We start from the raw sequence: 56,819 nt of genomic DNA, 5'->3' as shown, positions 1-56,819 counted from the left end.
GCGACGCGTGGGGAGGCGCCGGCGGGCTCGGCACCGGCCCCGCCTGGCGAGTCGATCGCACGATCCAGCTCCGCGAGACCGCGCTCGAGCGCAGTTGCATCAGCGAGATCGAGCACCAGCGTACGACCACGCGCGCGGCCATCGTCGCGCATCGCCCGATCGAATGCTTCGACGCGCAACTGCCGCGAGCTGACCTGCTCGAACGGCTGCACGACGAACCAGATCTGCTCGAAGCCCCGTTCGAGCAGATGCCGCGTACCGAGCGCGGCGGCCGCGCCATTGTCGAGACCGACCATGTCGGCGACCAGCCCCTCCACGCGCCGATCGACCAGCACCGCCGGAATCCCGCCGTCGCCGACCGGCCGCAACGTCTCCTCGCGCACGCCTAGCGCGTTGACGATCACACCTTCCACGCGGTACGTGGTCAGCAGTTGCAGATAACGCCGCTCCATCTCGACTTCGTTCGCCGCGTGGCAAATCAGCGGCATCAAGCCGAGCGCGTGGCACGCGGCCTCGACGCCTTGCAGCACTTCGACGGAGTACGGATTGGTCAGGTCGGCGACCAGCATGCCGATCAGCCGGTTGCGGCCGCGCTTCAGGCCGCGCGCCATCTGGTTCGGCTGATAGTCGAGCCGCGCGATCGCGGCTTCGATGCGCGCGCGCAGCTCGGGCGACAGCGCGCTGAACTCGCCGTTCAGATAGCGCGAGATGCTGGTCTTGCCGGTGCCGGCTTCACGCGCGACATCGGTGATCGTCGCGCGTCGCGGCGGCGCGCTCGGGGAACCAGGCGGCATGCTGGCCGGGGGCGGGGTCGTGCTCATTCGCTCATCGCTCGTGCCGGTCCGAGGGCGGGAGCTTGTGCGCCGCCCTGCGATTCACTTCGCCAGGACGTCATGGTTGACGATGTTGGTCGTCAATGTGCCGTCGAGCGCGGCGACCAGGTTCTCCGCCGCGTTGAGCGCCATCGCATGACGGGTCTCGTGCGTCGCCGAGCCGATATGCGGCAATGCAACCACGTTCGGCATGGCGAGCAACGGCGAGTCGGCAGGCAACGGTTCGGTGTCGAACACGTCGAGACCCGCGCCGTGAATCGTGCCGTTGCGCAGCGCCTCGATCAGCGCCGGTTCGTCGACGGTCGCGCCGCGTGAAGCGTTGATCAGGATCGCGCTCTTCTTCATCGCGCGCAGTTCGGCGGCGCCGATCAGATGCCGCGTCTCTCGCGTGAGCGGCACCTGCAGACAGACGAAATCGGACTGCGCGAGCAATTCAGCCAGCTCGACGCGCCGCGCGCCATACGCCTGCTCCGCTTGGTGGTTCGCGCTGCGGTTCGTATACAGCACCTTCATGTTGAAGCCATGCGCCGCGCGTCGCGCGACCGCGCCGCCGATCCGCCCCAAGCCGACGATGCCGATCGTCTTGCCCTGCACGTCGAGCCCGAACTGCGCGGGCCCGATGCTCGTGCGCCACTGCCCTGCCTTGACCCAGTCGGCCAGCTCGACGACGCGCCGCGCGGACGCGAGGATCAGCGAGAACACGGTATCGGCGGTCGATTCGGTCAGCACGTCCGGCGTGTGCGCGAGCACGATGCCGCGGCGCGTGAGGTCGGCGACGTCGAACTGGTCGTAGCCGACCGAGATCGTCGACAGCGCCTTCAGCCGGCTCGCGCCTTCGAGCATCGCCGGCGTGATCTGCACGCTCGCGCCGATGCCGCCGTCGGCATCGCGCAGCGCGGCGACGAGCGCATCATGCTGTGACGGATCGACCTGCACGACCTGCGCATGCTGTTGCAGATAGGCGAGCACATCCTCGGGCAGCGACTTCCAGGCGACGATCTTGTTCATCAGCTAATTTTCCTTGCGACGGTGGGACGAGCGGGGCCACGTTGTTCGGCCGCGGCCGGCTTGACGGCGAGCGTCAGGATCACCGCGGCGACGAGCGCCACGCTCATGAATGCATACGATGCCGCGGGCGAACCGGTCGCGCCGTTCAGATAGCCGACCACGTACGAGCCGACGAACGAACCGAGCGCGCCCATGCTGTTGATCAGCGCCATCGCGCCGCCCGCGACGTTCTTCGGCAGCAGCTCCGGTACGATCGCGAAGAACGGTCCATACGGCGCGTACATCGCGGCGCCCGCGATCACGAGCAGCGCATACGAGACCCAGAAATGCGCGGAGCCGAGCCCGTACGACGCCGCGAACGCAATCGCACCGATCAGCAGGAACGGCCACACGAACACCTTGCGGCGGTTGAGTTTATCCGATGCCCACGAAGCTGCAAGCATCGCGATCGTCGCGGCCAGATACGGCAGCGCCGACAGCCAGCCGGTTTCCACCATGCCGAACGACGAGCCGTTCTTCAGGATCGACGGCAGCCACAGCACGAAGCCGTACACGCCGATGCTCCAGCAGAAATACTGCGCGCACAGCTTGATGACCGCGGGCGTGCGAAACGCCTCGCTGTAGTTGCGCACCGGCTTGATCGCGGCCTGCTCGGCGCGCAGCGTCTGCGCGAGCGCGTCTTTTTCCTCTTGCGTGAGCCACGACACCTGCTCGGGCTTGTCCTTGACGAGGAACCACCAGCAGATCGCCCAGATGATCGCGGGCGCGCCCTCGGCGATGAACATGTGCCGCCAGCCGAACGAATGCACGAGATAGCCGGACACGACCGACATCCACAGCACCGTGACCGGATTGCCGAGGATCAGGAACGTGTTCGCGCGCGAGCGCTCGCTCTTCGTGAACCAGTTGCTGATGAAGATCAGCATCGCCGGCATTACCGCGGCTTCGACGACGCCGAGCAGGAAGCGGATCGCCATCAGCGACGGAATGTTGCTGACCATGCCGGTCAACGCCGCGCAGCCGCCCCACAGAACGAGGCTCCAGAACACCAGTTTCTTCACGCTGCGGCGCTCGGCATAGATCGCACCCGGAATCTGGAAGAAGAAATAGCCGAGGAAGAACAGCGCGCCGATCAGCGACGCGAGCCCCTTGCTGATGCCGAGATCCTGATTGATGCCGGCCGCTGACGCGAAGCCGAAATTCGCGCGATCCAGATACGCGAGGCTGTAGGTGATGAACACGATCGGCATGATCGTCCACCAACGGCGAATCGCAAGCGATGAGGTCATGGAAGTCTCCTTGGACGGCGTCGTCCCGAATCAATGATGAAAAAATCTGGGCGCGCTGTGGGCGCTCTTGTTGTCGTCGATGCTGGTTGTGGATGCAGCGCTATCGATGCGGTCCGATCCGGGTCAGGCCGCGCTTGCGATGTCCGGTACCTCGGCCAGCTCCAGTGCGTCGAGTTCGGCGCGGCTCGGCAAACCTTCCGAATCGCCGATCACCTGGATCGCGAGCGCGCCGATCCGGTTGCCACGCGCGACCGCCTGCGCGAGCGTGCGGCCTTCGAGCAGCGCGCTGATCACGCCGACCGCGAAACCATCGCCCGCGCCGACCGTATCGACGACGTTCGCGACCGGCCGGCCGGCGATCGTCGCGGCATCGGTCGCGGTGCGGTAATACGCGCCCTGCGCGCCGAGCTTGACGATCACGCCGCGCGCGCCGCGCTCGAGATAGAACTTCGCGATGTCCTCCGGCTGCGTGTGGCCGGTCAGAATCTCACCCTCGCCGATGCCGGGCAGCACCCAGTCGGCGAGCGCGGCGAGCGCGTTCAAGCCTTCGACCATCGCCGCGCGTGAGGGCCACAGCGTCGGACGCAGGTTCGGGTCGAACGAGATCGTCCTGCCTGCAGCGCGCATTTCGCGGGCCAGGTGGAATGCGAGTTCGCGCGAGCTTGCCGAGATCGCCGGGGCGACGCCGGTCAGATGCAGATGACGCGCGGGCAGCACGTAATCGGCGAGGTAGTCGTCGAGCGACAGATGGCTCGCCGCCGAGCCCTTGCGGAAGTATTCGACCGCCGGGTCGCTGCCGTCGTCGCTCTTCGACTTCAGCTGGAAGCCGGTCGGATGGCGCGCGTCGGTGCTCACGCATTGCTGGTCGATGCCCTCTTTCGTCAGCGTGTCGCGCACGTACCGGCCGAACGAATCGTCGCCGACGCGGCTCATCCAGCCCACCCTGAAGCCAAGTCGGGACAAGCCGATCGCGACGTTCAGATCCGCGCCGGCGATGCGCTTCGTGAAGTGCCCGACGCCCGCGAGCGGGCCGGCTTCGGCGGCGACGAACATCGCCATCGCTTCGCCGTAGGTGATCACGTCGAGCGCGGGGTAAGGGTGCGTCATGCTGGGCTCCTGGTGGTGCTGCTGATGCGGTGATTCGTGTTGCGTGGAATGCGTTCTTTGCTGCCTGGGTTGCCGCCTCGTCTGCTATACGGCTTCGACCGAGGCGCTTCGTGATGCCGCGTCGCGCGTCTACACGCGCGCAAGCCAGCTCACATAACGCGCGGCATCGGCGTCCATCCGGCTCGGATCGAACGGAAACTCGATGCCGCGCGGCACATCGCGCGGCAGCCGGTCGAGGAGCGCGCGCAATGGCGCGTCATCCTCGGCCGGCGCGCTCGCAAAGCGCCGCGCGCCCTCGCCCGTGGTGGTCTTGCAATGGATGTACTCGACGTACGGCGCGAGCTGCGGCGCGAGGGGTAGCGGCGCGACGTCGAGCCACGCCCAGTTGCCGGTATCGAAGGTCATGCCGAGCGCGCCCGCGCGGCCTTCACGCGCGAGCGCATCGAACAGCCCGACGAACTGCGCGGGCGAGCCGCCCTGCGCCAGTTGCCCGTTTTCGACGACGAGCCGTGGCCGCACACCGCCCGTGGTGCCCGAGCCGCTCGCGACGTGCGCGACGATGGCCGCGCTGTGAGCCCCGCCCGCGAAGCCGCCGAGTTGCAGCTTGACGAAGCGCGCGCCGAGCGCGGCCGCCTGATCGAGCGCGACACGCAGTGCGTCGGTATCGAGCTGGCCGTCGGCCGCGTACAACGATGCCGGCGTCGAGAACACCGACCACAGTCCGAGATCGGCCAACGCCGCGCCGAGCGCGCGCAGCCGTTGCGGGTCCGCGTCCGCGTCGCTCGCGAACAGCTCCCGACGCACTTCGAAACCCGCCGCGCCGGCGCGCTTTGCCGCCTGCGCCCATTTCAGATGGCCGTCGGCGCGCACGGCGTTCACACCGAACGCGCTGGCGACGACCACGATCTCCACTGCAGCAGCCATATCCAACTCACGCAATCCTGAAGCGAAACCGCTTTTGGAACCGGTTCCAACTAAACTTCGAAAAAAAGCGCCGAGGCGCTGCGATGTGCGAATGGTGCTCGGGACAGCCATCGCGCACCATAGAGGAAATCCCTAGGCGCGCCCGGCATACGGCGAGCGTAAAGCGAAGCGCGCCGGGCACGGCAGCGCCCCGCGCGGCTTCGGATTCTCGACCCCATACGCTGCCAGCGCGGTAATCAGCCGCCCTCGTCCGCGACGCACATCGCCAGAAACTGCTCGACCACCCGCGACGGCGCGCTCGCATGCGGCACCAGAATCGACAGCCGCCGCGTCAGCGGCTGCGGGCTCAGCGACATGAGCCGCAGCGCACCGTCCTCATGCCGCATCGACATCGCCGACACGAAACCGACACCCATCCCCGCCCGCACCGCCTCCTTCACCCCTTCGACCCCCGCGATTTCGAGCGCCACGCGCATCGGCACGCCCGCGCGTGCGAACTCGCGCTCGACCGTCTGCCGCACGCCCGAGCCTTCCTCGCGCAGCACCAGCGGATACGCGCCGAACGCGGCCAGCTCGATGCGCCCGCCATTGTCCGCCTGCGCGAGCGGATGCGAGCGCGGCATGATCGCGACGATCTCGTCCTCGCGCCACGCATGGACGACCGTGTCCGGCGGCAGATCGGCGCCGGCGGGACCCTCGATCATCGCGATGTCGACCGAGCCGAGCGCACCGACGATCTCGGCCGTGTTGCCGTTGGCGGTATGCACGGTCACGTGCGGATAGCGGCGATGGAATTCGGCGATCAGGTACGGCAGCAGGTAGCTCGCCGGCGTCGTGCTCGCGCCGATCCGCAAGGTGCCCTGTTCGAGACCGCGCAGCGCGTCGCGATAGGCATGCGCCTGCCGCCAGGTGTCGCGCAGCCGCGCCGCATAGGCGGCGAGCTGTTCGCCGGCTGGCGTCAGCCGCACCCCGCGGCCATCGCGCTGATACAGCGGCTCGCCGAACTCGTCCTGCAATTGCCTCAGCTGGCCGGATACCGCCGGCTGCGACAGATGCAGCGCCACCGCCGCCCGGCTGATGTTGCGATGCTCCGCGACGGCGGCGAACGTTATAAGTTGATCCGGGGTCATCTCGATTAAATATCCGTTGAGCCGATACTTCACATTCTAAATCACGATTTTTCATATCGATATATCTAATTTAGGATTAGCCCCATTGCTGCTTATGCAGTCCCACGCAAGTCCGTTACGAAACCACCGATCATGTCCACACCCACCGCCCCGCTCGCCGCCGCCTCCCCCGCGCTGTCCACCCGCGGCCAGCTCAACGGCGTACTGTTCGTCGCGCTGTTCGCCGCCGCGGTCACGCGCATCGCGGCGATTCCGGCGATTGCCGGCCTCGGCCTGAGTCCGCTGATCGTCGGCATCGTCGCGGGGGCGATCTACGGCAACGCGCTGCGCGACAGCATGCCGGTCAGTTGGGCGGCCGGCGTGAATTTCTCGGCGCGCAAGCTGCTGCGCATCGCGGTCGCGTTCTTCGGCTTGCGTGTGAGCCTGCAGGAAATCGCCCAGGTGGGCCTGCCGGGTCTCGCGGAGTCGGTGCTGATCGTCGTCAGCACGCTCGTGATCGGCACCTGGGCCGGCATGAAAATCATGAAGCTCGATCGCGACACCGCGCTCCTGACGGCGGCCGGCAGCGCGATCTGCGGCGCGGCCGCGGTGCTCGCGTTCGAATCGACGCTGCAGTCGAAGCCGCACAAGAGCGCGATGGCGGTCGGCAGCGTCGTGCTGTTCGGCACGCTGTCGATGTTCCTCTACCCGGTGCTGTTCAACGCAGGCTGGCTGCATCTCGACACGGTCGGCGCCGGCCTGTTCTTCGGCGGCACGATCCACGAGGTCGCGCAGGTGGTCGGCGCGGCGAGCAACGTGAGCCCCGAAGCGACGCACATCGCGACGATCGTCAAGATGACCCGCGTGATGCTGCTCGTGCCGGTATTGCTGGTGGTCGGCCTGTGGGTGAACCGCGCGACGCGCGGCGCGAACGATGGCGGCACGGGCGGCGCCGCCCCGCGCAAGCTGGCGATCCCCTGGTTCGCACTCGGCTTCCTCGCCTGCGTGGCGATCAACTCGCTGCATGTGCTGCCGGAAAGCGCCACCTCGACGCTGAACCTGTTCGACACCTTCGCGCTGACGATGGCGATGACCGCACTCGGCATGGAAACGCGCTTCTCGCAGATTCGCGAAGCGGGTCCGCGCGCGCTGACCACCGGCCTGATTCTGTATGTATGGCTGATCGCCGGCGGACTCGGCATCACATGGACCGTCCAGCACCTGTTCCACTAAGCCGTCGCGGGCTCTCCCGCCTTCCCCGACACCCCGCCGCGCGCGGGGTTTTGCGCTTTCTGGCGCACCATCCCGGCCGATCACACGGCATACTCGTTGCTGCGAACTTTGCCCCCCAACCCGCCCGTGCGCGACGTCCGATGGCAGCGGTGAAACCGCCTTGCCGCGACGCGTCCGGGCGACCGGAATGAGGATCGATCGATGAGCCTGGAACTGTACTACTGGGATGGCCTGCAAGGCCGCGGCGAATTCGTGCGGCTCGCGCTGGAGGAAGCCGGCGTCGACTATGTCGAAGTCGCGCGCGGCAAGCCTTCGAAGGGCCTTGGCACCAAAGCGATGATGGCGGTGATGCAAAGCCCCGACGAGCCGTATCCGCCGTTCGCGCCACCGTTTCTGAAAGACGGCGATCTGGTCATCGCGCAGACCGCCAACATCCTGTTCTATCTCGGCCCGCGGCTCAAGCTGGCGCCGGAGGTGGACAGCCTGCGCTATGTCGCGAACGGCCTGCAGCTGACGATCGCCGACGTCGTCACCGAAGCGCACGACACCCACCATCCGCTCGCGAGCGGCCTCTACTACGAGGAGCAGAAAGACGCGGCGAAGGTGCGCGCGCACGATTTCATCGACCATCGGATTCCGAAGTTCATGTCGTACTTCGAGCGCGTGCTCGCGCAGAATCCGGCCGGCGACAGCTTCATGGTCGGCGACACGCTGACCTATGTGGACCTGTCGATGTTCCAGCTGATCGACGGTCTGCTGTACGCGTTTCCGCGCGCGCTGAAGCGCTTCGGCGAGCACTATCCGCGGCTCGCCGCGCTGCACGACGCCGTGATCGCAAGACCGAACATCGCCGCGTATCTGGACTCGGACCGGCGCATCGGCCATAACGAAAGCTGCATCTTCCGGCACTATCCTGAACTCGACAAGGCGGCGACTTGAACCGCGCCGCCCGCCTCCGCCCGCTCGCCGCCGCGCGCCCGCCATTCGAGGCGGGCGCGCTGCTGTTGTGCCGCGGTTTTTTCAACCTTCCATCACGCCCCGTACCGACGACGTGCTTTCATTCCTGCTGAAGCTGCGCACCCGCGCCCAAAGCGTTTTCCGCCTCTCAGAAGCCCATACGGTGCTGGTCTGGGCCGTTGTGGTCGGCATTGCCGGCGCGTTGGCGACCATCTTGTTTCGCAAGGGCATCGAACTGCTGCAACTGGCGATTGCCGGCCGCTCCGGCAGCTTCGTCGACATGGCGCGCAGCCTACCGTGGACCATGCGCATCTGGCTGCCGGCCGCGGGTGGTCTCGTCGCCGGCATTTTCCTGCTGATTGCGCAGCGTCACGCCGACACGAAAACGCACACCGACTACATGGAAGCGGTCGCGATCGGCGACGGCGTCGTGCCGGTGCGCCTGAGCCTGTGGCGCAGCGTGTCGTCGCTGTTTACGATCGCGAGCGGTGGTTCGATCGGTCGTGAAGGTCCGATGGTGCAGCTCGCGGCGCTCGCCGCGTCGCTGATCGGCCGCTGGGTCCACTTCGATCCGCCGCGGCTGCGCCTGCTCGTCGCGTGCGGCGCGGCGGCCGGTATCACGTCCGCGTATAGCGCGCCGATCGCGGGCGCGTTTTTCGTCACCGAGATCGTGCTCGGCTCGATCGCGATGGAAAGCTTCGGGCCGGTGCTGGTCGCGGCGGTCGTCGCGAACATCACAATGCGCGAGTTCGCCGGCTACAAGCCGCCCTACGAGATGCCGGAGTTTCCGACCGTGACCGGTCCCGAGGTGCTGCTGTTCGTCGCGCTCGGCGCGCTGTGCGGCGCGGCCGCGCCGCAGTTTCTGCGGCTGCTCAACGCATCGAAGGCGGCCTTTCGCAAGCTGCCGGTGGCGTTGCCGGTGCGGCTCGCGCTCGGCGGTCTCGTGGTCGGCATCATTTCGGTCGCGGAGCCCGAGGTGTGGGGCAACGGCTACAGCGTCGTGAACTCGATCCTGCATTCGCCGTGGACATGGTCCGCGCTCCTGCTGGTGCTCGTCTGCAAGCTCGCGGCGACCGCGGCGACGGCCGGCTCCGGCGCGGTGGGCGGTGTGTTCACGCCGACGCTGTTCGTCGGCGCGGCGGTCGGCTCGCTGTTCGGCCAAGGCATGCACGCGTTGTGGCCGCATGCGACGTCGGCCGCTTACGCCTATGCGATGGTCGGCATGGGCGCATTCCTCGCGGGCGCGACCCAGGCGCCGCTGATGGCGATCCTGATGATCTTCGAGATGACGTTGAGCTATCAGGTCGTGCTGCCGCTGATGCTGTCGTGCGTGGTCGCGTATTTCATCGCTCGCGCGATCGGCAAGACCTCGATGTACGAGATCACGCTGCGCCGCAATCGCGAGGAGCAGGAGCGCTCGCGATTGCGCGCGACGCAGATGCGCGAGCTGATCCGCCCCGCGCAGACCGTCGTGCCGCCGAACGCGACCGTGCACGACATGACGCGGGTGTTCCTCGAGTATCCGGTCAAGTACCTGTACGTCGCGAACGACTCGGGCGCGTTTCTCGGCGTGGTCGCGCTGAAGGACATCACGTCCGATCTGCTCGAGCGGCGCGAAACGTCGATGAAAACCGCCGCCGATTATCTGCAGCCGCATTTCGACGTGCTGACGCCGGACATGTCGCTCGCCATCGCGTTACAGCACTTCATGGCGTTTCAGGGCGAGCGGCTGCCGGTGATCGAAAGCACCGCGCATCCGAAGCTCGCCGGCGTCGTCTACAAGACCTCGCTGCTCGATGCGTACTTCCGCATGAGTCCGTCGCGCTAGGGTCTGTTTACCTATGGAACGCACGTGCGTTGCCGCGAGAAGGGCCGCTCGCAAGGATTGCGACGCCGCGAATACTCGACGTATTCGCAAGGAGCATGACGCAGCGAGCGGCCCTTCTCGCGGCAACCCCAGTTCTGAATTTCATTCCAGGGGAATGCCCGCTATCGGCCGCAGGGCGGCGTCGTGCGTCGCTCACGTGGCGCGGCCACGCAGCGCTCCTTACTCCTTGCCCTGGCCCCGAAGGAAGTCCCCTTGGGGGACGGCCGATAGCGGGCATTCGCACGTGCGTTCCATATGTAAACAGACCCTAGAGCTTTCGAAGGCTTCGCGGGGCGCGATGCAAAGCGCCGCGGATTCTCTACAATGGACAGACCGCCGGCCCTTCACGCGGCCGGCACGCGTGAGCCCAGCTTGGGCGCAGCGACAGCGCCCGCCGTAGCGTCGGAGCGAAGATGAGCGAACCGTCCCCCGAGGCCGTACGCCGCGATCAGGCCGGCTGGATTTTCGTGCATATCGAAGGCGAGCCGTACGATCGCGGCGAGCAGCACGGCCAGTTGCTCGCCGACGAAATCAGAAACGCGATCCGCACCGCGCGCTATCTCGCCAAATGGGACACCGGGGAGGAGTTCGACACCTTCGTCAATGCCGCGACGAGCCAGTTCGCGAGCAAGCTCGACACCGAATTCGCCGATGAAATCCATGGCATCGCCGACGGCGCGAAGCTGCCGTTCGCCGAAGTGCTCGCGTGGAACGGCTACATGGATCTGCTGCAAAGCTGGTGGCCGACGCACGCCGCGCAGGCGCAGCCGCATCTGGGCGCGAAACTGTGGCGCGGCCGGCGCGGTCACCACTGCAGCGCGTTCATCGCGACCGGCAACGCGACGCGCGACGGCCGTATCGTGATGGCGCACAACTCGTGGGACCGCTACGCGGCCGGCGACGCGTTCAACGTCGTGTTCGACATCCTGCCCGACCGCGGCAACCGCATCCTGATGCAGGGCCTGCCGGGCTGCATCTCGAGCCTGACCGATTTTTGGGTCACGGCGGCCGGCCTGATGATCACCGAAACGACGATCTCGAACTTCGCGGGCTACAACGCGGCCGGTGCGCCCGAGTTCTATCGCTCGCGACGCGCGTCGCAATATGCGAACAGCATCAAGGAATGGTGCGACATGTTCTCGCTCGCGAACAACGGCGGCTACGCGAACAGTTGGCTGCTCGGCGACACGAAGACCGGCGAGATCGCGCGTTACGAACTCGGGCTGCACTATGCGGGCTTCGAGACCACCAAAGACGGTTTCTACAGCGGCTATAACACCGCGACGGATCTGAAGATCCGCAACCAGGAATGCATCGGCGAAGGCGAGGACTATACCGACGTGCGCAAGAACGGCGCGCGGCGTCTGCGTTTCATGCAGCTCGAGGAACTGCATCGCGGCAGCATCGACGTCGAGCTCGCGAAGCAGATGATCGCCGATCATCACGACGTCTATCTCGATCGCAACGACAACCCGTGCTCGCGCACGATCTGCGGGCATCTGGAGCTCGATGACGCGCGCTTCGGCGGCACCGATCACGGGCCGTTCAATCCGTGGGGCGCGAACGACGGCAAGGTGATCGACAGCGAAATGGCCCGCGAGATGGCCTTCACCGCGCGCTGGGGGCATCCGTGCGGCCGGCCGTTCGACGCACAGGCGTTCATGAAGCGGCATCCGCAGTGGAACTGGCTGAACGGCTATATGCGGGACCGGCCGTCGTGGCCGTGGACGCGCTTCGATGTGCTGCGCTAGCGCATGGCGGACGCGCGCGCCTGTTCGTGCCATGATGGAATCTACAATCCGGTTTTGTCGCAAATGTGCGCGCGTTGCAGTATTTGCCATCTAAGATGGTAAGGAGCCTGGGCCGCGCAGCGCCATGCCGTCCTCGGCTTGCACCGTCCTCTCGACGCGGGACGGCACAGGGTTTGCTCGATTGTCAGCGCCGCATGAGCTTTAGGAGGTCGGGCGATGAAAACCTCGACACTGTTAATCATGGTGACGCTGTCAGCCTCGTGCTTTGCCGCGCCGGTTCATACCGCCTCGGACAGCACGGATTCCATCACGCTCGCGCAACGCGCGAACGCCGCGCCGGTCGCGCCTCCGGCCCCAGACGTGTCGAGCACCGACGCCAGCCGTCCGCAGCACTGGGAGCATATTGCGCTGCCGAAGTCCCGACATCTGGACCGCAGCCTGACCGGGCAGAACGAGCACCTGACCACGTGAGGGCCGCCGCAACGGCGGGCGGCGGCGCGGCTACGACGGCGCGCCTGCCCGGTTTGCGCCGGCTGTCATGACGATGGGGTGGCGATGCGCGCGGGATTGGAACAGACTGCGAGAAACTCATCGCGGCGAGGCGCTGGCTTTTCGTGGCAGCAATAACGACGTGACTAACTCAAGCTCACCAGGAGCATGCGCATGACGGCCTCGGACATCCCCGGCGAATCGATCGATCTGCAGATCGCCGATCTTCTCAGCGAAGTCGAATTCCCGACCAACAAGGACGCACTCGTCGACGCCGCGCGCGAAGCCGGCGCGAGCAACGAGGTGTTGGCGATGCTCGATGGTATGCCGGAGCAGGATTATGTCGACATCGAGTCGGTCACGCTCCTGATCGGCGGCAACTATGGCCCGGGCCTGGGGATCTGAACCCGGATTCAACCTCGCCTCACCTCACACGTCAGAACTGCGACGACGCCGCGATCCGCGCGCGCGCCACCCGCGTCACACGGCGCGTCGTGCGGCTGTTTTCGAGCGCGTCGTCGGCGATCTCGCGCGCCGTCGGAGCGTCGGACCCGCTCACCCCGGCCACCACCCGCACCGGCGCCACGCTACGGGAATCCCGCGCCTGCGCGCTGTCCGGCTGGAAATGCTCGACCAGATGGTCGATGAACGTCCGCACCTTCGCCGGCAGATGCAGCCGGCTCGGATACGCAATCGTGATTTCGATGGGCGGCAGACTGTACGCGTCGAGCAGACGCACGAGCCGCCCCGCCGTCAGATCACGGCCGACCAGGTAGCTCGGCAGGATCGCCACGCCCATGCCGAGCAGCGCGAACTGCCGCAGCATCTCGGCGTTGTTCGCCGCGATCGCGTTGGTCGGCCGCACCCGCACTTCGCCGTCCGGCCCATTGAACAGGCGCTCCTCGCCGCCCTGCTCGGCCGGCCTGCTCAGGCACGAATGCCTGAGCAGATCCTCGGGGCGCCTCGGCGTGCCGTGTTGCGCCAGATACTCGGGCGTCGCGCAAACCGTCATGTAGCCGGTCGTCAACCGCCGCGTGACGATGCTCGCGCTGCGCATGTGCCGCGCAGCCAGGATGCCGACGTCGAAGCCCTCTTCGACCAGATCGACGTGGCGGTCGGCGAGCGTGACGTCGGGCACGACGTCGGGATAGCGCGCCGCGTACGACTGCACGACCGGCGCGAGACTGTGCAATCCGAACACGACCGGCGCGACGATGCGCAGCGTGCCGACCGGCTCGTGATTGCGCGCCACCACCATCTGCTCGACGCTCTCGAGATCGGCGAGGATGTGGCGTACGCGCTCCAGATAGGTCGCGCCGGATTCGGTCAGCGAAAGACGGCGGGTGGTGCGGTTCAGCAGTCGCGTGCCGAGCCGCGCTTCGAGATCCGCGACGTGCCGCGTGACGACCGCGGTGGACAGATCCAGCGCGCCCGACGCGCCGACGAAACTGCCGAGGTCCGACACCTTGACGAACACGCGCATCGACTGCAGTTGATTCATGGACGACTCCTGCCTCGGTAAAGCCGGGCCGGCGCAACCGTTGCCGCCTGTGTCGACCCGCGCCGCATGGGCGCGCGCGGGTCCGCCCAACGCAACCGATTCTAGCGATAGGACATGTCCCAACCCTGACCCAGACATGACATTCCGGTCAGATTCGGCGCGGCGTGTCCATCGCGCCACTATTACGGCGTCTATCGTGGATTTTAGCTAGGTATAAACCCTAGTTTGCTGGTAAGATGGCGGCCAAAGAAAGTTACCGCTACACCGCCATGCCACATCGTTTTCGTCTGCTGGAAAAGATCGCGTTTTCGCTGGTTTGCTGGTCGGCCGCCGCAAGCTCGGCCTATATCGCTTACGAGCGCTGCCCCGATATCAAGGTTGCCCTGCACGCCGGGGAAAAATTCCTCGACGCCAGCGGCCAGTACGCGTTCGCGTGCGCGGCGCCCGCCGCCGAGGCCTGCGCGCGACTGCCGGTCGAATGATTTTTCCGCCTTGAACCGTATCTGATGCGCGATCCCTCCGGGTCGCGCATTCGCGCATCTGCGCCTCCAGGCTCAACGCCTACCGTTACGCATCGCGCCCGAACACCACGCGCGAGAAAAACCCCGCCAGCACCGTTTCGGCCATCTCCGCCGGGACATTCTGCGGATCGACCGTGTAGAAGAACTGCACGCCGTCGCACAGACCCATCAGGCCGATCGCGAGCTGCTCGGGCGGCATCGACATCGGCGTGCCCACGCGCTCCGAGAACTCGCGCACATAGGCGCTCAACTGATCGATCTTTTCGTGCATGAACGCGTTGAAGCGCAGCCGGAAACGGCCGTCGCGCACCGCCAGCAGCTTCGCCTCGACCCACAACAGAAAACACTTGTTCTCGCGATGCAGCGAGCTGTAGTAGCGCAGCACGCGCGCCTCCATCTCCTCGCGCGACGCCGCGCTTTCGAAGATCGCATGCAGGCCCGCCTGCATCGCTTCGTGATCGCGCCGCAATAACTCCAGAAACAGCTCGGTCTTGCTGCGGAAGTTCGAATAGAACGCGCCGCGCGTATAGCCGGCCGCCGCCGCGATGTCCTCGACACTCGCCGCGACGAAGCCCTTCTTCATGAAAATTGCCTGCGCGGCATCGAGCAGCCGCTCCCGCGTCTGGTCCTTGCTCTGCTCTCTTGTCAGTCTTTGACGTTTCATGGCCGCAAGCCTAGCACCCAAAAGAATTCAAATCCATCTATGCATTCAGATACATGAGTGTATTAGAATGCATTGCTTCATTCAAAGCCATCCCTGTATGCCATTAGCATGACGCGGCATGCGGGTCTTCGCTGGCGGGCCGCGCGGCTTGCCGTGTTCGTTCGCTGTCTCCAGTTGGGGTAATTGTGAAGCGTCCCGGTTCTCCCGCATCGTCAGCGATGCGCCAGCAGTCTCCCCCATCCTCTCACCGCGGTTTCTCCAGGCAGACCTGCGCGCTGGCGCTGGCGGGCGTGCTAGTGCTCGCGGCCTGCTCGAAGAAGGAAGCCGCGGCGCCCGCGCCGCGCCCGGTGGTCGCGCTCGCCGTGCATGCGGACGGCCACGCGCTGCAGGCGGCGTCGCTGCCCGGCGAAGTGCAGGCGCGCTATTCGACGCCGCTGTCGTTCCGCGTCGCCGGCAAGATCATCGAGCGGCGGGTACGGCTCGGCGACACGGTGAAAAGCGGCGAAGTCGTCGCGCTGCTCGACCCGGCCGATGCGCAGAAAAACGCCGCGAGCACGCAGGCGCAGCTCGACGCCGCGCAGCACAACCTCGTCTATGCGCAGCAGCAGCTCGAACGCGACAGGGCGCAGGCCAAAGAGAACCTGATCGCGCCCGCGCAGCTCGAACAGACCACCAACGCCTACGCGTCCGCGCTCGCGCAGCGCGATCAGGCGCAGCAGCAGGCGGCACTCGCGAAGAACCAGCTGCAGTACACGACGCTCGTCGCCGGTCATGCGGGCGTCATCACGGCTGAACAGGCGGACACGGGCCAGAACGTGTCGGCGGGTCAGGCCGTCTACAACCTCGCGTGGAGCGGCGACGTCGACGTGCTGTGCGACGTGCCCGAAAGCGCGCTCGCCGCATTCGCGGTCAGCCAGAACGCGAGCGTCACGCTCGCCGCGCTGCCGGGCCGCAAGCTCGGCGCACGCGTGCGCGAGCTGTCGCCGGCCGCCGATCCGCAGAGCCGCACCTGGCGCGCGCGTCTGACCCTGCTCGATGCCGGCGCCGACGTGCGCCTCGGCATGACCGCCGACGTCACGCCGGCCGTGCCGCTCGCCGCGGCGGCCGCGCAGCACGGCGTGTTCACGCTGCCGGTCACCGCGCTGTTTCACGAGGGGCGCGAACCGGCCGTGTGGGTCGTGCGCGCCGCGGACAACACGCTCGAGCTGCGTCGCGTGACCGTCACGCGCTACTACGAGCGCACGTTCGTCGTCAGCGATGGCCTGAAAGATGGCGAACGCGTCGTGCTGCAAGGCGTGCACACCGTGAGCGCCGGCCAGAAAGTCCGCGCGATCGCGCCGCTGCATCCCGAGGACTTCGCTTCATGAGCACGTCGCACGAAGAAGGACGCTTCAATCTGTCCGCGTGGGCGCTGCGTCATCAGGCGCTGGTCGTATTCCTGATCGCGCTCGCCACCGCGTTCGGCATCCTCGCCTACACGCGGCTCGCGCAGTCGGAAGACCCGCCCTTCACGTTCCGCGTGATGGTGATCCGCACGTTCTGGCCGGGTGCCACCGCGCGCCAGGTGCAGGAGCAGTTGACCGATCGCATCGGCCGCAAGCTGCAGGAAACGCCGTACATCGATTTCGTGCGCAGCTACTCGCGTCCCGGCGAATCGCTGATCCTCTTCACGATGAAGGACTCGGCGCCGGTGAGCCAGGTGCCCGAGACGTGGTACCAGGTGCGCAAGAAAGTCGGCGACATCGCGTCGAGCTTGCCGCCGGGCATCCAGGGCCCGTTCTTCAACGACGAATTCGGCGACGTCTACACCAACATCTACACGCTCGAAGGCGACGGCTTTTCCGCCGCGCAACTGCACGATTACGCGGACCAGCTACGCTCGGTGCTAGTGCGCGTGCCGGGCGTCGGCAAGGTCGACTATTTCGGCGATCCCGATCAGCACATCTACATCGAGATCGCGAACACGCAGTTGACGCGTCTCGGCATCTCGCCACAACAGCTTGGGCAGGCGATCAACGCGCAGAACACGATCGCTCCCGCAGGTACGCTGACCACCACGGACGACCGCGTGTTCGTGCGCCCGAGCGGCCAGTTCAACGACGTGGGCGCGCTCGCCGACACGCTGATCCGCATCAACAACCGCACGTTGCGTCTCGGCGACATCGCGACGATCAAGCGCGGCTACGACGACCCGGTCGTCACGCAGATGCGCTTCGGCGGCAAACCGGTGCTCGGTATCGGCGTGACGATGCAGCCGGGCGGCGACGTGATCCGCCTCGGCCGCGCGCTCGATCGGCAGATGACCCAACTGCGCGCCGCGCTGCCCGCCGGATTGAATCTCGTCGAAGTATCGAGCATGCCGCACGCGGTCGCGCGCTCGGTCGACGACTTCCTCGAAGCGGTCGCCGAAGCGGTCGGGATCGTGCTGGTCGTGAGCCTCGTGTCGCTCGGCGTGCGCACCGGCATGGTGGTCGTGATCTCGATTCCGGTGGTGCTCGCGGTCACCGCGTTGTGCATGTACCTGTTCGATATCGGCCTGCACAAGGTATCGCTCGGCACACTCGTGCTCGCGCTCGGCCTGCTCGTCGACGATGCGATCATCGCGGTCGAAATGATGTCGGTGAAGCTCGAGCAAGGCTGGAACCGCACGCGCGCCGCGGCCTTCGCGTACACCAGCACCGCGTTTCCGATGCTGACCGGCACGCTCGTCACCGTATCCGGTTTCCTGCCGATCGCGCTCGCGAAGTCGAGCACCGGCGAGTACACGCGCTCGATCTTCGAGGTGTCGGCGATCGCGCTGATCGCGTCGTGGCTCGCGGCGGTCGTGCTGATTCCGCTGCTCGGCTATCACATGCTGCCCGAGCGCAAGCGCCATGCGCACGAGCCTGACGATCACGAACATGACATCTACGACACGCGCTTCTACACGCGCTTGCGCGGCTGGATCGGCTGGTGCATCGAGCGGCGCTTCGTCGTGCTCGCGATCACCGTGCTGCTGTTCGTGCTCGCGATGGCCGGCTTCTCGCTCGTGCCGCAGCAGTTCTTCCCGAGCTCGGACCGGCCGGAGTTGCTGGTCGATGTGCGGCTGCCCGAAGGCGCGTCGTTCGATGCAACGCTGCGCCAGGCGCAGCGCCTCGAGCAGGTTCTCAAAGGGCGGCCTGAAATCGATCACTCAGTCAGCTTCGTCGGCACCGGCGCGCCGCGCTTCTATCTGCCGCTCGATCAGCAATTGCAGCAGCCGAACTTCGCACAGTTCGTGATCACCGCGAAGTCGGTCAAGGATCGCGAGAAGCTCGCGCAGTGGCTCGAACCGGAGTTGCTCAACAACTTCCCGGCGATCCGCACGCGCCTGTCGCGCCTCGAGAACGGGCCGCCGGTCGGCTATCCGGTGCAGTTCCGCGTGAGCGGCGACGACATCGCGACCGTGCGCTCGATCGCCGAACGCGTCGCCGCGACGATGCGCGCCAATCGCGGCACGCGCAACGTGCAGTTCGACTGGGACGAACCCGCCGAGCGCTCGGTGCGCTTCGAGATCGACCAGAAACGCGCGCGCGAGCTCGGCGTGACGTCCGAAGACATCGCCAGCTTCCTCGCGATGACGATGTCCGGCTACACGGTCACGCAGTATCGGGAGCGCGACAAGCTGATCAGCGTCGATCTGCGCGCACCGCGCGCCGAACGCGTCGACCCGTCGCGGCTGACCGCGCTCGCGATGCCGACGCCCAACGGCCCGGTGCCGCTCGGCACGCTCGGACATCTGCGCAACGACCTCGAATACGGCGTGATCTGGGAACGCGACCGTCAGCCGACCATCACCGTGCAGTCGGACGTGTCGGCCGGCGCGCAAGGCATCGACGTCACGCACGCGGTGGACCGCGCGCTCGCGCCGATCCGCGCGACGCTGCCGGTCGGCTACCGGATCGAGATCGGTGGCTCCGTCGAGGAAAGCGCCAAGGGTCAAACCTCGATCAACGCGCAGATTCCGATCATGGTGATCGCGGTACTCACGCTGCTGATGATCCAGCTGCAAAGCTTCGCGCGCGTGCTGATGGTCGTGCTGACCGCGCCGCTCGGCCTGATCGGCGTCGTGCTCACCTTGCTGCTGTTCGGCCAGCCGTTCGGCTTCGTCGCGATGCTCGGCGTGATCGCGATGTTCGGCATCATCATGCGCAACTCGGTGATTCTCGTCGATCAGATCGAGCAGGACATTGCGTCGGGACACAAGCGTTTCGATGCGATCGTCGGCGCGACCGTGCGGCGGTTCCGGCCGATCACGCTGACCGCCGCGGCCGCCGTGCTCGCGCTGATTCCGCTGCTGCGCTCCAACTTCTTCGGGCCGATGGCGAGCGCGCTGATGGGCGGCATCACGAGCGCGACGATCCTCACGCTGTTCTATCTGCCCGCGTTGTACGCCGCGTCGTTCCGCGTACGCGCCGACGAGCGCGAGCCGCAGACGCCGTCCGGTGCCGGCGCCACGCACACGGGTAACTGAGCATGAGCACGAGCATGACTATTCCCGCCCTATCCCGCCACCGCCGCGCGCGCTTCGACGCGCTGGCCCGTACCACGCTTGCCACCAGCATCGCCAGCATCACCTGCATGCTCGGCGCCTGTTCGTTCGGACCGAACGGCGACGCGCCCGCGATGCCGCGGCCCGCGCACTACGGTGCCGAGCCGCTACCGACGCAAACCGTGACTGCGCAGGGCGTCTCGCAGCAGTTCGTGACCGGCGCGCAGCCGGTGCCCGAATGGTGGAAGCTGTACCGCTCGGATGCGCTGAACGCGCTCGTCGACGAAGGCCTGCGCAATAGTCCGACGCTCGACGCGACCGACCGCAGTCTCGCGGCCGCGCGCGAGCAATTGCGCGCGCAGGTCGGCAGCTCGCTGCTGCCGACCATCGACGCCGGCGGCCAGGCCACCCGCAATCGCGCGCTCGCGATCCCCGAGATCGGACCGAACACGTTTCTGTACAACGTGTTCGTCGGCCAGTTGCAGGCGCACTACACGTTCGATCTGTTCGGCGCCGCGCGTCTCGCGAACGCGGCGCTCGCCGCGCGCGTGAACGTGCAGGTCTACCAGCTCGAGGCGGCGCGGCGCGCGCTCGCCGCGAACATCGTGACCGCGACGATCACGAGCGCCGCGCTGCATGCTCAGATCGATACGACCGAGCGGCTCGTGGCCCTCGCCAACGATCAGGCACGCGATACCGAGCGGCGCTTCGCGCTCGGTGCGGTATCGCATGCCGATCTGCTAAACGCGCAGCAGAGCGCGGCGAGCGTGTCGGCGAGTCTGCCGGCGCTGAAGCAACAGTGGCTCACTACGCGTCACGCGCTCGCGGTGCTGCTTGGCCGCACACCCGATGCCGCGCCGGACGACATCGATCTCGCGCAGTTGCATGTGCCGGAGCAGGTGCCGGTGGTCGTGCCGTCGGAGCTGCTGCGCACGCGGCCTGACATCGAGGCCGCCGACGCCGCGCTGAAGGCCGCTGCGACCGATGTCGGCGTCGCCACCGCGCAGATGTTCCCGAGTCTGTCGCTGTCGGCATCGATGGGACAAGGCGGGTTTAGCTGGCCGGTCGCGATGTCCGGTGCGGGGGCCATCTGGAGCATCGGCGCGTCGCTGTCGCAACCGCTGTTTCATGGCGGCGCGCTGCTCGCGCAGCGCCGCGCGGCGCAGCACACGTACGAAGCGAGCGTGTCGCAGTACAAACAGACTGTGCTGGCCGCGTTTCAGAACGTCGCCGACACGCTCGCCTCACTCGAGCACGACGCGCAGTCGCTCGACGCCGCGAACGTCGCCGCGCGTTCGGCACAGGGTGTGTTCAACGAGACCTCGGCGCGCTATCGGCTCGGCGCGCTGCCCGTCGCCGCGACGCGTTCGAGCGAGCAGCAATGGCGCAACGCGCAGCTCGACGAGATCCGCTATATGAGCGCGCGGCTGACGGATACGGCCGCGCTGTTTCAGGCGATGGGGAATCCGCCGGTTGATCAGGCAGGCGCATCATCGGCTGCGGCGACTTCGGCTTCTGCGCCTGCATCGGTTGGGACGACGAACACGGCGACATCCAACTAAATCTCGGATTCCGTACGGAACGGGGCGCACTTATCCCCAGTTCGTGTTGATGAGCCTGTTGAAAACTGTCTGAACAACGGGCTAACGCATTGAACCTAATACGATTTGTTTGTACGGTGCGAAACGAATCAGAAGCAAGCCACAGGACACGTGCTCTGCAGCGCCTCAACGGTGTTTATCGATCACTGAATCGTGCTATCAGATCGATGCATGCTTGAGGCGCGAAAGAGCTTGCCCACTCTTGCGAGCTTTTGAACTCGGGCTCAAGACGAGCAAGCGCCTCAGATAGCCACTGCGACCGTTGCGCTTCACGCTTGAAACCGCCAGCAAGGCGAGCAACACATTGCCTGGGAAGATCTTTGCGAAATCGTCGCTACGCGGTCAGAACAATCGATTGGAAATTCGATCGTATTGCTCGTCCGGCTAGACGATGGCCGTACCATGACCGTGCCGGAAGGCGATTCAGCCTGGCATGATCTGACCATGAAGTTATCGGAACATCTTGCCGGCGCGAAACGCTACGAGGAGTGGGCACTTCAGTCCGCTTTTTCCGACGATGTGCCTCGCGTCGAGGTGTTTCGCCGCTGACATGACGGTATGCGGCGAGAGCGGGCCGGTGCCCGTATCGCTTAAGAATCCGCGGCCCCCCGCGCACCCGCCATCCGAGACATCAAGGCTTGTTCGACTCGAACAGATCCATGATCTGCTTCTTCTCGGTCGTCGACACGCTCGGCGGCGGCACCACCGGCGGCGTCATGCCCGCCGGGCCGACCCCGCCCACCGCATCGGTCGCGCCGGCCATCGGATTGCCCGAATCGAGACCGATGCTCGCGACGAAGCCTTGCCCCGGCAACTTGTCGGTAAAGAACAGCTCGCCGTTCATCACCGTCACACCGTCGGGTTGCTGCGGCTCGGCCTGTGGCACACCGCGCAGCGCGCGCTGCATGTACTCGACCCAGATCGGCAGCGCGAGCTGCGCGCCGAATTCGCGGCTGCCGAGACTCTTCGGCTGGTCGTAGCCCATCCACGCGACCGCCACCAGCGACTGCTGATAGCCGGCGAACCAGCCGTCCTTCGCGTCGTTGGTCGTACCGGTCTTGCCCTGCAGGTCCGAGCGCTTCAACACGTTGGTGCCCGCGCCCGTACCCGCGGTCGCGACCGAGTGCAACAGGCTGTTCATGATGTATGCGTTACGCGGCTCGAGCGTGCGCGGCGCGTCGTGCCCAGCGACGAGCGGCTGCGCGCGCGAGATCGCCACGCCCCGCGCGTCGGTCACTTCGTTGATCAGATACGGATTGATCCGGTAGCCGCCGTTCGCGAACACCGAGTACGCGCCCGCCGACTGCAGCGGCGTGACGAGGCCCGCGCCCAGCGCCATCGGCAGATACGGCGGGGTCTTGTCGGCGTCGAAGCCGAAGCGCTGCGTGACGAAGTCCTGCGCGTACCTGGTGCCGATGAACGACAGGATGCGGATCGACACGAGGTTCTTCGACTTCTGCAGCGCGAGGCGCATCGACATCGGACCATCAGGCTGGTCGTCGTCCTTCGGCTCCCACGCGTCGCCGCCCGGCGTGCTCGGCGGGAAGTACAGCGGCGCGTCGTTGATGATCGTCGCCGGTGCGAGCCCCTTGTCGAGCGCCGCCGAATAGATGAACGGCTTGAAGCTCGAACCCGGCTGCCGCCATGCTTGCGTTACATGGTTGAACTTGTTCTTGTTGAAGTCGAAACCGCCGATCAGCGCGCGGATCGCGCCGTCCTGCGGCGTCAGCGACACGAGCGCGCCCTCGACCTGCGGCAACTGCGTGATCTGCCAGTTGCCCTTGTCGTCGGCGACGAGGCGCACGATCGAACCCGGCTTGATGCGCAGCGTCGCGTTCGCGCGCGGGCTCAGCGCCGCGGCGACGAAGCGCAGGCCGTCGCCCGACACCGTCACCTGGGTGCCGTCGACCAGTTGCGCGGCCACCTGCTTCGGGCTCGCGTCCGTCACCACGCCGGCGATGATCTCGCCGTTGTCCGGGTGATCGGTCAGCGCGTCGTCGATCGTCTGGTCGCGGTCGTCGCCCGCCTCGGGCAACTGCACGAAGCCTTCCGGTCCGCGATAGCCGTGGCGCCGCTCGTAGTCCATCACGCCCTTGCGCACCGCGCGATACGCGGCGTCCTGATCGGCGGAATCGATCGTGGTGGTCACGTTCAGGCCGCGCGTATAGGTTTCGTCCTTGTACTGCGCGTACATCATCTGCCGCACCATTTCGGCGACGTACTCGGCGTGCACGCTGTACTCGTTGCCCGGATTCTTCGTGTGAATCTCTTCCTTCACGGCCTGGTCGTACTGCTGCTGCGTGATGTAGTTCAGCTCGAGCATGCGTCGCAGGATGTACTCCTGACGGATCTTCGCGCGCTTCGGATTGACGACCGGGTTATACGCGGACGGCGCCTTCGGCAGGCCCGCGAGCATCGCGGCCTGGGCCAGCGTGAGGTCCTTCAGGTCCTTGCCGAAGTACACGCGCGCGGCCGCGGCGAAGCCGTACGCGCGCTCGCCCAGATAGATCTGGTTCATGTACAGCTCGAGGATCTGGTCTTTCGTCAACGCGCGCTCGATCTTGTACGCGAGCAGCATCTCGTAGATCTTGCGCGTGTACGTCTTCTCGCTGGAGAGGAAGAAGTTGCGCGCGACCTGCATCGTGATCGTGCTCGCGCCCTGCGACGCGCCGCCATGCGCAAGGTCGGCGAAACCGGCGCGCAGGATGCCGACGAAGTCGACGCCGCCGTGTTCGTAAAAGCGGTAGTCCTCGATCGCGAGCACCGCTTTTTTCATCTGGTCGGGGATGTCCTGGAAGCGCACGAGGCTGCGCCGCTCCTCGCCGAATTCGCCGATCAGCACGTGATCGGCGGTGTAGACGCGCAGCGGCACTTTCGGGCGATAGTCGGTCAGCGCGTCGAGCGACGGTAATTGCGGCCCCATCACGACGAGCGCATAGCCGACGATCAGCGCCCCGACCACGACGACGGTCGCGATCAGGCCGAAGAACCACAGCACGAGCGACGCGCCGATCGAACGACGGCCGCGCTCGGGCTCGCGCGAGGCGGCATTGCGTCCAGGGGTGCGTTGGTGGGAGTCCCGGTCTTCACCGGCCGGAGAGTTCGAGGAATGCGGTCGTTTGATGATTGGCATGACTGGAATAATGGGCCCGCAACTGCGCGCCTGTCTGCACGCGCTCGCGGCGCGCGCATGGGTCGTGTTCGACATCCTGGCAGGGACGTACGCCGCCCTGCGGACCTTGCCCCCGGCCGGCCGCACGGCACGCCACGGACCATGTCCGGCGCAACGTAACAGCGCATTTTAAAGAAATCGGCAGCGGTCCAAGGCAGTTTTTTTGTAAGAATTCCCTTTGCCGGCCGCCTTTTCCTGGTAAGGGTCTGTAATTTCGCGCAGCGCGCATTGCAGCGTGCGCGCGACGCGCAGCTTATGCGGGGTTATCAACATTTTCTGTTGAAAGGGCTGTGGACAAACCGGCCGCAAACACTACAACTCATTGATGCCACGGGATTTTCGCACCGCGCTTGTTCCGTGGCGGCGCAACTCGTCATATGATGAACCCCGCGCGCGTCCCTCGATGCGCGCGATGGGGACCCCAACGGCGGGATCCAACGGCAGTTCCGATGACGGGTTCCGACACCGTATCCGAAGGCACGCGCCGATCCGCCCATGCTAACAAGACTGCGAGTCGATCATGTCCAAGCCCAGTGAGCGCATCGTCGTATTCGTCACGACCGCGCAGAAACGTGCGATCACCGCGACTGCCGAGGATCTGGGCATCAGCGTGAGTGAACTGATGCGGCGCGCGGTGCTGAGCTTCGGCGCGACCAGCGAACAGGTCAAGGCCGCGAGCATCGTCGACCGGCTGCGCGCGCCGCGCGCGCCCGATCCGCTGAACGCGGCGCTGCAGCGCGTCGCGCGCGGTACGCGCTATGCGCGCGCCGCGCTGCCGGTAGCGCTGCAAGCGGATGAGAAAGACGCGGCGGCTCCGGCGGCTGCCGGCGCGGCCGATGCCGTGGCTTCGCCCTCGATGCAGCAAGCCGGTCGTCCCGCTCCCGTGACCGACCCTGTGGATGCCCCCGCCCCGCTGCTTCCCGCGGGCGTCGCCGCCGCGCTCGCCGCCGAGCAGGACGAACAGGCCGCGGCCACCGCCGAAGCCGTCGCGCGTCTGACGGCAGCACGAGCCGCCGAAAACGCGGAAAACGCCGAAGCGGACGCAATCGACAACGCCGCGTCGAAACGGCTGCCCGGCACGTCGGCGCGTCTGCGCAACTCACTCAAGCGCCGTCCCAACGACCAGGACTCCGACGAAGACGAACCGCACAGCGACCCGAGCGCCGAAGGCGGCCGTTTCGCGTGACGCAAAGCGTGACGGAAAATTACTGCGCACCGAGCCGCAATCACTGCATCCGAGCGATGCAGGCGAGCGTACGCAACGGGTCCCCGTTGCATATCGTTACATCAGTGACACCTGCGTGAAACGCCGCTCGGTAACGCCCGCCCACACCCGCAAACAGCGGCTTTTCGCGCATCGTTCGAGCCTTCGGGTAGCCGCATCGATTAAGCCATCTTTAAGACAGCCGGTGGTGTAATATCCGCCGTCAAGTCCATGATCCGCCGTCAAGTCCATGCCCATCGCGGCTTTCCATCATCCAGGCATTCCTCAACCGGCATTGCGCCTCAACAAAAACGGACCGCGCTATTGCAATTGGCAAGTGCGCCCCGAACTCCGGTCCGAACGTTGCGCAGCATGGCGCACGGCGGCGTAAAGTAGCAGTAGTTCAAGGCAGTCAGGCGCGCACGCATCGTCGGCGCCGCTCACATTCTCTGGAGGTTTTCATGTCGCTTTTTGACAGCATTTCGCGCACGCTCAAAGGTCTTTTGAACGATGCGGCCGATTCGGTGCAGGATCCGTCGCGCGACTCGCGCCAGATCGTGCGCGAACTCGACGACAGCATCGGCAAGGCCGAAAACTCGCTGATCGAGATTCAGGCGCAGGTCGCCACCCAGCAAAGCAAGCGCGATGTTGCCGCGGACAAGGCGAAGAAGTATGAAGACGGTGCTCGCCGTGCGCTGCAGTCCGGCGACGAAGCGCTCGCGCGTGAAGCGCTCAGTGCGCAGGCCACGGCCGAAGCCGAACGCGATGCGCTGACCAAAGAACTGACTTCGCTGGAGCCGTCGGTCGCGCAACTGAAGAGCCAGATCGAGGACATGCGCACGCGCCGCAACGACCTGAACGCGCGCTCGAACATCCTGCAAGCCAAGCAGCAGATCGCGCAGGCAAAAGATACCGCGGCCACCGCACTCGGCGGCATCGGCGGCAAGAACCTGTCCGAGGATTTCCAGAAGCTCGAAGATAAAGTCGCGCTGTCGAACGCGCGTTCCGACGCACGTCTGAACTCCGCCGACGAAAAAAGCGGCAAGGCGCTCGACGACAAGCTCGCGGATCTGAACCGCGGCCCGTCCGTCGACGATCGGCTCGAAGCGCTGAAGAAGCAGCTCAATACGCCGGCGCAGTAAATGCCGGATGCGTGTACTTCCTCGCAGCAAGTACACGCAGCAATGACTGCAGTAGCAGTACATGGCGGTGCGCTCGCTTCTGAACGCACCGGCATACCGGCCGCCACAGGCAGCCACCGCAATCGACTGATGGAGACGGGCGCGTCCCGCCCGGTCCGCAAATGAAAAAACTTTTCGCAACCGCCTTCGCTTCGCTGCTGCTCGTGTCGGCCGCGGCGTTCGCGGTGCCGACCGCCCAGCAAATCGAATCGGCGATGTCGCAGGGCAACTGGCAGCAGGCCGACGCCGGCCTCACCGAAGTGTTGCAAGCGCATCCGAACAACGCACACGCGCACTATCTGTACGCCCAGGTGCTCGATCGCGAAGGCCGTTCCGCCGACGCGCTCGCGCAGCTCCAACAGGCAAAGACACTCGATCCGCAGGTCCGCTTCACCGACCCGAGCCGCTTCGCGCAAACCGAAGCGCGCCTGCGCCGCGACGCGGAACGCGCGGGCGGCAACGTCACCCGTCACGCCGCGAATCCGTTCGCGCAGCAGAATGCGCCTGCTGTGCAGCAACAGTCGGCGATGATGTCGCAAGCGCAACAACGGCATGGTCCGGGGGTGGGTATGTGGATCGGTATCATTGTTCTGATCGCGGTGATCGCGCTCGTGCTGCGCTGGACCTTGCGCCGCGCGCGCAGCCAGGAAGACACGCGCGCCGACGAGGACCGCCGCGCGCAATTGAAGCGCGCCACCGACATGCTCAACATGGTGCGCTCGATCAAGCTCGACGTGAAGCTATCCACCGCGCCGGGTCACGAGTTGCTCGAGAAAGACGTCGAAGCGACCGAAGAACAGTTGCGCGGCGCCGTCGAAACGCTGTCGAACGGCAAGAATCCGCTGCCGCCCTATGCACTCGACGAATTCGAGCAGCGCATCGCGAGCCTGCGCGCGCGCGCCGACGGCCGGCCCGATCCGACCGCCGCGTCCGTGGGCAGCGCTCAGCAATCGACGTACGCGCAGGAGGCCGAGCGCTTCGGCAACCCGCAACCGCCTTATCCGCAACAGGGTCCCTATCAGCAGCAGCCGCAGGTCATCGTGCAGCAAGGCGGTGGCATGGGTGGCGGCATGGGCGGCCTGCTGACCGGCGTGCTGCTTGGCGAGGCGCTCAGTCATGGGCGTGACCGCGTAGTCGAGCGCGACGTGGTCGTCGACCCCGACGAACTGCGCCGGCGCGGCGACGACGGCGGAAACGGCGGCGGCCTCGACTTCGGTCAGGGTTCGAACGACTGGAACGATGACGGCAGCGGCGGCATCGACATGGGCAGCAACGACGATTCCGGCGGTTGGACCGATACCTGATCGAACCCGATCGATCCGCGTCGAATGAAAAGACAGGCTCCTTCGCGGAGCCTGTCTTTTGCCTGCCGGTTTTGTGTACCGCCTTCGTTCAGGTCAGGCCCGCGCCGACTCCGCCTGGCTACCCTCGTGCTGCGCGAGCACGACCGCCCCCGCAAACAGCCGCACGATGAAACGTTCCGCGTAATCGATCAATGCGTCGCGGCGCGCGGCGTTCGCATCGATGTATTCAGCGGATAGATGAAACAGTTGCAGCACGATCTGCGTGCAGACTTCGTCGACGGTCTCGCGCGCGAGTCGCGGCATCAATTCGAGCTGCACGACGTCGTCCGCCATCTCCGCCGACACCTCGTGCAGGTTCGCCCGCACCGCTTCGCGCAAAGCCGGCGACGTGCCGTGGTATTCGGCCAGCGCGCTCAGGAACGCCTCGCGGTTCGCGAGCGCGAACGCGAAAAACGCGACGCACGCGCGCCGCGGCACGCTGTGCGGTTCGTCGTGCGCGGCGAGCCAGCGCTCGCGTCGCAGCATCGGCCGAAGCCGTCGGCTCACCGAGACGACGGCTTCGTGCGCAAGCTCGTCGAGCGCGCTGAAATGGCGGTAGAACGTGTTCGGATTGAGCCCCGCCTCGCGTGCGAGTTCGCGTAAGCCGAGGCTCGCGAAACTGCGGCCGCCGGCGGTCAACCGCAGCGCGGCCTCGATCAGCTTGCGCTTGCCGGGCGGCAACTCCGGGCCGGCGACGGACGCTGCTTCGGGGACGGTCGTCATCGTGCGTTCAATCGTCGCGCGGTATGCGCGTTTAATAGCTGCACTCTAAACGATCTTGACGCGATGTGTACAGTTGTCTACCCTGCGCGTTAAGCCGTGTGTAGACAGCTGTAGACGCGCGATTTCGCCCCTGCCCGTCGCGCCGCGCGAGTCCAGCGCGCCGTAGCCGCTATCGTTTCACCCGCCGCTTTCGCCCCGTGCCGGAGACCGCCGTGACGCCTGCCCCTTCCGCTTCATCCACCGCGCTGCGCATTGCGATCGTCGGCAGTGGCTTTGCCGGCATCGGCATGGCCATCCGTCTGCAGCAAATGGGCATCACGTCGTTTACGGTCTATGAGGCCGCGAGCGGCATCGGCGGCACGTGGCGTGACAATACCTACCCCGGCGCGGCCTGCGATGTCCCCTCGCATCTCTATTCGTTCTCGTTCGAGGCGAATCCGGCGTGGTCGCGCTCGTTCAGCAGCCAGGCCGAAATTCTCGCGTATCTGCAGCACTGTGCACGCAAGTACGGCGTCGATCGCTACGTGCGTTGCAATGCGAACGTGAGCGCCGCGCGCTTCGACGAAGCGCGGCAGATCTGGCTCGTCGAGCTCGACACGAACGGCGCGCGCGAAATCGTCGAGGCCGACGTGCTGATCGCCGCGAACGGTCCGCTGTCGCGTCCCGCGCTGCCGCGCATCGCCGGCATCGAACGTTTCGAGGGCAAGCTGTTCCATTCGGCGCGCTGGGATCACGTCTATCCGCTCGACGGCAAACGCGTCGCGGTAATCGGCACCGGCGCGAGCGCGATCCAGTTCGTGCCGAAAATCCAGCCGCGCGTCGCGCATCTGGCTCTGTTCCAGCGCACCGCGCCGTGGGTGATGCCGAAGCGCGACAAGCCGATCGGCCTGCGCGCGCAATGGCTGTTCCGTACGCTGCCGTTCACGCAGCGCTTCGTTCGCAGCGCGATCTATTGGCAGCTCGAGTCGCGTGGGATCGCGTTCGTCGTCAATCCGAAGCTGATGAAGATGCCGATGAAGTTCGGTCTCAGCTATCTGCAGCGACGCGTCAAGGACCCGGCGCTGCGCGCGAAGCTCACGCCGAACTACCGGCTCGGCTGCAAGCGCGTGCTGCTGTCGAGCGACTATTACCCGGCCGTCTGTCAGCCGAACGTCGACGTCGTGACGAGCGGTATCCGCGAGATCGTCGCGGATGGCATCGTGACCGACGACGGCGTGCACCACCACGCGGACGCGATCATCTGCGGCACCGGCTTCCAGGTCAACGACGTGCCCGCGCCGTTCGAAGTGACCGGCCTCGACGGCACCGACCTCAGCACGCTATGGCTGCGCGATGGCCCCGAGGCCTATCTCGGCACCAGCATCGCGAACTTCCCGAACTTCTTCATGATCGTCGGCCCGAACACGGGGCTCGGCCATAACTCGATGATCTACATGATCGAGTCGCAACTGCGATATATCGGCGATTGCCTGCGCGTGCTGCGCAAACAGAATGCGCGCACGATGACCTTGCGCGCCGACGTGCAGCGCGATTTCAACGCTCGTTTGCAACAGGAGATGCGGCACGCGGTGTGGACGAGCGGCTGCCACAGCTGGTATCAAACGCAGAGCGGCAAAGTCACCGCGATCTGGCCCGGCTTCACGTTCAGCTTTCGCAAGCGTACGCGCCGCGTGCGGCCGCAGGATTACCGCTTCGCGCGTTGAGTCCGCACAATGGCAATCCGGCGCCGCGGGCATGGGCCGGCGCATTCGTTACCCGCCACCGCTCAGCAACTGCAACAGCTCCCACAGAAACTTCACGATGATCACGATCAGTTCCCACAGCCGATAGAGCGGCTGCCAGTCCAGCACGCGCAGAAGGGACTCGATCATCGCTATCGTCAGAAGAAGTGAGGGCCGCGATTTCCAGTTCGATCACGCGTCGCGCGCGATGCCCGCGCGTCGCGCAAGCTCAAACCGCCATCACGGCCCGCCTGCGCTCCGCGCGCTGCATGAAGAAGTTCGCCGCGACGACGCCGACCGTGACGACCGCGATGAACAGCGTCGCGAGCGCATTCATCTCCGGATTCAGACCAAGTCGCACGCGCGAGAACACGACGAGCGGCAAGGTCGTCGAACCGGGACCCGACAGGAACGCGGACAGCACGAGGTCGTCGATCGACAGCGTGAACGACAGCAGCCAGCCCGACACCAGCGCCTGTGAGATCAGCGGCAGCGTGACGAAGAAGAACACGCGCAGCGGTGTCGCGCCGAGGTCGAGCGCGGCTTCCTCGAGCGACGGATGCAGTTCGCGCACGCGCGATTGCACGATGATCGCGACGTACGAAATACACAGCATCACGTGACCGATCCAGATCGTGAAGATGCCGCGTTCGGCCGGCCAGCCGATCCAGCGCGCCATTTCGATGAACAGCAGCAACAGCGAGATGCCCTGAATCACTTCGGGGATCACCAGCGGCGCGTTGATCATGCCGGTGTACAGCGTGAAGCCGCGAAAGCGCCCCATGCGCGCGAGCACGAAGCCGGCCCACGTGCCGATGATCACCGACGCGAACGCCGTGAGCAGGCCGATACGCAGCGACAGCCACGCCGACGTGATCAGCTCGCCGTCCTGCAACAGCGCCGCGTACCAGCGCGTCGAGAAGCGGGTCCACACCGTCACCAGTTGCGATTCGTTGAACGAATACACGACGAGGCTGACGATCGGGATATACAGAAACAGAAAGCCGATGCCCAGAGCGATCAGCTGCAGCATGCGATTCGGCTTCATTGGCGGCCCTCCTCCAATGCCTTCGCCTGGGCATGCTGGAACAGCGCCATCGGCACCAGCAGCAGCAACACCATCGCGCATGTGACGGCGGACGCCATCGGCCAGTCGGCGTTGTCGAAGAACTCATTCCACATCACGCGGCCGATCATCAGCGTGTTCGCGCCACCGAGCAACTCGGGAATCACGTACTCGCCGACCGCCGGAATGAACACCAGCAGACAGCCCGCGATGATGCCGTTCTTCGACAGCGGCAGCGTGATCTGCCAGAACGCCTTCCACGGCTTCGCGCCGAGGTCGTAGGCGGCTTCCAGCAAGGTCAGGTCCATTTTCACGAGATGCGCGTACAGCGGCATCACGAGAAACGGCAGGTACGAATAGACCATGCCGATGTAGACCGCCGTGTTCGTGTGATACAGCTCGATCGGCGAATGGATCAGGCCGACCGACATCAGGAAGTTATTCAGCAGCCCGTTGTTCTTCAGAATGCCGATCCATGCGTACACGCGGATCAGGAACGAGGTCCAGAATGGCAGCATCACGGCCATCATCAGCAGATTGCGGGTGGCCGGATTGGAGCGCGCGATGTAGTACGCCATCGGATAGCCGATCAGCAGACACAGCACGGTCGAAATCGCCGCGACCACGACCGAATTCACATAGGTCGCGAAGTACAGGCTGTCGGTCAACAGAAACGCGTAGTGCGACAGATCCAGCGTGATGTGCAGCGCGCCTTCCGCGAAGGTGACGAGCTGCGTGTACGGCGGAATGCCGAGCTGCGAATCGGCGAAGCTGATCTTCACGACCAGCAGGAACGGCACGAGGAAAAACAGCAGCAGCCAGATGAACGGCCCCGCCACCACCGCGGTGCGTCCCCTGAACTTCAGACGCCGCACGGGCCACGCGAAAAACGACGAAAGCGCCTCTTTCATGACGTCAGCACCACGCCGGCCGATGCGCTCCAGCGCACGTAGACTTCGTCGCCCCAGGATGGCGGATCGATTTCGGTGAGCGCGAGGCTCGTCACGTTCGCGATCACGGTCTTGCCGCCGTCGAGCTTCACGTGATACAGCGAATAGCCGCCCATGTACGCGATATTCGTGACGACGCCCCTGCCCCAGTTGTAGGCGCCCTCCGGCGGCTTACGCGTGAGGGCGATGCGTTCGGGGCGCACCGAGATCGTCACCGGCATGCCGAGCGGACCGGTGATGCCGTGATTGACGTGCAAATGGCAGGTCAGATCCGGCGTTTCGATGAACACGTGATCGGGCTCGTCCTCGACCGTGCGGCCTTCGAACAGATTGGTCGAGCCGATGAATTCCGCCGAGAAACGGCTGTTCGGGTACTCGTAGACTTCATGCGGCGTGCCGAGCTGCACGATCTGGCCTTCGCTCATCACGGCGAGGCGGTTGGCCATCGTCATCGCTTCCTCCTGATCGTGCGTGACCATCATGCAGGTGACGCCGACCTGGTCGAGAATGTTGACGAGCTCGATCTGCGTGCGTTGGCGGATCTGCTTGTCGAGCGCCGACATCGGCTCGTCGAGCAGCAGCAGCTTCGGCCGCTTGACGAGCGAGCGCGCGAGCGCAACGCGCTGCTGCTGCCCGCCCGACAGCTGATGCGGCTTGCGCTTCGCGAAGCGGCCCATCTGCACGAGTTCGAGCGCGTTGTGCAGGCGGTCTTTCAGCTCGGCCTTCGGCACGCCTTCCTGCTTGAGGCCGAACGCCACGTTTGCCTCGACCGTCATGTGCGGAAAGAGCGCATACGACTGGAACATCATGTTGACCGGCCGGCGATACGGCGGCAGTTGCGCAAGGTCTTCGCCATCGATCAGGATCTTGCCCGACGTCACGGTTTCGAGCCCGGCCATCATGCGCAGCAACGTCGACTTGCCGCAGCCCGAGCTGCCAAGCAGCGCGAACAGCTCGCCCTTCTTCACCGTCAGATTGACCCCTTTGACCGCGACGGTCTCGCCGAACTTCTTCACGACATCGACGATCTGGATGAACTGCTCCGCTGCGTCGCCCGTCACGGCGTTCGAGCCCGTCGACGGCGCGGCCGTCCCGGCCAGCGCGCCCGGCTGGTCACTACTCATCATAATGCTGCTTCACTCCGGCGTTTGACGAACAAAGCCCCCGGTGAACACCGAGGGCTTCATAGGCTGCTTATCTGTTTGTTGTCGCGCTTAGCGGCCGGACTTGAACTCGGTCCACAGCCGCGTTTGCAGCCGCTGGATTTCCTGCGGCAGCGGTTTCAACAGGAACAGCGTCTTGATGGTTTCCGGCGACGGGTACACGGCCGGATCGTTCGCGACGTCCTTGTCCACGTACTTGCGCGCTTCCATATTGACGCTCGGGTAGTACACGGCGTTGGTGATCGCGGCGTGCACCTGCGGCGTCTCGATGTAGTTGATCCACTCGAGCGCGGCTTCCTTGTGCTTCGCGTCCTTCGGAATCGCCATCACGTCGAACCACACCGGCGCGCCGCCCTTCGGCACGAAGTACTCGATCTTATACGGCTTCTTCGCCTCGATCGCGCGATGCTTGGCGATCACGACGTCGCCCGACCAGCCGTACGCGAAGCAGATGTCTCCGCCGACGAGGTCGTTGATGTAGCCCGACGAGTTGAACTGGGTGATGTACGGGCGGATCTTTTTAAGCATCGCGAGCGCGGCGCGGTAGTCGGCCGGGTTCGTGCTCATCGGGTCTTTGCCTATGTAGTGCAGCGCAGCTGCGAACATCTGGTCCGGCGCGTCGAGCACCGACACGCCGCAGGCCTTCAGCTTCGAGATGTATTCCGGCTTGAACAGGATGTCCCAGCTATCGAGCGGCGCGTCCTTGCCGAGGATCTGCTGGACCTTCGTCACGTTGTAGCCGAGGCCGGTCGTGCCGTACGCCCAGGGCACCACGTACTTGTTGCCCGGATCGGCGCCGGCGACGAGCGCCATCAGCGACGGGTCGAGGTACTTCAGGTTCGGCAGCTTCGATTTGTCGAGCGGCTCGAAGATGCCCGCGGCGATCTGCTTGCCCGCGTAGTTGCTGGTCGGCACGACGATGTCGTAGCCCGAATTGCCGGCGAGCAGCTTCGCCTGCAGCGTGTCGTCGCTGTCGTAGTTGTCGTACTTGACCTGGATGCCGGTCTGTTTGGTGAAGTTCGGTATCGTGTCCTTCGCGATGTAGTCGGACCAGTTATACACGTTGAGCTGCGTATCCTTCGCAGCGGCCGTCAACCACGGCGCCGCGCACAAGATCAGCGCCGCCATATGCCCCACTATCCGCTTGTTCATCCCGTTCTCCGATCCTCTCGTCACTCAAGCCGCGCCGTCGCCCGCACGGTCCCCTGAAAACCCCGAAAACTACCACCAATTATTGCCCACACAAAAAAAAACCCGGAGCTGTCGCGCAAACGGTACAGGCTCTGGCCGCACCCTTGCAAAATGGGCGCAATTTTAACGGGTTATCGGCCCGTGTCTACCGAAAAATACGCGGTCGTCGGCCGCGCTTTATCCGCGCTGGGCACAGGTTGCGAGGGTTTCATCGCGTCGCCGTTATCTGGTTGTCAGGTCGGCGTTGGCTCGCACCTGGGCGGTGCGCCGCTCTGGCGCGCGCGAGTGCCGGACGGTGCTTGCCGGTGCAGAGCCGCGTCGGCGTCCGGCGCGCCTTTCATGCGCCGCGGCGCCGCCACGACGGCTCGAATGCTCCTATCATGATCCTTTGATGCGTATTGCGCGACGTCGTCGCGCGATGGCCGGCCAGCCGCTGCGCGCGTGCGATGGGCATGTGACTTGCAACAGGATGCGTTTCCCACAAGCTCTGGCACGATGAACACCAATCCTTTCGCGATGCGTCCCGACCGGCGCCGGCGCCTGCCGGGCGAGCCGATGCGTCCCGCGCACTGGTTCTCGTTCCTCGGCGCCGGCGCGCTGATCGCGGTCGGCTATATCGATCCCGGCAACTGGGCGACCGCGCTCAGCGCCGGCGCGGGCTACGGCTACCGCCTGCTCGGCATCGTGCTGCTGTCGAGCCTGATGGGGATGCTGATGCAATGGCTGTCGTCGCGCCTCGGCGTCGTGACCGGGCGCGACCTCGCGCAATTGTGCCGCGAGCGCAATGGCCGGCGCGCGACGCTGTTCCTGCACCTTCGCGCTGCTCGCGCTCCAGCAGAAAGGCGGCCGCAGGCTGGAGGCGGTGATCGCCGCGCTGATCGGCTTCGTCGGCCTGTGCTTCGTCGTGCAGCTCGCGCTCGCGCGACCCGACTGGCACGCGGCGCTCGCCGGCACCGCGCCGAGCCTGGAGCTGATCAGAAGCGCGGGCATGCTGTGGCTCGCGGCCGGCATCGTCGGCGCGACGGTCATGCCGCACAACCTGTATCTGCATTCGGCGCTCGTCAAGCATCACGCGCCCGACAGCAGCGACGCGCAGATCAAGGCCGCGCTGCACGTCGTCAATCTCGATACTTTCGGCTCGCTTGCGTTCGCGTTCGTGATCAACGCGGCGCTGCTGATCGTCGCGGCGGCCGTGTTCTATGCCAGCGGTCATCGCGACGTGACCGATCTGGCCGATGCGCATCGGCTGATCGCGCCGCTCGTCGGCAGCCGCTGGGCCGGCATCCTGTTCGCGACGGCGCTGCTCGCGTGCGGACTCAGCGCGACCGTCACGGGCACGCTGGCCGGTCAGACGGTGATGGAGGGCTTCCTGCGGCTGCGGTTACCGCGCTGGAAACGCGCGCTGCTCACGCGTGCGCTCGCGATCGGGCCGGCCCTGCTCGCGGTGGGCGTGTTCGGTCAGCATGGCTCGAATCAGTTGCTGGTCGCGAGCCAGGTCGTGCTGAGCTTGCAATTGCCGTTCGCGGTCGTGCCGCTGATCCGCTGCGCGTCCGATGCGGCGCTGATGCGCGGCTGGCGCGTGCACGGCGTGCCGCTCGTGCTGTCATGGCTGTCGGCGGCGTTCATCATTGCGCTCAATGGCGCGCTGATGTGGCAACTGGCGACTTCGGCGTGATTGCAGACGCAAAGGTCAGCGCAATTGACATGAAGTTCGCACGACGCTGAGCGGCGCATGCAAGGCGCACGGCGCGCATCGGTTAACATAGCGGGACTTCGCCTCCCCGCCTCAAGGTTTCCGATGACTTCGAATCTCCACGATCTTCCCGACAGCCCGTGCATCGGCGTCTGCTCCACGCTCTTCGACGAGGTCTGTAAAGGCTGCGGCCGCACCGCCACCGAAGTGTCGAACTGGGTGTTTCTGAGCGACGAGGAAAAGCGCGCGATCTGGACTCGGATCGAACGGGAAGGCACGGCGATGCGGTTTCAGAACGACAAGGTGTGAGGGTGTTCGTTGCGCGCTTGAGCGTTGATGCCGGTTGCGGCCATAAAAAATGCCGGGACCTCCCGGCATTTTTTATGGTCCACGTTTTCTGATGCGAGCATCAGAAGCGCATGCCGACGCCGACGATCAGCGGATCAATTGTCGGGCTGCGACCGAGGGTCGCGTTACGCAACGTGCTATACGTTGGACAGAGCCGGCTCGCGGCCATAGACGCTTCAGATCCCGACGCAACTGAACCTGAAAACGCCTCGCAAAACTTCGGCTACATGACCACCGCCAAGGACTTCGTTCAGTGCCTCGCAGAATGGCGCCGCATGGCGAACGTGTTCAATCCATGGTCCGAGACCGATGAGCGCGATCAGCCCGGCATCAACGCGCCGCGGATTCGCCAGCAACAACTTGCGGCCTACCTGCAAGCCCGCCAAAGGAGTATCGAGATCATCCTGATTGCGGAGGCGCTGAGCTGCCGCGGCGGGCGTTTCACAGGCATCGCGATGACCTCCGAGCGGATTCTGCTTGGCAACGATACGAAGCTCAACAGCTTCGCCACGGGATCGGACCACAGCCCACTACCGGACTACCTCCCTGGCCCGGCAGCCCGCACCAGTTGCCGTGATGCGCTGTCTCGAATGACGGACCGCGACTACGGGGTCTATGAGAGAACCGCCTCGGTCGTCTGGCAGACGATGCTTGCCAATGGATTCGGACCGACTGAGTTTGCGCTATGGAATGCGTTCCCGTTTCATCCGTTCGCGGACGAAGATGCCCAGAGCAATCGCCGCCCAACGAATCACGAGCTACATGCGACGGGCCAGATTCTGGCCGACTTCATCAGCCTGTTCCCTCGAACCGTACGGTTCGTTGCGCTTGGGCGGGAAGCGGAAAGCGCGTTGCTCAGTCACCCGATGCGGCCTCTACACGAACTCGTGCGGCACCCTACGGCGAGAGCGGCGAAGCCTGCAAGCGAGGCGCTTCAAGGAAAGGTTCGCCCTATGGCCAAGCTGGATGAGGTGATTCGACGGCTTGCGTCGAGCCGGCATTAGTCCGGGCTTGTCGCGATCGAATCATTGCGCGGTCTTCACTGTGAACGCATGTTCGCCTGGGGCGCCGGATAGCCACCAAAAGCAAAAAAGGCCCACGCCGGCAAACTGCCAGCGTGGGCCTTTGGGAATAGCTGAAGACCAGCAACCAGGCGCTTATTGCACGCCCTGACTCGTCAGGAAGTCCTCATAGTTGCCACCGAAGTCGTTCAGCGTGCCATTGGTCTTCACTTCGATGATCCGGTTCGCGAGGCCGCTCACGAACTCGCGGTCGTGGGAGACGAAAATCAGCGTGCCGTCGAACTTGTCGAGCGCGATCTGCAGCGACTCGATCGACTCCATATCCATGTGGTTGGTCGGCTCGTCCATCAGCAGCACGTTGTGGCGGCCCAGCATCAGCTTGCCCCAGATCATGCGGCCCTTCTCGCCGCCCGACAGCACCTTGACCGACTTGCGAATGTCGTCCGCATTGAACAGCAGCCGGCCGAGCGTGCCGCGCACCATCTGCTCGTCGTCGCCTTCCTTGCGGTACTGGTCGATCCAGTCCATCAGCGTGACGTCGCCCGGAAACTCTTCGTACGTGTCTTGCGGCATGTAGCCAACGTTGGCGTTTTCCGCCCACTTCACCGTGCCGTGGTCGAGTTGCAGATTGCCGAGCAACGAGCGCAGCAGCGTGGTCTTGCCCGCGCCGTTCTCGCCGATGATCGCGATGCGCTCGCCCGGCTGCACGCTGATGCTGAAGTTATTGAAGATCGAGCGCTCGTATTTCTTGGAGATACTGTCGGCGACCACCGCGATGTTGTGCAGCTTCTTCTCGAACTCGAAGCGGATGAACGGGTTCTGCCGCGACGACGGCTTGAATTCCTCGATCTTGATCTTGTCGATCATCTTCAGACGGCTGGTGGCCTGGCGCGCCTTCGACTTGTTCGCCGAGAAGCGGCGCACGAAGTCCTGCAGATCGGCCACGCGCTCCTTCGCCTTCGCGTTGGCGGCCTGCTGACGCTCGCGCGCCTGCGTGCTGGCGAGCATGTAGTCGTCGTAGTTGCCCGGATAGACCTTCAGCGTGCCGTAGTCCATGTCGGCCATGTGCGTGCAGACCTGGTTCAGGAAGTGCCGGTCGTGCGAGATGATGATCATCGTCGAGTTGTACTGGTTGAGAACATCTTCCAGCCAACGGATCGAGTTGATGTCGAGGTTGTTGGTCGGCTCATCCAGCAGCAGCACGTCCGGCTTCGAGAACAGCGCCTGCGCGAGCAGCACGCGCAGCTTCCAGCCGGGCGCCACGTTGCTCATCGGGCCGTTGTGGTCTTCGATCGCGATGCCGATGCCGAGCAGCAGCTCGCCCGCGCGCGCTTCGGCCGTGTAGCCGTCGTACTCGGCGAACTTCGCTTCGAGTTCGGCCGCGTGCATGTAGTCGTCGTCGGTCGCGTCGGGGTTTGCGTAGATCGCGTCGCGCTCGGTCATCGCGGCCCACATTTCGGCATGGCCCATCATCACGACGTCGAGCACGCGCACGTCTTCGTACGCGAACTGGTCCTGGCGCAGCTTGCCCAGACGCACGTTCGGCTCGAGCATCACGTTGCCCGAGCTGGGCTCGAGATCCGAACCGAGAATCTTCATGAAGGTGGATTTACCGCAGCCGTTCGCACCGATCAGGCCATAGCGATTCCCTCCCCCAAATTTGACCGAAATGTTCTCGAAGAGGGGCTTCGGCCCGAATTGCATGGTGATATTGGCAGTAGACAGCACAGCGCGTCCCTTTGAATGTGATATCGGCGAAAAACCTAATATTTTAGCAGGTTTGGAGATTTCAACCGGACAGTTGTTCCGGCGCGGCCCGCGTCACCCGCTCGAGCCGCCGCGCGGCGTCTGCAGAATGTCGATGAAGGCCGAAAAATCCGCGTCGGCGAGCCCCATCGCGGCACCCAGTCGCAGCAATTGCTGGACCGTCGACGCGACCGGCATCGGCGTGCCGGTCTCGTAGGCGCTCCCCCGTCGCGCCGTCCGCCCCCCGCCCGCCTCGCCGAAATCCGCCACCCGCCGCGCCAGCGCGCGCGGCCAGCTCACGCGGCGTATCGACGACGTGCGCGCCCTCGGCTCGCAAGGCCTCGGCCTTGGCTCGCGTGCGGTTCCACACATGCACGCTATGACCCGCGCGCAGCAGGTGCCGGATCATCGGCGCGCCCATCAGGCCGGGGCCGCGAAAACCAGTTTCCACGTTCGAATCTCGTCGGTTATCAGATTGAATCGCTTATGTTGCGTACAGATGATAGCGACCGCGCCAGGCGCTGACGTCGCGCGATACCGGGCATGCGATGTGCAGTATCGATGGTTCGAGCGGCGACGTCTGATCCGCCGCGCAGACGATTGCGCTGGCGAGGACGCATATGTCCGTCGGACTGCGCGAACCGTTGCCTATACTTTTTTCCATGCACGTTTCCGAGCAGCGTTTTACTGACCAGCGGCGCACACCAAGGAGGAACTCATGTCAGAACACGTTTACAAGAAGATCGAACTGACCGGTTCGTCGAAGCAATCGATCGACGACGCGATCACCACCGCGATTGCCAAAGCGTCGGAAACGCTGCGCAATCTGCACTGGTTCGAGGTCACGGAAACGCGCGGCCAGATCGAGAACGGCAAGGTCGCGTACTGGCAGGTAACGCTGAAGGTCGGCCTGCGCATCGAGGACTGAGCGGCGACCGCACGACACGCTTGCCCGTTGCCACGCGCAAGCCGCAAACAGAAAAGCTGCGTCCAGGCGGGGCTGGACGCAGCTTTTTTTCAACAACGGACCGCCCGATTTACTTCGGCAGCGAGCCGTCGACACCCTCCACGTACCAGTTCAGGCGCTGCAGTTCCGGATCGGTCAGCGTCTTGCCGTCAGGCACCTTCACCGTGCCCGACTGATCCTTGATCGGGCCCGTGAACACGTCGCGCTTGCCGCTCGCGAGTTCGTCGCGCTTCGCGGCAACCTGCTTCTGCCCATCGGCCGGAATCGCCGACGTGTTCAGGTCCTCGAGGTTGACGGCCTTCTGCGGAATGCCCCACCACACCGGAGCGTTCGTCCACTTGCCGTCGAGCACCTGCTGGATCACCGCGCTGTAGTACACGCCCCAGTGCGCGACGACCGAGCCGAGATGCGCATCAGGACCGAACTTCTTCATGTCCGAATCCCAGCCGAACGCGTGCACGTGCTTCTCCGACGCGGTCGCGAGCGTCGCGCTCGAATCGGTGTTCTGCAGCAGCACGTCGGCGCCCTGGCCGATCAGCGTTTCGGCGGCCTGCTTTTCCTTGCCCGGATCGAACCAGCTGTTGATCCAGATCACCTTCGTATGCACCTTCGGATTCACCGAGCGCGCGCCGAGCGTGAATGCGTTGATGTTGCGCACCACTTCCGGAATCGGCACCGACGCGACGAAGCCGAGCGTGTTGCTCTTCGTCACGTAGCCCGCGGCGACGCCGGCCAGGTACGCGCCCTGGTACATGCGCACGTCGTAGGTGCCGAAGTTCGGCGCCTTCTTGTAGCCGGTCGCGTGCAGGAAGATGGTGTCCGGGAAGTCCTTCGCGACCTTCAGCTCGAAGTCCTGGTAGCCAAAGCTCGTGCCGAAGATGATCTTGTTGCCCTTGTTCGCGAGATCGCGGAACACGCGCTCGGAGTCGGCCGATTCGGGCACGTTCTCGACGCGCGTGATCTTGATCCTGTTGCCGAACTTCGCTTCGGCTTCCCGCGAGCCCTGATCGTGCGCGAAGGTCCAGCCGGCATCGCCCGGATTGCCGAGATAGACGAACGCGACGCCCGGCACGTCAGCGGCCTGCGCGGTTTGCGCGAGCGGCGCCGCAAGCGCCAGCGACGCCGCACCCCAAGCGAAAGCGGTCAGCAGATTTCTTCTCTTCATGTTTTTTTCCCTGTCGTAATGAGCGAATAGTGTTGAGCGGATCGATAAAGGACCTGTGTCGCCGTCAGCCCGCCGAGAAAAACGGCTTGCCGAGCGACGCGGGTGCATTCAGGCGAATCGTGTTCGGATTGCGCGAGATCAGCGCGAGCACGACGATCGTCGCGACGTACGGCAGCATCGCGAGAAACTGCGTCGGCACCGGCACACCGATCGCCTGCGCATAGAACTGCAGCCCCGTCACCGCGCCGAACAGCAGCGAGCCGATCAGCAGTCGCCCAGGGCGCCACGTCGCGAACACCACGAGCGCGAGCGCAATCCAGCCGCGGCCCGAGGTCAGGTTCTCCTGCCACAGGTGCAGATTGACGATCGAATAGTAGCCGCCCGCGAGCCCCGCCATGCCGCCGCCGAACGCGACCGCCCCATAGCGCACGCCGACCACCGGAAAGCCGACCGAATGCGCGACCTGCGGCGATTCGCCGACCGAGCGCAGCACGAGTCCCGCGCGCGTGCGATAGAGGAACCAGCCGATCGCGGCGAACATCAGGAACGCGAGGTAATCGAGCGGCGTGAGGGTAAACAGCGCGGGGCCGAGCACCGGGATGTTCGACAGCCCGGGGATCGTCCACGTATCGATCGTCGCGCGCACCGCCGCCGACGTGTACGGCTTGCCGACGTACGCGGACAGCCCGATGCCGAAGATCGTCAGCGACAGGCCGGTCGCGACCTGGTTGGCGAGCATCGTCAGCGTGAGGAACGCGAACAGCAGCGACATCGCGAGACCGGCGCCGATCGCGGCGAGCACGCCGAGCCACGGGCTGCCGGTGATCGACGTGACCGCGTAGCCGCTGACGGCGCCCATCAGCATCATCCCTTCCACGCCAAGATTGAGTACGCCCGATTTTTCGGCGACGAGTTCGCCGGCGCCCGCGAACATCAGCGGGATCGACGCGGTGATCGCGCTCGACGTGAGCGCGCTGGCTTGCTGGATATCCATATCGAGTCTGAAAGCGGATGAGCGAGCTGATTGGCAAACTTAACGAGCCACTGCTGCGGCCGAGCGGCGCCGCACGCGGTAGTTCACGAACAGGTCGGCGCCGAGCAGGCAGAACAGCAGCAGCCCCTGGAACACGCCCGAGAGCGCCTGCGGCAATTGCATCGAGGTCTGCACCGCTTCGCCGCCGAGATACAGCAACGCCATCAGCAGACTGGCGAGCACGATGCCGAGCGGATGCAGCCTGCCGACGAACACGACGATGATCGCGGTGAAGCCGTAGCCCGGCGACCACGTCGCCTGCAACTGGCCGATCGGACCGGCGATTTCGCCCATACCGGCGAGGCCCGCGAGGCCGCCGCTAATCAGCAGCGACGTCCAGATCGTCTTCTTGTCGGAGAAACCGGCGTAACGCGCGGCGAGCGGCGCAAGTCCGCCAACGTTCATCCGGTAGCCCGCGAAGCTCTTGCGCATGAACAGCCAGACGAGCGGAATCGCGATCAGCGTGAGGAACACGGACGCGTTCAGGCGCGTGCCACGCAGAAATTTCCAGTGCCAGTCGCCATACAGCGTCGGAAACAGCGCGTCGCCGCTGAACATCTCCGACAGCGGGAAGTTCATGCCCTGCGGATCGCGCCATGGGCCGCTCACGAGATAGATCAGCAGTTGCGTCGCGACGTACGTGAGCATCAGGCTCACGAGAATCTCGTTGGTATTGAAGCGGCTCTTCAGAAACGCCGGAATCGCGGCCCACGCCATGCCGCCGAGGATGCCGGCCGCCATCATGGTCGGCAGGATCCACCAGCCGCTCGCCTGATCGAAATAGATTGCGACGCCGCTCGCCGCGATGCCGCCGAGCAGCATCTGCCCTTCGGCGCCGATGTTCCACACGTTCGCGCGATAGCCGATCGCGAGACCGAGGCCGATCAGGCACAGCGGCGACGCCTTCAGCAGCAGCTCCGACCAGCCGTTGATGCTCGACAGCGGCTCGATGAAAAACCCGTGCATCGCCTGCAACGGGTCGCGGCCGACGAGGCCGAAGATCAGGAAGCCGATCGCGAGCGTCAGCAACGCGGCGATCAGCGGCACGGCGAGCTGCATCGTGCGCGACGGCGACGTGCGGGCTTCGAGTCGATAGGGAAGCATCATGGGTAGCGTGTATTTGTTCGGGTTCTGTTCTTCAGGGTCCGCATTCGCGTGCGTGGTTAGCGTGTTGGCGTGGCCGGCGGGCAACGCCTAGCCTCATGCATGCGCCGGTTGATCCGCCGCGGGCGCCGCGCCCTCGCGGTCGCCGAACAGCCCCGCCATCCAGCGGCCGATTTCCTCGGCGTTGGTCGCACCGGTCGCGCGCACCGGCGAAAGCCGCCCGCCCGCGAGCACCGCGATGCGATCGCAGATATCGAACAGCTCTTCCAGTTCCTCCGAGATCACCAGAATCGCAACGCCGCGCGCCGACAGATCGAGCAGTTGCTGACGGATGAACGCCGACGCGCCGACATCGACGCCCCACGTCGGCTGCGCGACCACGAGCACCTTCGGCGCCTGCAAAATCTCGCGGCCCATGATGTATTTCTGCAGATTGCCGCCCGACAGACTTTGCGCGAGCGCGTCGGCGCCGCCGCAGCGCACGTCGAACGCGTCGATGCAGCGCTTCGCGAATGCGCGCATCACACCCGTTTTGATCCAGCCCGAGTTGACCATGCTCTGCCGATGCGCGGTGAGCAGCGCGTTGTCGGCGAGGCTCATCGCCGGCACCGCGCCGCGGCCGAGCCGCTCTTCGGGCACGAAGCCGAAGCCGAGCGCGCGCCGCCCGCCCGCGCCGAGGCGCGCGGCCGGTTTGCCGCAGATCGCGATCGTGTCGGCCGGCAGGCTGCGTTTTTCAGCGCGCTTCTCGCCGGACAACGCCGCGAGCAGTTCCGCCTGCCCGTTGCCCGACACACCGGCAATGCCGAAGATCTCGCCCGCATGCACGCTGAACGACACGTCGCGCAACGAGGTGCCGAACGGATCGTCGCTCGCGACCGACAACTGCCTGACATCGAGCAGCACCGCGCCCGGCTTGTGCTCGCGCCGCGTGTAGTCCGGCAGCGAGTGGCCGACCATCAACTGCGCGAGCGATGCATGCGTCTCGTTCTTCGGCGTCACATGGCCGGTCACGCGACCGCCGCGCATCACCGTCGCGGTGTCGCACAACTCCTGGATTTCGTCGAGCTTGTGGCTGATGTAGAGGATGCTGCAGCCCTCGGCCGCGAGCCGGCGCAGCGTCGTGAAGAGCTTGCGGACCGCCTGCGGCGTCAGCACCGAGGTCGGTTCGTCCATGATCAACAGACGCGGATTCTGCAGCAGGCAGCGCACGATTTCGACACGCTGCCGCTCGCCGACGGTGAGGCTGTGGACATGCCGCTGCGGATCGATGTCGAGCCCGTAGTCGGCCGACACCTCGCGAATGCGTTTGGCCAACGTCTTCAGATCGAACGGTTCGTCGAGCGCGAGCGCGATGTTTTCGCCGACCGTCAGCGTCTCGAACAGCGAGAAGTGCTGGAACACCATGCCGACGCCGAGCTTGCGGGCGGCCGCCGGACTCGCGATCTCGACCGTCTCGCCTTCCCAACGGATCTCGCCGGCGTCGGGTCGCACGGCGCCGTAGATGATCTTCATCAGCGTGCTCTTGCCCGCGCCGTTCTCGCCGAGCACCGCGTGGATTTCGCCGGGCGCGACGACGAGCGTGACGTCGTCGTTGGCGCGCACGGCCGGGTACTGCTTCGTGATGCCCGTCAGCGCGAGCCGAGGCACCGCCTGGCCGGTGAGTTGCGCGCCGTCGCTAAGTGGAGTGTCGCTCATGAGATTCCGTAGTGCGTTCGTGACGCTGCTTGCCGCCGGCGGGCGATCCGTCACCACAACCGGATGACAATACCTAATTCGCCCCACTCAGTCGAGTTGACAAAATTCCCGCAAACCCCCGCCGCTACAAGCTCTGCGGGTATATCGCCCTTGACGCCGTTTTTCGTCCATATTAAAACGCATATACCCCCACGTTCGTTCGATCAGCCTGCACATATATTCGGAGAATCCATGAGCCAGCAACGCGAGGCGATCGACACGTACCTGCTGCGCGTGTTGCACACGCTACTGATGGAGCGCAGCGTCACCCGCGCCGCCGTCAAACTGAACCAGTCCCAACCCGCCATCAGCGCGGCGCTGCGCCGTCTGCGCGACATCACCGGCGACCCGCTGCTGGTGCGCGGCAAGTCCGGCATGGTGCCGACCGAGTACGGTCTGCGCCTGCTCGAACCGGTGCAGAACGCGCTGCGCGAAATCGAGCGCATCAAGTTCCAGCAGCACAACTTCGATCCGGCCACGTCGATCCGCTGCTACCGGATCGGCTGTCCTGACTACCTGAACGTGCTGTTCGTGCCGACGGTCGTCGAACGTTTCCGCAAGGCCGCACCGAACGCGACGCTCGAATTCCATTCGCTCGGCCCCGCGTTCGACTACGAACTCGCGCTCGAGGACGGCAAGCTCGACATCGTGGTCGGCAACTGGCCGGAGCCGCCCGAGCAGTTGCATCTGTCGAACCTGTTCGTCGATCAGATCGTGTGCCTGATGAGCAACACGCATCCGTTCGCCAAACGCGGCGGGCTCACGCTCGACCAGTACCTGAACGCGCCACATCTCGCGCCGACGCCGTATTCGGTCGGCCAGCGCGGCGCGATCGACGTGCATCTCGCGCGCGAGCGGCTCAAGCGCCATGTGGTCGTCACGTTGCCCTACTTCAATCTCGCGCCGTACGTGCTGATCAAATCCGATCTGATCTTCACGACGACGCGCCTCTTTGCCGACTACTACGCGAAGTTCCTGCCGCTGACCGTGGTGGCCGCGCCACTCGACTTTCCGCCGATGCAGTACTACCAGCTGTGGCACGAGCGCGTGCATTACTCCGACGAAGTGCGCTGGCTGCGCGGCGTGGTTGGCGAGGCGACCCGGACGTTGATCGACAAGTCCTGACGCCGCATGCGGTGCCGATCGCACTGGCGCCGCCGCTCACGGATCAGCGACTCGCGGCTTGCGCGCGGCGCGGCGCGGCGCGAGTGCCGCCCGTTCCGCTCGAGCTCAAGCGGCCGCCTCGTAAAGCTGCCGCGCGAGCGCGTTATGCCGCTCGATCACCGGCCCGAGTTCGAGCGTCCCCAACTGCCCATTCTTCACCACCACCTTGCCGTCGATCACGCTATAGCTGACCTGCGACGGCGCGCAGAATACCAGAGCCGCCACCGGATCGTGCAGCGCGCCGGCAAAATGCGGCTGACGCAGATCGAACGCGACGAAATCCGCGGCCATGCCGGGCGCGAGAGCGCCGATGTCGTCGCGATTGAGCACGCGCGCACCACCCAGGGTCGCGATTTCGAGCGCCTCGCGCGCGGTCATCGCATCGGGCCCAAAACCGACTCGCTGCAGCAGCAGCGCCTGGCGCACTTCGGCGACCATCTGCGCACCGTCGTTCGACGCCGAACCGTCGACGCCGAGCCCAACCGGCACGCCCGCGAGCCGCATGCGCTTGACCGGCGCGATGCCCGACGCGAGCCGCATGTTCGAGCACGGACAGTGCGCGACGCCGGTGCCGGTGCGCGCGAACAGCGCAATGCCCGCGTCGTCGAGTTGCACGCAGTGCGCATGCCATACGTCATGGCCGACCCAGCCGAGATCGTGCGCATACTCGGCCGGCGTCATGCCGAACTTCTCGCGGCTGTACTCGACGTCGTTGAGGTTCTCCGCCAGATGCGTATGCAGCGACACGCCGTACTGGCGCGCGAGCGCCGCCGATTCGCGCATCAGGTCGCGGCTCACCGAAAACGGCGAGCACGGCGCCACGACGACGCGCAGCATGGAGTAGCGCCCATCGTCGTGATACGTCTCGATCAGACGCTGCGTGTCCTTCATGATGTCCGCTTCGCGCTCGACCACCGAATCGGGCGGCAGGCCGCCGTCCTTGCGTCCCACGCTCATGCTGCCGCGCGCAGCATGAAAGCGCATGCCGATTCGGCGCGCGGCCGCGATGCTGTCGTCGAGACGGCTGCCGTTCGGATAGATGTACAAATGGTCGCTCGACGTCGTGCAGCCCGACAGCAGCAGCTCGGCCATCGCGGTCAGCGTCGATACTTCGATCATGTCAGGCGTGAGGTTCGCCCACACTTTGTACAGGTTCGTGAGCCAGCCGAACAACTCGGCGTTCTGCGCGGCGGGAATCGCGCGCGTGAGGCTCTGGTACATGTGGTGATGCGTGTTGACGAGGCCCGGAATCACGAGATGGCCGTGCAGGTCGAGTACCTGGTCGGCCGATTGCGGCAGTTGCGCGGTCGGTCCGACCGCGACGATCCGGTTGTCCTCGATATACAGCCCGGCGTCGCGCAGTTCGCGCCGCTCGTCATCCATCGTGACCAGCACGTCCGCGTGCTTCACGAGCATCGTCTTACCGGGTTGTTTCAGTGCTTCATTCATCGTCATTCGTCTGTCCGCCTGATTGCCTGCATGCAAAGCCGTTCGAACGCGATGCGGCGGCACGCCACCGTGCCGTCGCGTTCCGTTGAACGCCATTGGCCCGGTTACCCAGCGTGAGTCGCCGTCTTCGGGGTTGTCCGTGCCAAAAGCCTGCCTTTGCACGGGTGTGTCGCGCCGCACAGCGCTTACCTTCGGTAGCCAAAATCCCGCTGACAACCCGCGCGGTTGCGATACCCAACTTCACACCGCCAATATAGTGGTGCAATTTTGGCGCCGGTACGATCGGCCGATGAGCCGGCGCGGCTTTCGTCTGGCTGTCCATCATGCGCGAACCATTATCTTTCCTATCGCTCGCGCTCGGGACAGAGCATCCTTTCTACAATGGCTGCCACGGCGCTCGCTTCGATTCGCCGACGGGTATGTAGCCACTGACGTGGAGCCTCGATCCGCCGCAAACGTAATGGATCGGGCCGCCGCCGACACCTCGCATTCACACAAGGACAATTGCGAATGGGCAAGCTCACTACCCACGTGCTCGACACCGCGAACGGCCGTCCCGGCGCAGGCATCAAGGTCGAACTCTTCGCGCTCGCGGGCGACACGCGCCGCGCGCTCAAAACCACTGTCACCAATCACGACGGCCGCTGCGACGAGCCGCTGCTCGAAGGCGACGCGCTCGTCGCGGGCGAGTACGAACTCGTGTTCGGCGCGGGCGACTACTTCGCCTCGCTCGGCACGAAGGTGCCGGAACCACGCTTCGTCGATTGCGTCGTGCTGCGCTTCGGCGTCGCCGATGCCGACGCGCACTATCACGTGCCGCTGCTGGTGTCGCCGTTTTCGTACAGCACGTATCGGGGCAGCTAGCCCTGCTGGATGCGAGCCGCGTCCGAACCGGCACGAACAGACCTGGACAGGCACAACGCCCCGCGATACCCATAACAACCCGCGCTGCGTCTTCTATCCGCAGTCGGCGCGATGACCGACGACGTCGAACGTCATCGCGCACGCAACGAATCAGAAGTGGAGGAGTTTCATGGAAGGCTTTATCACCGACTGGTTGAACCTCGCGATTCGCTGGTTCCACGTCATCGCCGCCATTGCATGGATCGGCGAATCGTTCTATTTCGTCGCGCTCGACAATAGCCTGAAGCCGCCGACCGATCCGAACCAGCGCCGTCGCGGCGTGTTCGGCGAGCTGTGGCACGTGCACGGCGGCGGCTTCTACAACATGCAGAAGTACACGGTCGCGCCGCCCGAAATGCCCGAAGACCTGCACTGGTCGAAATGGCCGTCGTACACGACGTGGCTGTCGGGCTTCGGTCTCTTTACCGTGCTGTATCTGTTCTCGCCGAGCACCTACCTGATCGACAGGAACGTGCTCGACATGGGGCCGGTGGTCGCCGTCGCCTCGGCGATCGGCTTCCTCGCGGCCGGCTGGATCGTCTACGACTCGCTGTGCCGCATTCTCGGCACACGCGACAAACTTCTCGGCATCTGTGTCGGCGTTTATGTGCTGATCGCGGCGTATCTCGCCTGCCATATCTTCGCGGGCCGCGCAGCGTATCTGATCGTGGGCGCGATGCTCGCGACGATCATGTCGGCCAACGTGTTCTTCGTGATCATTCCGGGCCAGCGCAAGATGGTCGACGCGATGCTGAAGGGCGACACGCCGAACCCGATCTACGGTAAGCGCGGCAAGCAGCGCTCGGTGCACAACACGTATTTCACGCTGCCGGTCGTGTTCGCGATGCTGTCGAACCACTACGCGATGACCTACACGCATCCGTACAACTGGGCGGTGCTCGTCGTCATCATGCTGGCCGGTGCGCTGATCCGTCAGTTCTTCGTGATGCGCCATCGCGGCCAGGTGTTGTGGTATCTGCCGCTCGTCGGCGTCGCGCTGATGTGCACGGCACTCGTGTGGACCATGCCGCGTCCGGTGGTGCCGCAGGCGCAGGCCGCCAACGCGCCGACGCTGAAGGTCGCCGACATCGCGCCGGTGCTGCAGCAGCGCTGCGTGGCCTGCCACTCCGCGCATCCGACGATGATGGGCAGCGCGCCCGCCGGCGTGCTGATGGATACGCCCGACGAAATTTCGCAGAACGCGCAGCGCATTTACCAGCAGGCGGTCACGTTGAAGGCGATGCCGCTCGGCAACGTCACGCATATGACCGACGACGAGCGGATGAAGATCGCCGCGTGGTTCGAAGGCGGCGCGGCGAAGTAAGGACGTCTGTCCGGATCACGGAGCCGGTGCCGAGGCAGAGGCTGGAGTGCGAAGCGGGCTTGTCGCGAGAGCGGCAAGCCCGTTGTTGTTTGAGAAGGTGACGTGCTGAATTTGTCGCCCTTGGGCTACAAAAATCGCCAAAGATACATAAAATGTAGCCCAAGAGACACAAATACGAATAACCTTGTTGTGTCTCTTGGGCTACAATAAATGTCAAATACGTTGAGTTTGACGCCCTGAGGCTACAAATGACCACCCTTGCCGATGTCTCGGACATGCTGAAAGCCGTGCGACGCGACAGCAAACTATCGCAGGAAGAACTTGGGCGCCGCGCGGGCGTGGCCCGCACGACCGTCGCGCGGATGGAAACGCTCGCCAGGAACGATATGAGCGTGTCCGTGCTCGTGCGCCTGCTCGAGGTTGCCGGTTACGACCTCAAGTTCGTCGCGCATGGACATGGCCGCACGCTGGAAGACATCCTCGCTGAACAGCGCAGCCCGGACGCGCAGCCATGAAGCTCGACGTTCAGGTGCTAGGCAAGAACGTTGCCACGCTGTTTCGCGAGCGCGACGACTATGTCCTCAAATATAACGGCGATGCGAGCGCGGCCGACTTCGTCAGCCTGACGATGCCGGTGCGCGAAGAGCCTTGGCGCTGGCCACGCGACCTGCATCCGTTTTTCCGGCAGAACCTGCCCGAAGGCTATCTGCTGAATCTGATCCGCGAGCGATTCGGGCCCTTGCTCGATGGAACCGATCTGTCACTGCTCGCCGTCGTCGGCTCGATGGGGATCGGCCGGGTCACCGTGACGCCCGAAGGCGTGGCGCCGGGCACCGAACTCCAGGCGCTCGACGTCCAGCACATCCTGCACGGCGACAACACCGCCGAACATTTCGCGCAACTCGTACGTGAATACGCGCGAGCGGCCATTTCGGGCGTCGTGCCGAAGTTCATCGCGCCGCAGGCGCAGTCTGCCGCATCGACACCGGTGCAGCTCGGTAAGCCGACGATTCGAACGAGCCGTCACATCGTCAAAGGTTCGGACGACAACACGCCCTTTCTCGGTTTCAACGAGTTCCATTCGATGCGGGTGCTGGAGCGGCTGGGGGTGGCGCCCGTTGCGCGCACGCGGATGTCGGACGATGGCAGGGCGCTCGTCGTCGAGCGCTTCGATGTCGACGCGCAGGGACTGCCGGCGTATGGCGTCGAAGACTTGTGCGGTCTGCTCGGCTTGCCGCCGCACGAAAAATACCATTCGACGAGCGAGAAAATGCTCAACGCGGCAAGAGCGTATCTGCTCGATCGCGACACCATGCGGATGCAACTCCAGCAGCTCGGCTGGCATTTGCTGACGAACTACGTCGTGCGCAATGCGGACTGCCACACCAAGAACGTCGCACTGTTCTATACCTCGGTCGACGATGTCGCGTTCACGCCCGTCTACGATGTCGTGACGACCCAGGCTTATCCGCGCTTCGCAGCCAATCCGCCCGGGCTGCCTGTCGACGGCCGCAAAACCTGGGCAGCCGGTAAAACGCTGGAACGATTTTTCAACACGCGCATGGGCATCGCCCCGCGGCAATATGCGCAGATGGTTGAAGCGCTGTGCGACTCCGCTGTCGACGTCGGCCACGAGTTGATCGAAGCAGCGCGCAACGAACCGCAGTGGCGTGCGCTCGCCAAGCAGATGCTGCATGCTTGGGACGACGGCATGACATCGCTGCGCTCGCCGAAGAAAAGCCTGCAATTCAGGGGGCTCAAGCCGGCTATCGAAGCAGCGGGATTTTCGGCGCCGGAGCCGCCCGAGCGGTCAAGGGAAGTCATTGGGCATTCGCCGCTGCTTGGCAGGCGCAAGTGATCGCCATCCATGCAAAAAAGCCCACGACGTAACGCACGTCGCGGGCCTGTTCTTCGAACCGCAACGCTGCCGGCGACCCGGCAGCTGCATCGCCATCAAACCGCCACCGCGCTCAGCGCATCTTCCGTGAGCCACAGCGACTCCGCCAGATCCTGCTCGTTCAGATTGAGCCCCTCGCCGCCACGATCGACGACGATAAAGTCGCTCGTCTCGCCCAATGCGATCAGCGGATGGTGCCACACGCCTTTCGCGTAGTTGACGCCCTGCCAGCCAGTGGTGACGAACGCGCGGATCTTCTTCGTGTCGAGTTCGCCCGCGGGCGCGACGACGACCAGATACGGCTTGTCGTTGAGCGGCACGAACGCCTGGCTGCCAAGCGGATGACGCTCGAGCATCTTCACTTCGAACGGCAGCGTGCGCGGCTGGCCACGAAACAGATTGACGAGCGCGCGGCCGTGCTCGTCGGCCACGTCGACCTTCGCGAGGTCGTGATAGCGGATCGTCGTGCCGAGGTTGATCGGAATCTGCTTCGCGCCTTCGAGTTCGATCACGTCGCCGAATGCGGCGAACGCCGCTTTCGTCAGCGCTTCGATGGCGAGCGTTTTCATTCGAGCGTACCCCACAGACGCAGACGCGACACGCCGCCGTCCGGATAGATGTTGAAGCGCACATGCGTAACGGGCCCGAGCGTCGCGATCTCGCTCTCGAAGAAATGCTGCTCGTCCATCTGCAGTTTCTGTTCGCCGAGCAGCACCGGCCAGAACATCGCCTGCGTGACGAGCGAGCTGTCGGTCCCGCCCTTCACGTACGCGGCCTGGATCGAGCAGCGATCCGGATAATTGCCCTTGAAGTGCGCGGTATCGACTTCGATCTTGCGGATCACGCCCGGCTGCGCGAGCGCGATGATCGCCCAGTCGTTGCCCGGCTCGCGACGACGACGCGTTTCCCAGCCGTCGCCCATATTCATGCCGCGACCCGGCATCAGCAGCGTCGAGGCCGCGCCGAAGTGCTGGTTGTTCGCGCCGACCAGATACGCGCCGTTTTCCATCGCCGCGAGATCGAACTGCTCGGTGCGGCTCGCGCCGGCCCAGTCGACCTGCGGCTGACCGTAAACACGCAGACGCGCGATGCCGCCGTCCGGATAGATGTTCACGCGCAGATGCGTGTACGCGCTCGCGTCGCCGACTTCGAGGTAGTGGTGGCTATTGCCCTGCAACGTGGTCGACGGCACGATCTCGGTCCATTGCGTCGCCTGATTCGGCTCGCCATCCGCAACGCGCGCCGCTTCCACCGACGCCGCCGGCGGGAAGTTGCCGGTGAAGTGGCTCGTGTCGAGGTCGAGTCCCTTGATCACGCCGGGCCGCGCGAGCTTGACGATGCACCAGTCGTAGCCGGTCGTGCGCTTGCGACGCGTTTCCCAGCCGTCCATCCACTTGCCGTTGTCGTCGTACTTGCCCGGAATGAAGACGGCCGGTTCCGGATTCAGCATGCGGTCCTTCGGCGCGAAGAATTCGTCGCTGGCCTCGAGCGCCTGCGCGCCCAGACGCGGGTCCGCCAGGTTCACGTAACGGCGCGTGAATTCCGGTGCGTTGGGGTCGAGAATCGGAAGTGCCATCTTTGTCGTCCTTGAGATCGATTGGTGCGGGAAAAACGTTACGGCTCGCTGCGTGACGCAATGCGCGTCACGCGCCGATCAGGTCGTCGAGCCGCAAACGTGCAATGCGATAGATCTGATCGAGGCTCGCGCGCAGTTCGTCGGCGCGGCTGTTGTTCACGCGCGATTCGAAGTCCGCGATGATGCCGTGGCGGTCGTAGCCGCGCACCGCGAGAATGAACGGAAAACCGAATTTCTCGCGATACGCTTGATTGAGCGCATGCAGCTTATCGAACTCTTCCTGCGTGCATTGCGCGAGACCCGCGCCGCTTTGCTCGCGCGTCGACTCGGCGGTCAGCTCGCCGCGCACCGCGGCCTTGCCGGCCAGCTCCGGGTGCGCGTTGATCAGCGCGAGCTGCTTGTCCTCGCCAGACGTTTCGACGATCTGCGACATCCTGCGATGCAGCTCGTCGATGCTCGCGAACGGCCGCTCCCGCGCCGCGACTTCGGCGACCCACGGCGAGTGCTCGAAGATGCCCGACAGCGCCGCGACGAATGCGTCGGTCGAGATCCTGTTGAGTTGGTCCAGGGTGTATTGCATCGCCTTCATGCCGCAGCCTCGCGGTTGTCTTGCTGGTAAGGATGAGTTTCGTGCCAGTGCCGGGCGATATCGACGCGCCGCGACACCCATACGCGATCGTGCTGTTCGATGTGGTCGAGAAAGCGCTGCAGCGCCCGGAAACGACCCGGCCGCCCGAGCAGCCGGCAGTGCATCCCGATCGACAGCATCTTCGGCACTTCGTCGCCCTCTTCGTACAGCACGTCGAATGCGTCGCGCAGGTAGGTGAAGAAGTGGTCCGCGGTGTTGAAGCCTTGCGGGGTGGCGAAGCGCATGTCGTTGGTGTCGAGCGTGTACGGCACGATCAGTTGCGGCACGGTCTTACCGCCCGCCACCTCGACGTCCATCCAGAACGGCAGGTCGTCGCCGTAGTAATCGGAGTCGTACAGGAAGCCGCCATATTCGGCGACCAGCCGATGGGTATTCGGACTGTCGCGGCCGGTGTACCAGCCGAGCGGCCGCACGCCGGTCACGCGCTCGATCGCCTCCATGCCGAGGCGCATGTGCTGCGCCTCCTGCTCCGGCGACATGTCCTGATAGTGAATCCAGCGATAGCCGTGGCACGCGATCTCATGTCCGAGTTCGACGAACGCCCGCGCAACTTCCGGATGCCGTTCGATCGCCATGCCGACGCCGAACACCGTCAGCGGCAGGTCGCGCCTTTCGAATTCGCGCAGAATGCGCCACACGCCCGCGCGCGAGCCGTATTCGTAGATCGACTCCATGCTCATGTGCCGCGCCGGATACGCCGCCGCGCCCACGATCTCCGACAGGAACTGCTCGGAACCGGGATCGCCGTGCAGCACGCAGTTTTCGCCGCCCTCTTCGTAATTGAGGACGAATTGCACCGCAACGCGCGCTCGCCCCGGCCAGTTCGGATGCACCGGGTGGCGGCCGTAGCCGATCAGATCGCGTGGGTAGTTCGGGTCGAGTGGCATGGTTTGACGGATGCGTAGTGACGGGACCAGGAATGCGCGTGAACGCGGTTCGAAACCCCTCGGCAACGGTGCGGGGTTCACACGTGTAGCCACGCAACGGGCGGCTTCGGCGGCTGCGGAAACCGCAGCGCCGAGTTGACCCAGTGTAGCGAAAACACCCCGGTGCGCCCATACAGCCGGGCAGATAGTGCGTGTTACAGCGAGTGTATGTGCGTGTCCGCCGACTCGGCGTTTACCCGCAGCGGACCGGGGCTGAACGACGCGAGCGCGCCGTCGTAGCGCTTCGCGAGCGGCCGCGCGTAGTCGCCGCGCTTGGCCGTCGCGAGACGCAGCGTCACCAGCGCCTCGGTCCATTTGACGGCCGCCGTCACGCCTTCGATCACCGGCGCGCCGAGCGCATCCTCGATCTCCGCGCACAGTTCGGCCATGCCCGCGCAGCCGAGCACGATCGCGTCCGAGCCGTCCTCGGCGAGCGCGCGCCGGCATTCGTCGAGGATGATGCGGCGCGCCGCCGAGCCCGGCTGGTCGAGATCGAGCACGGCGACGTCGGTCGCACGCACGTTGCGGCAGAAGCGCTTCATGCCGTAGCGCTCGGCCAGATGCCAGGCCATGCCGCAGGTGCGCGCGAGCGTCGTCACGACCGAAAAGCCCGGCGCGAGCACGCTCGCCGCGTGCATCGCCGCCTCGGCGATGCCGATCACCGGGCCGCGCGCCAACTCGCGGGCCGCATAGAGACCGGGGTCGCCGAAGCACGCGATCACGTAGCCGTCACAGCCGTCCCGTTCGCCGGCCTCGACTTCGGCGAGCAGACCGGGCGTGGCGAGCGCTTCGTCGTAATAGCCCTCGATCGACGGCGGCCCCATCGTCGGATTGACGGCGATCACGTCGGTGCCGGGCGCGGCGACGTCGCGCGCGCAGCGCCCCATCGCCTCGGTCATGCGGCGCGTCGTGTTCGGATTGATCAGTTTGATACGCATGGCGACTCCTGTTCGACTCGTTATTGCAGCGACGAAAGCCCGTGAAACTCAGCGTGCGAGCATCCGGTAAAACAGCATGCCGAGTCCCGCGCCGATGAACCAC

The 56,819-nt window shown here is 65.2% G+C and carries 50 protein-coding genes and 2 pseudogenes (2 of these 52 cut by a window edge); 24 read left to right on the top strand and 28 right to left on the bottom strand.

Annotation, left to right across the window (positions count from 1 at the left end; genetic code table 11):
- The 6 genes from F6X37_RS05060 to F6X37_RS05035 all read right to left on the bottom strand — a co-directional run.
- A protein-coding gene (locus tag F6X37_RS05060) for a LacI family DNA-binding transcriptional regulator (protein WP_187610526.1) crosses the window boundary here: on the bottom strand, positions 1-821 show its 5' portion. 274 nt of this gene lie to the left of the window's left edge; only the first 821 of its 1,095 coding nucleotides appear in the window; it begins with the start codon at positions 819-821; its stop codon lies off the left edge, out of view.
- A 54-nt stretch (positions 822-875) separates the two neighbouring features.
- The gene (locus F6X37_RS05055) at positions 876-1,841 is read right to left on the bottom strand and encodes a 2-hydroxyacid dehydrogenase (protein ID WP_187610525.1); all 966 of its coding nucleotides are present in this window, start codon (positions 1,839-1,841) and stop codon (positions 876-878) included.
- Positions 1,841-3,130 carry an MFS transporter gene (locus tag F6X37_RS05050; RefSeq protein WP_090805310.1) on the bottom strand — a complete coding sequence of 430 codons (1,290 nt, stop codon included), beginning with the start codon at positions 3,128-3,130 and terminating at the stop codon, positions 1,841-1,843. Before F6X37_RS05050 ends, F6X37_RS05055 begins: the two co-directional genes overlap by 1 nt.
- A gap of 123 nt (positions 3,131-3,253) precedes the next feature.
- On the bottom strand, positions 3,254-4,237 hold the full coding sequence (locus F6X37_RS05045) for a sugar kinase (RefSeq protein ID WP_260334880.1): 984 nt from the start codon (positions 4,235-4,237) through the stop codon (positions 3,254-3,256).
- A 129-nt stretch (positions 4,238-4,366) separates the two neighbouring features.
- Positions 4,367-5,161 (bottom strand): sugar phosphate isomerase/epimerase family protein, encoded by a 795-nt coding sequence (locus F6X37_RS05040; protein WP_187610524.1) that lies wholly within the window; start codon positions 5,159-5,161, stop codon positions 4,367-4,369.
- A 236-nt stretch (positions 5,162-5,397) separates the two neighbouring features.
- Entirely contained in the window at positions 5,398-6,291 is an 894-nt protein-coding gene (locus F6X37_RS05035; protein WP_187610523.1) for a LysR family transcriptional regulator, read from the bottom strand.
- A 132-nt stretch (positions 6,292-6,423) separates the two neighbouring features.
- Between F6X37_RS05035 and F6X37_RS05030 the strand changes: the two genes are divergently transcribed.
- The 6 genes from F6X37_RS05030 (at position 6,424) to F6X37_RS05005 (ending at position 12,972) form a co-directional block, all read left to right on the top strand.
- Positions 6,424-7,503 carry a YeiH family protein gene (locus F6X37_RS05030; protein WP_187610522.1) on the top strand — a complete coding sequence of 360 codons (1,080 nt, stop codon included), beginning with the start codon at positions 6,424-6,426 and terminating at the stop codon, positions 7,501-7,503.
- A gap of 201 nt (positions 7,504-7,704) precedes the next feature.
- Positions 7,705-8,442 (top strand): glutathione S-transferase, encoded by a 738-nt coding sequence (locus F6X37_RS05025; protein WP_090805317.1) that lies wholly within the window; start codon positions 7,705-7,707, stop codon positions 8,440-8,442.
- 112 nt (positions 8,443-8,554) lie between these two features.
- Positions 8,555-10,288 (top strand): ClcB-like voltage-gated chloride channel protein, encoded by a 1,734-nt coding sequence (locus F6X37_RS05020; protein ID WP_090805829.1) that lies wholly within the window; start codon positions 8,555-8,557, stop codon positions 10,286-10,288.
- Positions 10,289-10,740: 452 nt separating this feature from the next.
- A complete protein-coding gene (locus F6X37_RS05015) occupies positions 10,741-12,078 on the top strand; it encodes a C45 family autoproteolytic acyltransferase/hydolase (RefSeq protein ID WP_187610521.1) in 1,338 nt (445 codons plus the stop codon).
- A 216-nt stretch (positions 12,079-12,294) separates the two neighbouring features.
- Positions 12,295-12,549: a hypothetical protein gene (locus F6X37_RS05010; RefSeq protein ID WP_090805320.1), complete on the top strand. Its 255-nt coding sequence runs from the start codon at positions 12,295-12,297 to the stop codon at positions 12,547-12,549.
- Positions 12,550-12,741: 192 nt separating this feature from the next.
- Positions 12,742-12,972 (top strand): DUF2795 domain-containing protein, encoded by a 231-nt coding sequence (locus F6X37_RS05005; RefSeq protein ID WP_090805831.1) that lies wholly within the window; start codon positions 12,742-12,744, stop codon positions 12,970-12,972.
- 31 nt (positions 12,973-13,003) lie between these two features.
- Here the strand turns inward: F6X37_RS05005 and F6X37_RS05000 are convergent, their stop codons facing one another.
- Positions 13,004-14,068, bottom strand: a complete 1,065-nt coding sequence (locus F6X37_RS05000) for a LysR family transcriptional regulator (RefSeq protein WP_187610520.1) — start codon at positions 14,066-14,068, stop codon at positions 13,004-13,006.
- Between the two features lie 269 nt (positions 14,069-14,337).
- On the opposite strand from F6X37_RS05000, the gene F6X37_RS04995 reads away from it, so the two are divergent.
- On the top strand, positions 14,338-14,550 hold the full coding sequence (locus F6X37_RS04995; RefSeq protein WP_184056745.1) for a hypothetical protein: 213 nt from the start codon (positions 14,338-14,340) through the stop codon (positions 14,548-14,550).
- Between the two features lie 85 nt (positions 14,551-14,635).
- Here F6X37_RS04995 and F6X37_RS04990 read toward each other — a convergent pair whose 3' ends face one another.
- A complete protein-coding gene (locus F6X37_RS04990) occupies positions 14,636-15,253 on the bottom strand; it encodes a TetR/AcrR family transcriptional regulator (RefSeq protein ID WP_187610519.1) in 618 nt (205 codons plus the stop codon).
- Positions 15,254-15,471: 218 nt separating this feature from the next.
- Between F6X37_RS04990 and F6X37_RS04985 the strand changes: the two genes are divergently transcribed.
- From F6X37_RS04985 to F6X37_RS04970, 4 genes are all read left to right on the top strand, one after another.
- Entirely contained in the window at positions 15,472-16,620 is a 1,149-nt protein-coding gene (locus F6X37_RS04985; RefSeq protein ID WP_187610518.1) for an efflux RND transporter periplasmic adaptor subunit, read from the top strand.
- Positions 16,617-19,745, top strand: coding sequence for an efflux RND transporter permease subunit (locus F6X37_RS04980; protein ID WP_187610517.1), 3,129 nt, complete (start codon positions 16,617-16,619; stop codon positions 19,743-19,745). The genes F6X37_RS04985 and F6X37_RS04980 overlap by 4 nt, the downstream gene beginning before the upstream one ends.
- Positions 19,746-19,759: 14 nt before the next feature.
- Complete coding sequence (locus F6X37_RS04975; RefSeq protein ID WP_187610516.1) at positions 19,760-21,325, top strand: efflux transporter outer membrane subunit; 1,566 nt, start codon at positions 19,760-19,762, stop codon at positions 21,323-21,325.
- Positions 21,326-21,766: 441 nt separating this feature from the next.
- The gene (locus F6X37_RS04970) at positions 21,767-21,913 is read left to right on the top strand and encodes a hypothetical protein (RefSeq protein ID WP_187610515.1); all 147 of its coding nucleotides are present in this window, start codon (positions 21,767-21,769) and stop codon (positions 21,911-21,913) included.
- 82 nt (positions 21,914-21,995) lie between these two features.
- Here F6X37_RS04970 and F6X37_RS04965 read toward each other — a convergent pair whose 3' ends face one another.
- Positions 21,996-24,497 (bottom strand): penicillin-binding protein 1A, encoded by a 2,502-nt coding sequence (locus F6X37_RS04965; RefSeq protein WP_187610514.1) that lies wholly within the window; start codon positions 24,495-24,497, stop codon positions 21,996-21,998.
- Positions 24,498-25,056: 559 nt separating this feature from the next.
- Here F6X37_RS04965 and F6X37_RS04960 point away from each other — a divergent pair.
- From F6X37_RS04960 to F6X37_RS04950, 3 genes are all read left to right on the top strand, one after another.
- Entirely contained in the window at positions 25,057-25,722 is a 666-nt protein-coding gene (locus tag F6X37_RS04960; RefSeq protein ID WP_187610513.1) for a hypothetical protein, read from the top strand.
- 479 nt (positions 25,723-26,201) lie between these two features.
- A complete protein-coding gene (locus F6X37_RS04955) occupies positions 26,202-26,882 on the top strand; it encodes a PspA/IM30 family protein (protein ID WP_090805336.1) in 681 nt (226 codons plus the stop codon).
- Positions 26,883-27,043: 161 nt separating this feature from the next.
- Positions 27,044-28,225 (top strand): tetratricopeptide repeat protein, encoded by a 1,182-nt coding sequence (locus F6X37_RS04950; protein WP_187610512.1) that lies wholly within the window; start codon positions 27,044-27,046, stop codon positions 28,223-28,225.
- Between the two features lie 93 nt (positions 28,226-28,318).
- On the opposite strand, the gene F6X37_RS04945 is transcribed toward F6X37_RS04950, so the two are convergent.
- Positions 28,319-28,987: a TetR family transcriptional regulator gene (locus F6X37_RS04945; RefSeq protein WP_187610511.1), complete on the bottom strand. Its 669-nt coding sequence runs from the start codon at positions 28,985-28,987 to the stop codon at positions 28,319-28,321.
- 212 nt (positions 28,988-29,199) lie between these two features.
- Here F6X37_RS04945 and F6X37_RS04940 point away from each other — a divergent pair, with 212 nt between their 5' ends.
- Positions 29,200-30,690, top strand: a complete 1,491-nt coding sequence (locus F6X37_RS04940; RefSeq protein WP_187610510.1) for a flavin-containing monooxygenase — start codon at positions 29,200-29,202, stop codon at positions 30,688-30,690.
- A gap of 247 nt (positions 30,691-30,937) precedes the next feature.
- Here the strand turns inward: F6X37_RS04940 and F6X37_RS04935 are convergent, their stop codons facing one another.
- The 4 genes from F6X37_RS04935 to F6X37_RS04920 all read right to left on the bottom strand — a co-directional run bounded on the left by F6X37_RS04935 (position 30,938) and on the right by F6X37_RS04920 (position 35,039).
- The gene (locus tag F6X37_RS04935) at positions 30,938-31,756 is read right to left on the bottom strand and encodes an ABC transporter permease subunit (protein ID WP_090805341.1); all 819 of its coding nucleotides are present in this window, start codon (positions 31,754-31,756) and stop codon (positions 30,938-30,940) included.
- On the bottom strand, positions 31,753-32,685 hold the full coding sequence (locus F6X37_RS04930) for an ABC transporter permease subunit (protein WP_184056787.1): 933 nt from the start codon (positions 32,683-32,685) through the stop codon (positions 31,753-31,755). Before F6X37_RS04930 ends, F6X37_RS04935 begins: the two co-directional genes overlap by 4 nt.
- Positions 32,682-33,848, bottom strand: a complete 1,167-nt coding sequence (locus F6X37_RS04925; RefSeq protein ID WP_187610509.1) for an ABC transporter ATP-binding protein — start codon at positions 33,846-33,848, stop codon at positions 32,682-32,684. The genes F6X37_RS04930 and F6X37_RS04925 overlap by 4 nt, the downstream gene beginning before the upstream one ends.
- Positions 33,849-33,938: 90 nt before the next feature.
- Complete coding sequence (locus tag F6X37_RS04920) at positions 33,939-35,039, bottom strand: polyamine ABC transporter substrate-binding protein (protein WP_187610508.1); 1,101 nt, start codon at positions 35,037-35,039, stop codon at positions 33,939-33,941.
- 534 nt (positions 35,040-35,573) lie between these two features.
- Between F6X37_RS04920 and F6X37_RS04915 the strand changes: the two are divergent.
- From F6X37_RS04915 to F6X37_RS04905, 3 genes and pseudogenes are all read left to right on the top strand, one after another.
- A pseudogene (locus F6X37_RS04915) lies at positions 35,574-36,753 on the top strand (Nramp family divalent metal transporter).
- A gap of 123 nt (positions 36,754-36,876) precedes the next feature.
- Positions 36,877-37,080, top strand: coding sequence for a DUF1289 domain-containing protein (locus tag F6X37_RS04910; protein ID WP_090800501.1), 204 nt, complete (start codon positions 36,877-36,879; stop codon positions 37,078-37,080).
- 110 nt (positions 37,081-37,190) lie between these two features.
- Positions 37,191-38,123 carry a uracil-DNA glycosylase gene (locus F6X37_RS04905; protein ID WP_262419804.1) on the top strand — a complete coding sequence of 311 codons (933 nt, stop codon included), beginning with the start codon at positions 37,191-37,193 and terminating at the stop codon, positions 38,121-38,123.
- 153 nt (positions 38,124-38,276) lie between these two features.
- On the opposite strand, the gene F6X37_RS04900 is transcribed toward F6X37_RS04905, so the two are convergent.
- The 3 genes and pseudogenes from F6X37_RS04900 to F6X37_RS36690 all read right to left on the bottom strand — a co-directional run.
- Positions 38,277-39,869, bottom strand: a complete 1,593-nt coding sequence (locus tag F6X37_RS04900; protein WP_090800503.1) for an ABC-F family ATPase — start codon at positions 39,867-39,869, stop codon at positions 38,277-38,279.
- 93 nt (positions 39,870-39,962) lie between these two features.
- The gene (locus F6X37_RS04895) at positions 39,963-40,187 is read right to left on the bottom strand and encodes a hypothetical protein (RefSeq protein WP_262419810.1); all 225 of its coding nucleotides are present in this window, start codon (positions 40,185-40,187) and stop codon (positions 39,963-39,965) included.
- Positions 40,168-40,338: pseudogene (locus tag F6X37_RS36690) on the bottom strand (NAD(P)-binding domain-containing protein); the annotation flags it as partial. The gene F6X37_RS04895 and the pseudogene F6X37_RS36690, both read right to left, overlap by 20 nt.
- Positions 40,339-40,605: 267 nt before the next feature.
- Between F6X37_RS36690 and F6X37_RS04890 the strand changes: the two are divergent.
- Positions 40,606-40,815, top strand: coding sequence for a dodecin (locus F6X37_RS04890; protein ID WP_184049245.1), 210 nt, complete (start codon positions 40,606-40,608; stop codon positions 40,813-40,815).
- Positions 40,816-40,924: 109 nt separating this feature from the next.
- On the opposite strand, the gene F6X37_RS04885 is transcribed toward F6X37_RS04890, so the two are convergent.
- From F6X37_RS04885 to F6X37_RS04870, 4 genes are all read right to left on the bottom strand, one after another.
- Positions 40,925-42,019, bottom strand: coding sequence for a BMP family ABC transporter substrate-binding protein (locus tag F6X37_RS04885; RefSeq protein ID WP_187610507.1), 1,095 nt, complete (start codon positions 42,017-42,019; stop codon positions 40,925-40,927).
- Between the two features lie 64 nt (positions 42,020-42,083).
- Positions 42,084-43,013: an ABC transporter permease gene (locus F6X37_RS04880; protein ID WP_090800507.1), complete on the bottom strand. Its 930-nt coding sequence runs from the start codon at positions 43,011-43,013 to the stop codon at positions 42,084-42,086.
- A gap of 39 nt (positions 43,014-43,052) precedes the next feature.
- Positions 43,053-44,159, bottom strand: a complete 1,107-nt coding sequence (locus tag F6X37_RS04875) for an ABC transporter permease (protein WP_090805345.1) — start codon at positions 44,157-44,159, stop codon at positions 43,053-43,055.
- Between the two features lie 93 nt (positions 44,160-44,252).
- Positions 44,253-45,851 carry an ABC transporter ATP-binding protein gene (locus tag F6X37_RS04870; RefSeq protein WP_187610506.1) on the bottom strand — a complete coding sequence of 533 codons (1,599 nt, stop codon included), beginning with the start codon at positions 45,849-45,851 and terminating at the stop codon, positions 44,253-44,255.
- Positions 45,852-46,082: 231 nt separating this feature from the next.
- Here F6X37_RS04870 and F6X37_RS04865 point away from each other — a divergent pair, with 231 nt between their 5' ends.
- Positions 46,083-47,015 carry a LysR substrate-binding domain-containing protein gene (locus F6X37_RS04865; RefSeq protein ID WP_187610505.1) on the top strand — a complete coding sequence of 311 codons (933 nt, stop codon included), beginning with the start codon at positions 46,083-46,085 and terminating at the stop codon, positions 47,013-47,015.
- Positions 47,016-47,120: 105 nt separating this feature from the next.
- Here F6X37_RS04865 and F6X37_RS04860 read toward each other — a convergent pair whose 3' ends face one another.
- Positions 47,121-48,509 (bottom strand): 8-oxoguanine deaminase, encoded by a 1,389-nt coding sequence (locus tag F6X37_RS04860; protein WP_262419803.1) that lies wholly within the window; start codon positions 48,507-48,509, stop codon positions 47,121-47,123.
- Positions 48,510-49,013: 504 nt separating this feature from the next.
- Between F6X37_RS04860 and uraH the strand changes: the two genes are divergently transcribed.
- The 4 genes from uraH (at position 49,014) to F6X37_RS04840 (ending at position 52,588) form a co-directional block, all read left to right on the top strand.
- Positions 49,014-49,367, top strand: coding sequence for a hydroxyisourate hydrolase (gene uraH, locus F6X37_RS04855; RefSeq protein ID WP_187610504.1), 354 nt, complete (start codon positions 49,014-49,016; stop codon positions 49,365-49,367).
- A gap of 169 nt (positions 49,368-49,536) precedes the next feature.
- Positions 49,537-50,730 carry a urate hydroxylase PuuD gene (locus F6X37_RS04850; protein WP_184066073.1) on the top strand — a complete coding sequence of 398 codons (1,194 nt, stop codon included), beginning with the start codon at positions 49,537-49,539 and terminating at the stop codon, positions 50,728-50,730.
- Between the two features lie 248 nt (positions 50,731-50,978).
- A complete protein-coding gene (locus F6X37_RS04845; RefSeq protein WP_090800516.1) occupies positions 50,979-51,245 on the top strand; it encodes a helix-turn-helix domain-containing protein in 267 nt (88 codons plus the stop codon).
- Positions 51,242-52,588 carry a type II toxin-antitoxin system HipA family toxin gene (locus tag F6X37_RS04840; RefSeq protein WP_187610503.1) on the top strand — a complete coding sequence of 449 codons (1,347 nt, stop codon included), beginning with the start codon at positions 51,242-51,244 and terminating at the stop codon, positions 52,586-52,588. Before F6X37_RS04845 ends, F6X37_RS04840 begins: the two co-directional genes overlap by 4 nt.
- A gap of 95 nt (positions 52,589-52,683) precedes the next feature.
- On the opposite strand, the gene F6X37_RS04835 is transcribed toward F6X37_RS04840, so the two are convergent.
- From F6X37_RS04835 to F6X37_RS04810, 6 genes are all read right to left on the bottom strand, one after another.
- Positions 52,684-53,196 carry an ureidoglycolate lyase gene (locus F6X37_RS04835; RefSeq protein WP_187610502.1) on the bottom strand — a complete coding sequence of 171 codons (513 nt, stop codon included), beginning with the start codon at positions 53,194-53,196 and terminating at the stop codon, positions 52,684-52,686.
- Positions 53,193-54,203, bottom strand: a complete 1,011-nt coding sequence (gene alc / locus F6X37_RS04830; RefSeq protein ID WP_187610501.1) for an allantoicase — start codon at positions 54,201-54,203, stop codon at positions 53,193-53,195. Before alc ends, F6X37_RS04835 begins: the two co-directional genes overlap by 4 nt.
- Before the next feature lie 67 nt (positions 54,204-54,270).
- Complete coding sequence (gene uraD, locus F6X37_RS04825) at positions 54,271-54,792, bottom strand: 2-oxo-4-hydroxy-4-carboxy-5-ureidoimidazoline decarboxylase (RefSeq protein WP_090800522.1); 522 nt, start codon at positions 54,790-54,792, stop codon at positions 54,271-54,273.
- Positions 54,789-55,739, bottom strand: a complete 951-nt coding sequence (gene puuE, locus F6X37_RS04820; protein WP_187610500.1) for an allantoinase PuuE — start codon at positions 55,737-55,739, stop codon at positions 54,789-54,791. The genes uraD and puuE overlap by 4 nt, the downstream gene beginning before the upstream one ends.
- Positions 55,740-55,933: 194 nt before the next feature.
- Positions 55,934-56,716: an aspartate/glutamate racemase family protein gene (locus F6X37_RS04815; RefSeq protein ID WP_187610499.1), complete on the bottom strand. Its 783-nt coding sequence runs from the start codon at positions 56,714-56,716 to the stop codon at positions 55,934-55,936.
- A 48-nt stretch (positions 56,717-56,764) separates the two neighbouring features.
- Positions 56,765-56,819, bottom strand: partial view of an NCS1 family nucleobase:cation symporter-1 gene (locus tag F6X37_RS04810; RefSeq protein WP_187610498.1) — the end only. The gene runs 1,427 nt beyond the window's last position; 55 of the gene's 1,482 nt are visible here — the last part of the coding sequence; its start codon lies off the right edge, out of view; it ends in the stop codon at positions 56,765-56,767.

It is taken from the genome of Paraburkholderia sp. 31.1, assembly GCF_014397645.1.
GTDB classification, from domain to species: Bacteria; Pseudomonadota; Gammaproteobacteria; order Burkholderiales; family Burkholderiaceae; genus Paraburkholderia; species Paraburkholderia tuberum.
The sequence above is the reverse complement of the archived record's forward strand: the minus strand, read 5'-3'. Positions and strand labels throughout refer to the sequence as shown.

Coding starts and splice junctions, on each gene's coding strand:
- F6X37_RS05045 (WP_260334880.1), bottom strand. CDS start 4,237: ATGACGCACCCTTACCCCGCGCTCGACGTGATCACCTACGGCGAAGCG.
- alc (WP_187610501.1), bottom strand. CDS start 54,203: ATGGCACTTCCGATTCTCGACCCCAACGCACCGGAATTCACGCGCCGT.
- F6X37_RS04935 (WP_090805341.1), bottom strand. CDS start 31,756: ATGAAGCCGAATCGCATGCTGCAGCTGATCGCTCTGGGCATCGGCTTT.
- F6X37_RS04965 (WP_187610514.1), bottom strand. CDS start 24,497: ATGCCAATCATCAAACGACCGCATTCCTCGAACTCTCCGGCCGGTGAA.
- F6X37_RS04815 (WP_187610499.1), bottom strand. CDS start 56,716: ATGCGTATCAAACTGATCAATCCGAACACGACGCGCCGCATGACCGAG.
- F6X37_RS04875 (WP_090805345.1), bottom strand. CDS start 44,159: ATGATGCTTCCCTATCGACTCGAAGCCCGCACGTCGCCGTCGCGCACG.
- F6X37_RS05005 (WP_090805831.1), top strand. CDS start 12,742: ATGACGGCCTCGGACATCCCCGGCGAATCGATCGATCTGCAGATCGCC.
- F6X37_RS04990 (WP_187610519.1), bottom strand. CDS start 15,253: ATGAAACGTCAAAGACTGACAAGAGAGCAGAGCAAGGACCAGACGCGG.
- F6X37_RS04865 (WP_187610505.1), top strand. CDS start 46,083: ATGAGCCAGCAACGCGAGGCGATCGACACGTACCTGCTGCGCGTGTTG.
- puuE (WP_187610500.1), bottom strand. CDS start 55,739: ATGCCACTCGACCCGAACTACCCACGCGATCTGATCGGCTACGGCCGC.
- F6X37_RS04860 (WP_262419803.1), bottom strand. CDS start 48,509: ATGACGATGAATGAAGCACTGAAACAACCCGGTAAGACGATGCTCGTG.
- F6X37_RS05000 (WP_187610520.1), bottom strand. CDS start 14,068: ATGAATCAACTGCAGTCGATGCGCGTGTTCGTCAAGGTGTCGGACCTC.
- F6X37_RS04910 (WP_090800501.1), top strand. CDS start 36,877: ATGACTTCGAATCTCCACGATCTTCCCGACAGCCCGTGCATCGGCGTC.
- F6X37_RS04995 (WP_184056745.1), top strand. CDS start 14,338: ATGCCACATCGTTTTCGTCTGCTGGAAAAGATCGCGTTTTCGCTGGTT.
- F6X37_RS04970 (WP_187610515.1), top strand. CDS start 21,767: ATGACCGTGCCGGAAGGCGATTCAGCCTGGCATGATCTGACCATGAAG.
- F6X37_RS04975 (WP_187610516.1), top strand. CDS start 19,760: ATGACTATTCCCGCCCTATCCCGCCACCGCCGCGCGCGCTTCGACGCG.
- F6X37_RS04985 (WP_187610518.1), top strand. CDS start 15,472: ATGCGCCAGCAGTCTCCCCCATCCTCTCACCGCGGTTTCTCCAGGCAG.
- F6X37_RS04980 (WP_187610517.1), top strand. CDS start 16,617: ATGAGCACGTCGCACGAAGAAGGACGCTTCAATCTGTCCGCGTGGGCG.
- F6X37_RS05055 (WP_187610525.1), bottom strand. CDS start 1,841: ATGAACAAGATCGTCGCCTGGAAGTCGCTGCCCGAGGATGTGCTCGCC.
- F6X37_RS04925 (WP_187610509.1), bottom strand. CDS start 33,848: ATGAGTAGTGACCAGCCGGGCGCGCTGGCCGGGACGGCCGCGCCGTCG.
- F6X37_RS04945 (WP_187610511.1), bottom strand. CDS start 28,987: ATGACGACCGTCCCCGAAGCAGCGTCCGTCGCCGGCCCGGAGTTGCCG.
- F6X37_RS05030 (WP_187610522.1), top strand. CDS start 6,424: ATGTCCACACCCACCGCCCCGCTCGCCGCCGCCTCCCCCGCGCTGTCC.
- F6X37_RS04870 (WP_187610506.1), bottom strand. CDS start 45,851: ATGAGCGACACTCCACTTAGCGACGGCGCGCAACTCACCGGCCAGGCG.
- F6X37_RS05025 (WP_090805317.1), top strand. CDS start 7,705: ATGAGCCTGGAACTGTACTACTGGGATGGCCTGCAAGGCCGCGGCGAA.
- F6X37_RS04960 (WP_187610513.1), top strand. CDS start 25,057: ATGTCCAAGCCCAGTGAGCGCATCGTCGTATTCGTCACGACCGCGCAG.
- F6X37_RS04955 (WP_090805336.1), top strand. CDS start 26,202: ATGTCGCTTTTTGACAGCATTTCGCGCACGCTCAAAGGTCTTTTGAAC.
- F6X37_RS04905 (WP_262419804.1), top strand. CDS start 37,191: ATGCCGACGCCGACGATCAGCGGATCAATTGTCGGGCTGCGACCGAGG.
- F6X37_RS04920 (WP_187610508.1), bottom strand. CDS start 35,039: ATGAACAAGCGGATAGTGGGGCATATGGCGGCGCTGATCTTGTGCGCG.
- F6X37_RS05010 (WP_090805320.1), top strand. CDS start 12,295: ATGAAAACCTCGACACTGTTAATCATGGTGACGCTGTCAGCCTCGTGC.
- F6X37_RS05015 (WP_187610521.1), top strand. CDS start 10,741: ATGAGCGAACCGTCCCCCGAGGCCGTACGCCGCGATCAGGCCGGCTGG.
- F6X37_RS04850 (WP_184066073.1), top strand. CDS start 49,537: ATGGAAGGCTTTATCACCGACTGGTTGAACCTCGCGATTCGCTGGTTC.
- F6X37_RS04890 (WP_184049245.1), top strand. CDS start 40,606: ATGTCAGAACACGTTTACAAGAAGATCGAACTGACCGGTTCGTCGAAG.
- uraD (WP_090800522.1), bottom strand. CDS start 54,792: ATGAAGGCGATGCAATACACCCTGGACCAACTCAACAGGATCTCGACC.
- uraH (WP_187610504.1), top strand. CDS start 49,014: ATGGGCAAGCTCACTACCCACGTGCTCGACACCGCGAACGGCCGTCCC.
- F6X37_RS04880 (WP_090800507.1), bottom strand. CDS start 43,013: ATGGATATCCAGCAAGCCAGCGCGCTCACGTCGAGCGCGATCACCGCG.
- F6X37_RS05035 (WP_187610523.1), bottom strand. CDS start 6,291: ATGACCCCGGATCAACTTATAACGTTCGCCGCCGTCGCGGAGCATCGC.
- F6X37_RS04950 (WP_187610512.1), top strand. CDS start 27,044: ATGAAAAAACTTTTCGCAACCGCCTTCGCTTCGCTGCTGCTCGTGTCG.
- F6X37_RS04930 (WP_184056787.1), bottom strand. CDS start 32,685: ATGAAAGAGGCGCTTTCGTCGTTTTTCGCGTGGCCCGTGCGGCGTCTG.
- F6X37_RS04840 (WP_187610503.1), top strand. CDS start 51,242: ATGAAGCTCGACGTTCAGGTGCTAGGCAAGAACGTTGCCACGCTGTTT.
- F6X37_RS04885 (WP_187610507.1), bottom strand. CDS start 42,019: ATGAAGAGAAGAAATCTGCTGACCGCTTTCGCTTGGGGTGCGGCGTCG.
- F6X37_RS05050 (WP_090805310.1), bottom strand. CDS start 3,130: ATGACCTCATCGCTTGCGATTCGCCGTTGGTGGACGATCATGCCGATC.
- F6X37_RS04835 (WP_187610502.1), bottom strand. CDS start 53,196: ATGAAAACGCTCGCCATCGAAGCGCTGACGAAAGCGGCGTTCGCCGCA.
- F6X37_RS04845 (WP_090800516.1), top strand. CDS start 50,979: ATGACCACCCTTGCCGATGTCTCGGACATGCTGAAAGCCGTGCGACGC.
- F6X37_RS05040 (WP_187610524.1), bottom strand. CDS start 5,161: ATGGCTGCTGCAGTGGAGATCGTGGTCGTCGCCAGCGCGTTCGGTGTG.